We start from the raw sequence: 56,106 nt of genomic DNA on the forward strand, positions 1-56,106 counted from the left end.
TCTTCGCCGATGCGGTCACCCGGACCACGCCGGCGCGAGCCGCCTACCTGGCCGGCGACTGGGGTTCGGTGGCCTCACTGTCACCAGAGTTGTTCGTGCGCAGGGTCGGTGACGAGGTCACGTCCAGTCCGATCAAGGGCACCCTGCCGTTGCAGTGCTCGCCCGCCGAGCTGCTGGCGTCGGCCAAGGACGTGGCCGAGAACATCATGATCGTCGACCTGGTGCGCAACGACCTCGGCCGCGTCGCCGACACCGGTACCGTCACCGTCCCTGAACTACTGACGGTCCAAGCCGCACCGGGTGTGTGGCATCTGGTGTCGACGGTGGCGGCCACGGTTCGCCCGGACATCCCGAACGCGGCACTACTGGACGCGGCGTTCCCACCCGCGTCTGTCACGGGAACACCGAAAGGCCGTGCCCGTCAACTACTTTCACAGTGGGAGCCGCGGCGGCGGGGGGTGTACTGCGGCACCGTCGGGATGGCGTCGCCGATCGCGGGGACCGAACTCAACGTCGCGATCCGCACCGTCGAATTCGACGCGCACGGTACGGCCGTCCTCGGCGTCGGCGGCGGGATCACCGCCGATTCGCACGCGGAAGCCGAATGGCAGGAATGCCTGCACAAGGCCGCCCCGGTGATTCACGATTCGCGCGAGCGCAGCACCGCCTCGTAGAGCTCATTCTTGGACGGTGCGCCCGGATGGGCCTCGACCACCTGCGCGCACGCATCCTTGACCCGCATCCCGTCGGCCACCAGATCCTCGACCTCGGCGACCAACGTCGGCAGGTCGGTGGTGGGCACCGCGCCGGCCAGCACCACGGTGATCTCGCCCAGTACCTTCTCGTCGGCCCACTCCGCCAGCTCGGCCAGCGTGCCCCGCCGGATCTCCTCGTGCACCTTCGTCAGCTCACGGCACACCACCGCGCGGCGCTGCCCGCCGAGTTCGTCGACGGCGTCGTGCAGGCAGTCGGCCAGTCGCCGCGGTGATTCGAAGAACACACAGGTGCGCTGTTCGGTGGCCAACCCGGCCAGCCACGTCCGCCGCGCGGACTGCTTACGCGGCGCGAACCCCTCGAAGCAGAACCGGTCCGACGCCAGCCCGGACACGGCCAGCGCGGTGGTGACGGCCGACGGGCCGGGCAAACACGAAACAGCCACCCCGACGTCAATACAGGCCGTCACCATCCGGTAGCCGGGATCGTTGATCAGCGGCATCCCGGCGTCGCTGACCACCAGCACGGTCGCCCCGGCCTTGATGTCGTCGATGAGTTGCGGTACCCGGGCGGCCTCGTTCTGGTCGAACAGGCTGACCACCCGTCCGCCGATCCGAACACCGAGCGACTGGGCCAGGGTGCGGACCCGCCGGGTGTCCTCGGCGGCCACGATGTCGGCGGTGGACAGCGCATCGACCAGCCGCTTCGAGGCGTCGCCCGGCTGGCCTAACGGCGTGGCACCGAGCAGCAGTCGACCCTCCGTCATGCCCGACAGCCTACGATCGACAGCGATGACCACCACCGCCGATGACCTCGAGGCGCACCCGCGCCACGCACCCGTCATCAGCCCAGGCCCGCTGGTGCCGGTCGCCGACTTCGGCCCGCTGGATCGCATCGAGGGCTGGGTGGCCACCGCCATCATCACCGCGCTGGCCGCGCTGACCCGGCTGATGAACCTCGGTTCGCCCACCGACGCCGGCACACCGATCTTCGACGAGAAGCACTACGCGCCGCAGGCCTGGCAGGTGCTGCACAACTATGGCGTCGAGGACAACCCCGGCTTCGGGCTGGTCGTGCACCCGCCGATGGGCAAGCAGCTGATCGCGTTCGGCGAGGCGATCTTCGGCTACAACGGTGTGGGCTGGCGGTTCACCAGCGCGGTCTTCGGGGTGATTCTGGTCCTGTTGGTGGTGCGCATCGTGCGGCGGATCAGCCGCTCGACGCTGGTCGGTGCGGTGGCCGGGCTGCTGCTGATCGCTGACGGCGTGAGCTTCGTCGCGGCGCGCACCGCGCTGCTGGACAGCTTCCTGACGCTGTTCGTCGTCGCGGCGTTCGGCGCGTTGATCGTCGACCGCGACCAGATGCGCGAACGTATGCACAACGCGCTGCTCGAGGGACGCATCGCCGAAACACCGTGGGGTCCGCGGCTGGGCGTGCGGTGGTGGCGCTTCGGTGCGGGCGTTCTGCTGGGTCTGGCTTTCGCGACGAAGTGGTCGGGGCTGTACTACATCGTGTTCTTCGGTGCGATGTCGCTGGCGTTCGACATCGCCGCGCGCCGGGCGTACCGGGTGCCGCGGCCGTGGTTCGGGGCGATCCGGCGCGATCTGGGCCCGACGGCCTATGTCTTCCTGGCGATCCCGTTCGCGGTGTACCTGGCGTCCTACGGGCCATGGTTCTCCTCGGAGACCGCGGTCAACCGCTACGAGGTCGGACAGTCGATCGGCGAACGGCAGTGGTATCAGCCGCCGGACGCGATCCGCTCCCTGTGGCACTACACGTACAAGGCGTATCACTTCCATTCGACGCTGACGAACTCCGCGGGCAACCACCATCCGTGGGAGTCCAAGCCGTGGACGTGGCCGATGTCGCTGCGGCCGGTGCTGTACGCGATCGACAACCAGAACGTGCCCGGCTGCGGGGCGGCCTCGTGTGTGAAGGCCGTGATGCTGGTCGGCACACCCGCGATGTGGTGGCTGGCGGTGCCGGTCCTCGTCTACGCGCTGTGGCGCGCGTTCGTGCGCCGCGACTGGCGGTATGCGGTCGTGCTGACCGGGTACTGCGCGGGATTCCTGCCCTGGTTCGCCGACATTGACCGGCAGATGTACTTCTTCTACGCGGTACCGATGGCGCCGTTCCTGGTCATGGGGATCGCGCTGATCCTCGGCGACCTGCTGCACGCGCCCAACCAGAATGCCGAACGGCGAACGCTCGGGCTGATCGTCGTGAGTTGCTATGTCGCGCTGGTGATCACGAACTTCGCGTGGCTGTATCCGGTGCTGACCGGCGTGCCGATCTCGCAGTCGACGTGGAACATGGAGATCTGGCTGCCCAGCTGGCGTTGATGTCTTGCGCGAGATCGACACCAGGGTCGTGAATTCGACCGATTGACGACCCTCAGGCAGATCTCGCGAGCGGAAACCGTCGCCGGTTGAAGGCGTCATTCACTCGCTGAAGGATGTAGGCACGGCTGTGCTCCTTCACCACCCGAATGATGAGCCAGCCCAACTCTTCCAACAGATCCTGGCGGCCGATGTCCCACACGAATTGGGCTCGATCCGACTGGTGGTGCCCGCCCTCGTATTCGAGCCCGATTTTCGGTTCGTCCCAACCGAGATCGATGAACGCTCTTCGATAGCTGTCGGATACCGGAATCTGCGTGACGGGTCGGGGAAAGCCGGCATCGATCAGCAAGAGCCGAAGCCACGACTCCCGCGGCGACTGTGCCCCGGCGTCAGTCAGCGGTGCGATGGCGCGGGCTCGTCGCACTCCTCGAGCGCCCCGGTAGCGGTCGGCAAGCCCGAGCGAGGCGTCCGGCTCGATTCCGGTGGCCGCCGCGAGGGCGTCGAGGCGGGCGAGCGCCTCGGAGCGCGGAAGGTGGCGGGCGAGGTCCAGCGCGGTGCGCTCCGGCGTGGTGACGAGGAGGTCGCACATCGAGACGACTTCGTCGGCCGCGATTCGCTCTTCGCGCACGATAACGCCGGGTTGTCGGCGGCGCGCGCATCCGATGAGTTCGACTGGCGTCTCTGCTGCGACCCAGGACGCCCCATGCACGTCGAGGGTGCGTTCGGATCCGTTGGGGACGTACACGTCAGGGTGTATTGCGGTGTAGTTCCAGCGCAGCTGACCCCGCGTCAGCAAGCCCCTGGCGACCGCTTCGCTTCCGATGAACGGCGATGACATGTCCGCATACTGGTCGGTGGGCCCGACAAGATCGGCCTCGCCGCGGCGAAAACGCCGTCAGGGCTGTGGAATTCTCGAAATCACGACCCTGGTGTCGATTTCGGCGAATGTCAGAGCCCGAGTACCGGCTTCAGCAGCTCCGCCACCGCGGTGACGCCACCGGGCTTGTACCCGTTGATCGTTGCCGAGCTGAGGATGACCCCGTCGACGCCGGCGTCGAGCACCTTGGTCTTGATCTGCTCGGCGATCTGCTCCGGGCTGCCGAACACGGCCTGCTGCTTGAAATCGTCCGGGATCATGTCGGCGGTGATGTTCTCGTCGATCAGCGCGATGGCGAGCACACTCGTTTCCAGCGTTGCCGGGTCGCGGCCGATCTTCTCGCACGCCTCGTTGACCACCTGGACCTTGCGGGGCAGCTCGTCGAAACCGGCGATGATGTTGAGGTGGTCGAAGTACTTGGCGGCCAACGGGATTGTCTTCTTCTCACCGCTGCCGCCGATCATCAGCGGAATGTGGTCGCGGAAGCGGGGATTGGCGAACGCCTCCTGCGTGCGGTAGTACTTGCCGTCCACGGTGACGCGCTCGCCCTTGAGCATCGGCAGGATGATCTCGAGCGCCTCGTCAAGCTTCTTGAACCGGTCGGTGAACGTGCCGAACTCGTAGCCCAGCGAGTCGTGCTCCAGCTCGAACCAGCCGGTGCCGATTCCGAGGATGGCCCGGCCCTGACTGATCACGTCCAGCGTGGTGATCGTCTTCGCCAGATGGGTCGGGTTGCGGTAGGTGTTTCCGGTGACCAGCGTGCCCAGCTGGACGCGTTCGGTGGCGGTGGCCAGCGCGCCCAGCGCCGTGTACGCCTCGAGCATCGGCTCCTCGGGAGCACCGAGGCCGGGCAGTTGGTAGAAGTGGTCCATCACGAAGACGGAGTCGAATCCGGCCGCCTCGGCCTCTTGAGCCTGGGCGATCACGGTGGGAAAGAGTTCCTCGACGCCGGTGCCGTAGGAGAAGTTCGGGATCTGAAGTCCAAGTTTGATTGCCACGAGCTCAACGTAAGCCCGGATAAGCGGGGCGCGCGCCCCGTTTCACTCTCCGCGAACTGAGGAATATCTCCGGCCCGTAAGGTCAGGGCCATGAGGAGCCGCGCCGCCATCGTCCGCGAGATGGGCGGCGACTGGTCCGTCGAGGAGTTCGAGCTCGATCCCCCGCGCGCCGGTGAGGTGCTGATCCAGATGGCCGCCGCCGGCCTCTGCCATTCCGACGACCACATCCGCAACGGTTTCATGTCGCCTCCCGGCGCGCCCACCAGCCGACCGCCGACCATCGGCGGCCACGAGGGCTCGGGCGTCGTCGTCGAGGTCGGGCCGGGCGTGACCGGGCTGGCCGCAGGCGATCACGTGGTGACCTCGTTCGTCGCGGTGTGCGGGCACTGCCGCTGGTGCGCTTCGGGCATGGAGTACCTGTGCGACAAGGGCGCCGGAGTGCTGATCCCCGGCATGCCGACCGACGGCACGTTCCGCCATCACACCCTCGACGGGGAGGACGTCGGGCACACATCCAAGATCGGCGCTTTCGCCGAACACACTGTCGTGGCGGCCGATTCGCTGGTGAAGATCGACCCCGACATCCCGCTGGTGCCCGCCGCCCTGCTGGCCTGCGCGATTCCCACCGGCTACGGCTCTTCCGCCCACCGCGGCAATGTCCGCGGCGGCGACACCGTCGTGGTGGTCGGCGCGGGCGGCATCGGGACGGCGGCCATCCAGGGCGCCCGCATCAACGGAGCGACGACGATCGTCGCGGTGGATCCCCGTGATACCAAACGCAAGTCGGCCTGCGACTTCGGCGCGACGCACACGGCCGTCTCGGCAGGCGATGCGAACGATCTGGTTCGCGACCTGACCCGCGGGGTGATGGCCGACTGCGTGGTGGTCGCCCCCTCCGATATCACCGGTGACGATGTCCGCGACGCGCTCGCGCTGACCCGCAAGGGCGGAACGTGCGTCTTGACCGGGATGGCGCCGTCCGGCGCACTGCCGGTGCAGCTGGATATCCAGGACCTGGTGCTGATGAACAAGAACCTGTGTGGGACGGTGTTCGGGTCGTGTAATCCACGCTCCGAAATCCCTTTGCTGGCAGGCATGTACACCGCCGGCCAGCTGCGCCTCGACGAGATGATCACCCGCCGCTACCACCTCGACGACATCAACACCGCGTTCGATGACCTGCTCGGGGGCGAGCTGGTCCGCGGCGTGATCGACTTCGGGATCGCCTGAATCACATGACGTCTCCGCTGTCGGGTATCCGAGTGCTCGAGATCGGCGATCGCATCGCCACCGCATACTGCGGCAAGTTGTTGCGTGACGCCGGTGCCGATGTGGTGATGGTGGAACCCCCCGCCGGACATCGGCTGCGACGGTACCGGCCCGCCGGTGTTCCGCCATCTGCCGGTGACAGCCCGTTCTTCTCGTTCCTGTCCGGCGGAAAGCGCAGCATCAGCAGCCCGACGGTTCCGCCCGAGTTGGTGGACTCCGCCGACATCGTCATCTTGGGGTCGACGCCGGCGGAGGCCGCCGACCTCGGCCTCGACGTCGACGAGATCGCTTGCCGCACATCGGTGATCACCGTCTCGAACTTCGGCTGGAGTGGCCCGTGGATCGACGTGCCCGCCACCGAGTTCACCCTGCAGGCCTGGTGCGGATCGACCGGTTCACGCGGTGAGCCCGAGCGCCCACCCATCGCCGTGGGCGGGGATCTGGGTGAGTTCATCGCCGGCAGCTACGCCGCGTTCTTCGCCCTGGCCGCACACCGCGGCGGCGGACCGTTCGACATGTCGGTCCTGGAGGCCATGACCACCTCGATGCAGGTGTTCTCCTGGCTGCGCAAGGAATTGATGCTGCTGGAGGTACTCGGCCGATCCACCGAGGTGCCGTCGGTCGAGCGCGCCAAGGACGGCTATGTCGGCATCTCGATGGCCACCGGGCAGCAGTGGCAGGACTTCTGCGCGATGGTCGAGTGCCCCGATCTGGCCGACGTCCCCGAGTTGCGCTTCCAGGTGGGACGTTGGGAACAGCGGGATCTCATCCGAGCCCGCACCGCCGACTTCTTCGCCACGCACACGGTGGCGGAGATCGTCGAGCTGGCCGCGCTGTTCCGGATTCCGATGACGGCCATCGGCAACGGCGAAACCCTCTCCAGCATGGACCATTTCATCGAACGGGAATCGTTCCTGAGCCATCCCTCAGGGTTCCGAGCGCCCCGGGCACCGTGGCGGATGAGCGCCACACCCCCACTGCCACCTGCCCTGCCGCCCGCCCTCGGTGACACTGATTCGCCCTGGACGCCCCGCGAATCGCGCGCCGAGCGGACCGGCCTGCCGCTGGACGGTGTCCGGATCGTCGACCTCACGGCGTTCTGGGCCGGCCCGACGGCCACCCATCTGTTGGGTATGCTCGGCGCCGACGTCGTGAAGATCGAATCGGTACAGCGCCCGGACGGAATGCGTTTCGCCGGCGGATTCCGCGAGGACGTCGAACGCTGGTGGGAGTACAGCTGGGTGTTCCACGGCGTGAACTCCGGTAAGCGCTCGATCACCCTGGATCTCGGATCTGAGGAAGGCCGAGCGCTTTTCGGCCGGATGGTCGCCGAGGCCGACGTGGTGGTGGAGAACTTCACTCCGCGGGTGATGGAGAATTTCGGGCTGAGCTACGACGAGTTGCGCGGGTTCAACGAACAGATCATCGAGGTCCGGATGCCGGGCTTCGGGCTCGACGGCCCGTGGCGCGACCGGGTCGGATTCGCGATGACGATGGAACAGCTGGCCGGATTGGCTTGGCTCACCGGCTATCCCGACGGTCTGCCCACCGCGCCGCGCGGTGCCTGCGATCCCCTGGCCGGCGTGCATGCCGCCTTCCTCACGCTGGCCGCCCTGGAGCACCGGCGCCGCACCGGGCAGGGCCAGCTGGTCGAGCTGCCGATGATCGACGTGGTGCTCAACGCCAGCGCCCTGCAGGTGATCGAACGTGACGTCGCCGGGGTTCTGCTGACCCGGCGGGGCAATCGCGGTCACGAGTTCGCCGTGCAGAACGTCTACGCCTGCGCCGGAGACGATCAATGGATTGCCGTGAGCGTCCGCGACAACGATGATTGGCACGCACTGAAAGCTGTTCTCGGACAACCCGTATGGGCACACGACCTTATCTACGCCGAAGACACCGCCGACCTCATCGACGGCCATCTTGCCGACTGGTGCAAGGACCAGCCCCGCGACGAGACCGTATCGGCGTTCCTTGCCGCGGGCATCCCGGCCGCACCAGTCGTCCAGCCGCCCGACGTGATCGACAACGCCGCGCTGCAGGCAAGGGGCTTCTTCCAGACCCTCGATCACCCATTGTGCGGCCCACTGCCCTACCCGCGACCGCCGGTCACCGGCCACTTCGTGAACAGTGCCGCACCGCTACTGGGCCAGGACAATGCCCAAATACTCGGCAGTTCATTGGGATTGACGGCTCAGGACTTGGCTCGGCTGGAAGACGACAAGGTCATCGGGTCCTGGCCGCTGGGCTTGTGACCAGCTCCGCGGTGAATCCAGTCCCGGGGCCGCAGGCGCCAGGTGCGCCGCGCGTATTCGAGCTCGTTATACGGCCACTGCGTGACGATGCGGCCGGCCGGTGACTTGTAGTAGCTGCCACACTGCGTCCACACCGTTTGCTCGAGTTCGGCGGAGATCTCGTCGTTGAACCGCCGCTCGGCGTCGGCCCGCACCTCCAGCGTGCCGCCCGCGCGGGCGAGGCGGTTCACCGCGTCGGCGACCATCCGGGCCCCGGCCTCCAGGATGTATACGATCGAGTTGCCGCCCTGATTGGTGTTGGGGCCGTACAGCATCAGGAAGTTGGGGAACCCGCTGACGGCGACGCCCAGGTAGGCGCTCGGGTCCTCACCCCAGCGCTCGTGCAGCGACTGGCCGTCGGTACCGGTCACGTCGATTCCCGACAGGTAGTGGCTGGTCTGGAATCCGGTGGCCAGCACGATGACGTCGACATCGGTCGTCGATTGTGCTGTGCACACCGATGTCTCGGTGACCTTGTCGATGGGCTCGGTCACCAGTGACACGTTGTCCTGCTGCAGCGCGGCGTAGTAGTCGCCGCCGAGCAGCACCCGCTTGCACCGAAAAGGATAGTCGGGGGTCAGTGCCGCGCGGAGGTCGTCGTCGGCGACGCTGCGCTGCAGGAACCCTTCGGCGATGCCCTGCCGCCCGGCGACCAGCGGGTCGTCGCGGCGCAGCGCGGTGTTGTCGTGCTGTTCCTTCCACAGTCGCCAGCGTTCGCGGCGGGCCGCGAACGGGCTGCGGCGGAACCTGTTCAGCTGGTCGTCGGTGAAGGCCCGATCGTCCTTGGGCACCATCCACGGCGGCGTCCGTTGAAACACCGTCACTTCGGCTGTAACCTTGGCGATCTCGGGAACAGCCTGCACGGCACTGGCTCCCGTGCCGATCACCGCGACCCGACGCCCGGCGAGATCGATACTCGCATCCCACCGGGAGGTGTGCATGATCGAGCCGCCGAAGTCGGTCAAGCCGTCGATATCGGGCAGTTTCGGCTCCCCGAACAGACCCACCGCGCTGACCACCACATCGGCGGTGCAGGCGAAATCGTCTCCCGTGGCCAGTGATTCGAGGTCGAGGTCCCACCGTGAGGTGTCGGAGTTCCATCGGATGCTCCGCACGGCCGTTTCAGTCATCAGGTGCCGCCGCAGGTCGAAGTCGTCGGCCACCGACTCCAGGTATGCGAGGATCTCGGGCTGGCGCGCGTAGGTGCGGCTCCAGTTCCGGTTCGGGGCGAACGAGAACGAATACAGGTGGCTCTGGATATCGCACGCCGCACCGGGATAGGTGTTCAGCCGCCAGGTTCCGCCCACCCCGTCAGCGCGCTCGATGATCACCAGATCGTCGATACCCCTGCGCCGCAACGCCACTGCCGCAGCGAGGCCGCCGAAACCCGCACCGATGATGGCGACCCGCGGCGAGGGCCGCCTACGGAGGGCCGCCCGAAGACGCCCGGCCGCATACTTCACCAGCGATCACCGCGCCCGACATCGAGTCCGTCGAGCGTGCCGTCGGCTCGCCAGGCCGCCAGGATGTCGGCGTATTCGGTCGGTGTGCCGTAGAAGAAGCTGCCCTGCCGGGTGGTGGCGTTGGCCTGCCCTTCCCGGTTGTAGTAGCCGGGGGTGCAGGACCGGGCCCGGTCAGCGGTGCCCGCCGACCGGCCCACCACGGTGTCGACCCAGCCGTCCTCGGCGGCGGTGGTCGGTTCGAGTCGGGCGACGTCACGCGCCAGCGCCTCGGCGATGATCCACGCGACATGGGAGGCCTGGACATCGAGCAGGTAGGGGAAGTTCACCGTAAACCCGGATTGCGCAATGCTTTCCACGAACAGGTTCGGGAATCCCGCGACCATCAGTCCGTGCAGGGTCCGTACCCCGTCGGCCCACTTGCCAGTCAAGGTGAGCCCGTCACAGCCGACGATCTCGAAACCCGTCCGCCGCGCGTATTCCGTGCCGACCTCGAATCCTGTCGCGAAGATCAGGCAGTCGATCTCGTGCTCGACACCGTCGACCACGACGCCCCGTTCGGTGATGCGTTGCACGCCATGGCCACCCGTGTCCACCAGGGTCACGTTGGGCCGGTTGAACGTCGCCAGGTAGTCGTCGTGGAAGCACGGTCGCTTGCAGAAGTAGCCGTACCACGGTTTGAGTGCCTCGGCGGTGTCGCGGTCGGTGACGATCGCATCGACGCGCGCGCGGACCTCCTCCATCTTCGCGAAATCGGCGAGCTCGCCATCCCGCATCACCAGCAGGGTCTTGGTGATCGACGTCCAGGCGTCGGCCACCAGGTCCTCGTCGGCCTCACCGCCGGCCGTGAGCTGCTGGAAGTTCTCGATCCGGCGGCGCTGCCAGCCGGGTGTCAGGGTCGCGGCCCACTGCGGGTCGGTCGGCTGGTTGTTGCGGACGTCCACCGACGACGGCGTGCGCTGGAACACCGAAAGGTGCCCCACCGCGCGCGCCAGGTGCGGGACGCACTGCACGGCGGTCGCACCGGTGCCGATGATGCCGATTCGCTTGTCGGCCAACAGTTCCAGGTCTTTACCGGTGTAGTCGTAGTCCCAGCGGCTGGTGTGGAACGTGTGCCCGGCGAACGTCGCGATACCGGGGATACCAGGGAGCTTCGGCTTCTGCAGGTAGCCGTTGGCCATCGACACGAACCGGGCGCGGATCGCATCGCCGCGGTCGGTCTCCACGATCCAGCGCGAGAGCCCCTCGTCCCACCGGATCTGGCTGACCTCGGTGTGCAGGCAGGCATCCCGGTAGAGGTCGTAGTGCTCGGCGATGCGCTGGCAGTGCGCGAAGATCTCCCGGCCTTTGGCGTACTTCTCGGTCGGCAGGTAGCCGGTCTCTTCGAGCAGCGGCATATAGACGTAGGACTCGACGTCACACGCGATACCGGGGTACCGGTTCCAGTACCAAGTGCCGCCCACGTCGGCGGCCTTGTCGATCAGCCGGATCCGCGGCACACCGAGTTCGCGCAGCCGCGCCCCGGTCAGCAGGCCGCCGAATCCGGCGCCGATGATCGCGACGTCCACCTCGTCGGTCAACGGCTCGCGCTCGGCGGGTTCGCCCGACCACGGGTCATCGGCGAATCCCGCGAAGTCACCCGCCACCTCGACGTACTGCCCGATTCCGTCGGAACGCAGCCGGACCTCACGCTCGCGTGCATATCGGGCGCGCAGCGCGTCGGGGTCGAAGGGCAGGTCGGTCACGTTCCCCGCACTATATTTGTTCTGTCATGCCTTGATCGCATAAGCGATCACCTTGGTCTCGAGGTATTCCTCGAACCCCGCCACGCCCATCTCGCGGCCGTTGCCCGACTGCTTGTAGCCACCGAACGGTGCGTCGGCCGAATACCACACTCCCCCATTGACGCTGACGGTGCCGGTCCGCAGCCGCGCCGCCACGACCGCTGCCCGTTCCGAGGAACCCCACACCGCCGCGGACAAGCCGTACGGCGAATCGTTCGCGATGCGGACCGCGTCGTCGTCGCCGTCGTGGGCGAGCACCACCAGTACCGGCCCGAAGATCTCCTCGCGGGCCACGCGTGCGGAGTTGTCCAGCCCGCGGATCACCGTCGGCGAGATGAAGAACCCGGCGCGCAGCCCCGCAGGCCTGCCGCCACCGCACGCAAACGAACCACCCTCTGCCACAGCCAGATCCAAATAGCTCTGCACCCTCATCCGTTGTCGAGCCGAGATCAGCGGGCCGCACACCGTCGCTGGGTCGGTCGGGTCCCCGACCGGGATGCCGGCCATGGCCGCGGCGGCCGCCTCGACGGCCTCGTCGTAGCGGCCACGGGGCACCAGCAGCCGGGTGGTGAACGCGCAGCCCTGCCCGGCGTGGCGCGAGACCGCCATCGCCGATGCGCCGCAGGCCCGGTCCAGTTCGGCATCGTCGAGGACGACGAATGCCGATTTGCCGCCGAGTTCCAGACAGACCTTGGTGATGGTGCCCGCCGCGGCGGCCATCACCGCCGCACCGGTGGCGCTCGACCCCGTGAACGACACCACGTCCACCCGGGCGTCTTCGCTCAGTCGCGCGCCGACACGAGGGTCACTGGAGGTGACGATGTTGACGACGCCGGGGGGAAAGTCGGTGTGCTCGGCGATGATCCGCCCGATATGGGCGGCACACCACGGGGTTTCGGGGGCCGGCTTGAGCACCACCGTGTTGCCCGCCGCCAACGCGGGCCCGAGCTTGGCGAGGTTGATCTGGTGCGGAAAGTTGAACGGGGTGATGGCGCCGACCACACCGTAGGCTTCGCGCACCAGCGAGCGCCGTGATGCGATCCCCATCGGCGATGCCACCCCGAGATCGGTGGTCCACGAATAGTTTTCCGCGACCCCGGCGGGATATTCCAGGTCGTCGATCGGACCCTGGAGGTGCGAGGAGTAGGTGCCGGTGACCGGCGCGCCCACCTCGGCAACCGTGATCCTGCGCAGCTCTTCGATCTCAGCGTTCAGTGCCGAGCGCAACTGGCGCAGGCAGTGCACCCGCAGCGCCACATCACGCGACCAGTCGCTGTCGTCGAATGCCGAACGGGCCGCCGCGATCGCGCGGTCCATGTCCGCGGCGTCGCCGTCGGCGGCCGGTCCGATCGGTTCCTCGGTGGCCGGGTTGATCGTGTCGAACGTACCGCTCCCGCCGGCGACCAGCCGCCCGCCGATCAGCAGTTCGGTCACAGCGGATCCCGCGCGACCGGGCAGGACATACAGCGCGGACCACCGCGGCCGGTGCCGAGTTCGGAGGCGGCGATGGGCAGCACCTCGATGCCCGAATCCTGCAGTCTGGCATTGGTTTCGGAGTTGCGCTCGTAGGCGACGACGACGCCGGGCGCGAGCGCCAGCGTGTTGTTGCCGTCGTCCCACTGCTCACGTTCGGCGGTCACCGGATCAAGTCCGGTGTCGATGACCCGTAACTGCTCGATTTCCATCGCCTCAGCGGCGGCCTTGACGAACGGGGCCTCGTCGAGAATCGTCACGCCGTCCGGGGTGCGCTTGATGGTGAACGCCGACAGCGAATCGCTGATGGCCGGATACATCACCACGGCGTCGACGTCGACCATCGTGCACACGGTGTCCAGATGCATCTGCGCCCGCTCCTGGGCGATCGGCACGGCCAGCACGGTGTGGGCCAGGCCGTCGTCGAACAGGCTGCGCGCCAACGCTTCCGCGCCGGCCGGGGTGGTGCGCTCGCCCACCCCGACAGCCACCACACCCGGCGAGAGCAACAGCACGTCGCCGCCCTCCACCGGCGCGGTGTGCGATTCGTACGCGCGCCGGACCCCGAGAAACCGCGGGTGGTGGGCGTAAATCAGGTCGGTCAACGAGGTTTCGCGGATCCGGGCCGGCAGGGCCAGCGAGGTGATCGCCACCCGCGGTCCGATCCAGAACGACGAGTCGCGGGTGAACAACAGATTGGGCAGCGGTTCGATGACGAAGTCGCCACCGTGATGCATGCGCCGCACCAGCGAGGTGTCGGTCTTGGCGGACGGCAGCTCGGTGAAGGTCATGCCCGCCGTCAGCACGTGCGCCAGCGCAGCGGGTTCCAGGCTGCGCAGATAGGCCGAAAGTTCCTGCGCCAGAGGCAATCCCAGGCGGCGCGAATCCACGGCGGCGGCAATGCCCTGCATCCGGGCCGCGCCACTGTTCAGCGCCTCGGTGAGCAGCTCGGACATCAACAGTACTTCAACACCGCGGGAGCGCAGCAGATCGGCGAACGCGTCGTGCTCCTCCTGGGCCCGCGACACCCACGGCAGTCCGTCGAAAAGCAGCTTGTCGTTGTTGCGCGGCGTCAGCCGCTGCAGCTCGGCGCCGGGGCGGTGCAATATGACCACGCGCAGCGTCCCCACCTCGGAGTTGGAACCCAGCACGGCAGCAGTCACGAATAGCACCGTAACAACAGGTCAGCCACCCCAACTATCGTTGAGGTGTGACCGAGCACGAACTGACGCCCGGCGAGCTCGCCCAGCGGGCCGGTGTGGCGATCTCGGCACTGCACTTCTACGAACGCGAGGGGCTGATCATCAGCCGCCGAACGTCGGGCAACCAGCGCCGCTATCCGCGCGACACGCTGCGGCGGGTGGCGTTCATCCGGATGTCCCAGCGTCTCGGCATCCCCTTGGCGCGGGTCCGGGAGGCGCTGTCGACGCTGCCAACCGACCGGGTGCCGACCAGCAGGGATTGGGCGAAGCTGTCCGCGGGCTGGCGGGAGGATCTCGACGAGCGGATCGTGCACCTGCAGCGGTTGCGCGACAACCTCGCCGACTGCATCGGGTGCGGGTGCCTCAGCCTGCGCAGCTGCGCGCTCTCCAACCCCGAGGATGTGCTGGCCGGCCAAGGACCCGGGGCGGCAAAGCTTTAAATCGAACAGATGTGCGATACCCTTGATCGCGTGTCTGTGGCGAGTCAGGGCGCGCTGTTCGAGCACAGTGAGCGCCGCGACCTCGGCGCCGGAGCGTGGATCGACCTGCGTTCGGCGTGGGTTGACGATGCCGACGCGCTCTTCGACGGCCTGCTGGACGAAACCCCCTGGCGCGCCGAGCGACGGCAGATGTACGACCGGGTCCTCGACGTCCCGCGACTGGTCAGCTTCCACGACCTGACCACCGAGGAGCCGCCGCACCCCGACATCACCAAGCTGCGCCGCCGCCTCAACGACATCTACGGCGGCGAACTTGGCGAGACGTTCACCACCGCCGGCCTGTGCCTGTACCGCGACGGCACCGACAGCGTGGCGTGGCACGGCGACACCATCGGCCGGAGCAGCACCGAGGACACCATGGTCGCCATCGTCAGCCTCGGCGCGAGCCGGGTGTTCGCGCTGCGGCCCCGCGGCGGTGGGCCGTCGCTGCGGCTGCCCCAACACCACGGCGACCTTCTGGTGATGGGTGGTTCGTGCCAACGCACCTGGGAGCACGCGGTTCCCAAGACCGCACGCCCGAGAGGGCCTCGGATCAGCATTCAGTTCCGCCCGCGCGACGTGCGCTGAGCTCAGCTGCGGATGGCGTTGACGCCGGCGATCAGGAGGTCGCGGGCCCGCTGGGTGTTCACCGGCACGACCGGCTTGTCCGGCAGCACCAGAGGATTGGCGCTGACGATCACTTGATAGACGCCGAAGTGGGCGGAGTAGTTGTAGCTCTCGCCGGTGCGCGTCTGGTTGTTGATCACCGTCTGCAGGATTCGGTGCACACCGAGGGTCTGAGTGCCGTCGATCGTCGGCGTCTCGACGGCCTCGACCATCCCGCGTAGCCCGGGGCCGGTGAACGTGACCTTCTGGCAGTCCGCTCCGGGCTCGGTCACCGGGACCGCGGAATTGGTCTCGACGGCGATGACGATGAAGCGGTTGCCGGCTCCCTCGGCGGACAGGGCCGCCATGTTGCCCTCGGTGCCCGTCGGCACCAGTTGCCCGGTGGCGAATTTCGCACAGGCGGGTGGGTCGAAGGTCACGCCGTCAGGCAGCTTCTGCCCGGCCAGGAGTTTGGGATCGATGCCGGTCTTGGCGGTCTCGGATACCTGGAAGTCCGGGCCGAAGCTGGACTTCAGCGTCGTCACCTTGCCGATGTCGGCCTTCGGCTCGCCCGATCCGCCCGAGCTACACGCGACAAGGAATCCGGCACACAGCACCGCTATGACCGCGCCGGGTTTCAGCATCGTGGGCCAATCTACCCAATAGCGAGTGCTCAGCCGCGCAGGGCGGACACGGTTGCACCCAAGAGATCGGCGACGACGTGCGAATCCAGTGGCGGGTGCGGGGATCCGGGCTCGGTGACCAGGGTGACGAAGACGACGTGGCCGTCCAGATAGGCCTGCGCGGTGACCGCCTGGCCGTCGGTCTCGGTGCCGGATTCGACGACGGTGCGGGTGGCGACGGTCATCGCGACGGTGTCCGCACCATCGATGTGGGGTGCGTCGAACAGAGTGACATCACCCGTCGTGTGCGCGAACGCCATCGTCCAGTGCGCGCAGTCGCCGAGCAGCCCGCCGTCGGGGGCACCCTGGCCGGGCACCGCGACGACGACGTAGACGATCCCGCCCGGCCCCGACGCCGAATATCCGCGCGCACCCGGGTCGGCCGGGGCCGGGTCGGCAAGCGATGCGCACTGCGGGGGCGCCGCCGTCCATCCGGATCCGAAGCCCCATAACCCCGCCGCGCTCAGCGGCCCGGACACGTCGGCGATCTCGTAGCCGGCGGGCAGCGCCGGCCGGATCCGCTTGATATTGGCCATGTTGATCGGCCCCACGCTGGGCGGGGTGCTGGGCGACGACGACGTTGACGGTGCCGTATCGGGCTGCGCCGCACACGCGGCCAGCCAGAGCGCCATCAGGCAGACGATGAGCTGCCGCACGGAATTTTGATACCACTGAATGTTTGCTTGATGCGCGCGCCTCGCGGGCTAGCCTGTCAGCCATGTGTACTCGAGTGCTGTGGAACACCAACGACCTCGCCGTTCTGACCGGGCGCTCGATGGACTGGCCGGAGTCGACTCAGCCGCTGATCGTCGGGTTTCCCCGCGGCCGTGAGCGCGACGGAAGCCATCCGGCCGGGCTCGTCTCCGATCCGAATCCGCTGCGGTGGACCGGCACGCACGCCAGCCTGGTCACCACGGTCTACGGGCTGGGCACCGTGGATGGCATCAACGAGGTGGGTCTGGCCGGGCATGCGCTGTACCTGAACGAAACCGACTTCGGCCCACGCGATCCGGCGAAGCCCGGGGTGCACGCCGGACTGTGGTTGCAGTACCTGCTCGACCAGGCCGGCACGGTGGCCGAGGCGCTGGCGCTGATGGACACGATTCAGGTGTTCAGCGTCTCAGCGCACGGACGCGACGCCAACCTGCACCTCGCACTCGAAGACGTCGGCGGCGACTCGGCGATCATCGAATTCGCGAACGGCAAACCGGTTGTCCACCACGGCCGCCAGTTCACATTGATGACCAACGATCCGACATACGACGAGCAGCTGAAACTGCTTTCCCTGCAGGACTTCTCACACCCCAGCCGGGATATGCCGCTGCCCGGCAACGTCAATCCGGTCGATCGCTTCCAGCGGGCCGCCTACTACTCGGCGCTGCTGCCCAAGCCCGGGTCGCAACGTGAGGCCATCGCGTCGGTGATGGCGATCATGCGCAACGTGTCGGTTCCGTTCGGCGCACCCTACGGCGACTTCGGCGTCTACAACACCGAATACCGAACGGTCACCGACCTGACCAATCGGATGTATTTCTTCGAGCTGACCACCAGCCCCAATGTCATCTGGGTCGACATGGACCGGCTCAAGCTCGATGGCGAACCCGTCGCGGTGAACCCGTATGACGAGTCACTGGTCGGCGATGTCACCGACCGCTTCGCGCCGCACGCATTGCTGTTCTAGCGGTTGAGGCGCCAGATGTCGGTGGACATCAGCGTCGCGAACGAGCACCACAGTGGGTACGGCGCCAGCGCGGCACCGAGCTTCGGGTCCACGGCGGCGCTGCGCCGTGCCAGATCGGCGCTGCTGACGGCCAGCGCACCCGCCACCACCGCCGACGCTCCGAGCTTGTGCTGCTTGAAGAACAGCCAGCTCCATCCGGCGTTGAGAACCAGATTGGCGCCCAGCGCACCCGCATATGCGCGGGCCTTGCCGCCGTCGCCTGCGGCGCGCAACTTCTCGATCGTCGCCGACGACGTCACCGCGATATCGGCGTACAGCGATGTCCACGCCACCGGAAACACCGCGTTCGGCGGAACATAACGGGGCTTGCGCAGCGTCGGGTACCAGGTCTCGACACCCTGACGGCTCGCGATGCTACCGATGACGGCCGCTGCGGCCGTGCCCAACGACGTTGCGATGATCGATTTGCCCATGGGCGCCAACGTACCCTCGCGCCGGGCGGGCTAACCCTGGCCCTGTGCGGGGCTTCAGTCCGGCCGCACCGCGCGGCGTGACAGACGGTTGCCGGACGGCGGGCGCCCTCGGGGATGTCGATGAGGGCGTGGGTACGCCGACGCCGAACGTTCCCGCCGGTCGGGTTCCGAGCGAACGTCCGAACCCCGCGTCCTGCAGTCCGTTGTCCAGCCCGACGGGGATGGCGGCCAGCAGGTTACGGATCTTGGTCACCGGGTCTCCCCTCACCGCCAGCGTTGCCGGGCTCGGATCACCCGGGTTGATCGCGCGGTCATAGCCCCATTCGACGATCACCCGCAACGGCGCGTCGAGCACATCGAGAATCGGCGCGGGAACCCCGAGTTGGGCGAGGGGCATCAACAACGGCAGCCGCGCCGACGGCAGGAGGTAGTAGTCGGTGTCCCCGGTGCGGCCCTGATATATCGCGGCGTCCACCGATTCGGTGTAGTTCTGGTGCAGGTAGGCGATCCCGGCCAGCGCGTTGAGATCGGCAAGCAGGTTCAGCGGCCGGCGCGGGAAGTCGGCGTACCCGTCGTACTGCCAGGTGATGTCGGCGGTCGGGAACCGGCAATTCGTACCGTCCGCGTCACAACTGTTCGTCGGCGTCGCGCCGTTGAACGTCACTCCCAAAACCGGAATGTGCAGTCCGGCGAAGCGCTCCAGAATGCCTCCGTTGGGACGGTTCGGATTGCTGACCAGAACGAAGGAGGCATGCAGCTCCGCGCCATTGGAATCGACTGTGGGAAGCCATGTTCCGTCCGGATTGCGGTACCGGTCGAGCAGGTTTCGTTTCTCGATGGTCGCGATCACGGCGCTCTGCGAGTACCCGAAGATCACATAGTCGGCACTCAGTGCGACGTCACCGAAATAATGTGCCGTGCATGATGTCCGCCCCTGCACGCAGTTGTCCAGATTCGCGGCACCGGTTGCGACCGACGTATCGAACCGGTCCGGACCGATTACCGGCCAGAACTGCTCGGGTGTGCGCACGGCAACCGGATCGTAGGCAGCGGGATCAGTCGAGCCGGCCCGAACCGATCCGGTGGGTGCGATGAACCGGGCGACGGCGTCGTCGACGTACTGGTCGACGAATCCCGCGGACTCGCCGTACGGGTACGACACCAACGAACCACCCGGGCCGGCAAAGCCTGCGGACGGTTGCGAGCTCACCAGTGGGTGCCCGGTACCGCCCATGATCAACGCGGTGGTGGCCGTTAGCTGAACGCCGATCGCGAGTGGTCCGACGGACCCGGCGGCGGCCGTCGCCACAACGCCCAGTACCGCCGCGCACAGCGAGCGGACAATGTTGGCCATGGCGCCCCCGTACGCCACGCGCAACGCTCATGGTGGCTTCGCCCGATCCACCGCCGCGACCACGCTGCGCCTTTGCAATTACGCGGCCTAAGAGCATGGTGCACCTATACCGGGGTGGGTTGCCAAACATTCACGCGAATTCCGCTGTGAATCCCATTAAGCTGCTCAATCGAATTTGGTTGGTCGCTGACAGCAGCGCGCCACAACATAAGGAGAACGCGTTCGATGAACAAGATGACGGCGGTAGCTACGGCGGGCTTGGCCGCTGTTTCGTTGAGTTTCGCGCTCGTCGGCTGTGGCTCGGACAGCAAGACCGAGAACAAGACGTCCACGTCGACCGCCACGTCCACGTCGACGACCACGTCGAAGGCGACGGAGACCTCGGCGAGCCCGACGGCAACCGCCGGCAAGAACAAGACGATTCAGGATTACCTGAAGGAGAACCAGATCCAGGAAGCCCCGGTCCACCGCGGCGATCCGGGTTCGCCGAACATCGACCTGGCAATGCCGCCGGGCTGGTCGGATGCCGGCGCACAGACGCCGGAATGGGCCTACGGAGCCATCGTCTTCGACAGCCCGCAGGACAAGGCTGACCCGCCGAGCATCATCGCGATCGTCTCCAAGCTCACCGGCAACGTCGACCCGAAGAAGGTCCTCGAGTACGCGCCCGGCGAGCTGGCGAATCTGCCCAGCTGGGAGCCGCTCGGTGATCCCAACAAGAGCACCCTGAGTGGGTTCGACGCCGTTCAGCTCGGTGGCAACTACACCAAGGACGGCAAGAAGCGGATCATCGCGCAGAAGACCGTCGTGATCCCGGGCCAGGATGGCCTGTACGTCCTGCAGATGAACGCCGATGCATTGGATGGCCAGGAAGGCCCGCTGATGGATGCCACCGGCGTCATCGACGAGAAGACGACGATCACTCCCTGATCTTCGTGACAGAACAAGAGCAGCAGCCGGTGGAGGCACCTGAAGCCTCCACCGGCGCTCGCATGCTGAGCGCTCTGAGCCCGCGCGCCGTCATGGCGATGGCCGAGGGTCAGCCGGTGGTGCTCAAGCAGTTTGTGCAGTTCTGCTTGATCATCGTCTACCCGGCGTGGGTGGTCGGAATGTTGGTGGCGCTCGCCTTCTACTACGCCGGATACGGCGTGCTGTGGGTGCTGTTCGCCCCGATACGGTTGTGGATGAAGAAGAATCGGCCCGACGAGTACGCGGCGAGCCAGCTGAAGAACTAGGCGCGGGAGAACTCTGACGCCTCGGCGACCTGCTGCGGGCTCGGCCGGACACCGGTGTAGCGCTCGAATTGTTCGGCTGCCTGCAGAGCGATCACCTCGGCGCCGGTGATGACACGCTTGCCTGCCGAGCGGGCCGCGACGATCAACGGCGTCTCTGATGGCAGCGCGACGACGTCGAAAACCGTTTGTGCGGATGCGATTACATCGTCGTCGTAGGCCGGTTCGTGTTCCTCGGGCCCGTCCGCCATCCCGATCGGCGTCACGTTGACGATCACCGGCGCACGCAGGTCACCCACCTCGCCGCGCCACTCATAGCCCAAGCGCTCCGCCAGTTCGAGTCCACTGTCGGCATTCCTGGCGACGATCGTGCCTTCGACAAAACCGCTGTCGCGGAACGCTGTTGCCACCGCGCTGGCCATTCCGCCACTGCCCCGGATCAGCACTGCCGTATGCGGATCCAACCCGTGCTCGGCGATCAGTCGTTGCACGGCGGTGTAATCGGTGTTGGCCGCGGTCAGCACGCCGTCGTCGTTGACGATCGTGTTGACGGCGTTGATCGCGCGCGCGGACTTCTCCACATGGTCCACCAGCGCCAGCACGTCCTGTTTGAACGGCATCGACACCGAACATCCGCGAATGCCCAACGCCCGCACGCCACCGATGGCGGCAGCGATATCCGTTGTGGTGAAAGCCTTGTAGATGAAATCCAGCCCGAGTTGCTCGTAGAGATAATTGTGGAAGCGCGTGCCGATATTGCTCGGTCTGGCCGCCAGCGAGATGCACAGCCGGGTGTCCTTGTTCAGCGCGGGCCTGGGCATACGTCAGCCGATCGCCCGCAGCACCTGGCGTGCGGTGGCCTGGATCTCCGCTGCCAGCGCCGGATCGATAAGCAGCACATCGGTTTTCGGTACATCGAACTCAGTGATCACCACACCGGGCTCCTCGCGTTCCCATCGGGCGCCGAAGCGGTCGAGGATCGTCCGCATGGGCACATTGTCGGATAACACTCGCCCGGAGAACCGTTTCACTCCCCCGACCCGCGCGGCGATGACCAAGGCGTCCATCAGAAAATTACCGATACCGCGGCCCTGGTAGGCGTCCCCGACGATGAACGCGATCTCCGCGAGAGCGGGATCCGACTCGTCGCGAACGAACCGGGCGTCCGCGACCACCGGACCCTCGGCCCCGTCGACGAGCACCCAGACGAAGTGATGGATGTAGTCGACCTGGAACAGATAGTTCATCAGCGCCATGCTGGGTGCGCGCATCGACATGAACCGCCGATAGAGCGTCTCGGTGGAGAACTCGATGGGCCCGTTCGAGGTGCGCTCGCTGTCGCCGGGCAGGGCCGGGCGCAGCATGAGCTGGGTGCCGTCCTTGAGCACCACCGGGATCGGGGTGACGAAGGCCGCCAGCCGCTGCCGGGACGTGCGCACCAGCCGTTCGGCCATGCCGGGCAGATTGGCCAAGATCTCGAACGCCACGCTGTCGCCGATATACCCGGTGAGCGGTTCGGTGATGGTCACCGTCGCCGTTCGCGGCTTGTTCCGCAACAGCGCGATCTCGCCGACGATCATGCCGTCGGAGACCTCGTCGAGAATGACCTCGCCGTCCTCGCTGACGTGGCGCACTTCGGCCCGGCCCGAACAGATCAGCATGAACGAGACCGCGGGCTCGCCCTGGCGCGTCAGAACCTCTCCGACTGCGCCATTCAGCGGTTGCAGCCGTGCGGCCAGTCGAAGCAGCAGTTCAGGCGGGCAGCCGTCGAACACCTCCATACGTGCCAAGCCCTCGGCGCGCACGGTGACCAACTCTGGTGTGGCACCCAGTGCCGACGCCAGGCCGCGTTCGCCGCCGTCTGTGGTCATCGACTCCGAGGTTACCTAGAGGTGCTTCGAGCGGTTGACGAAACGGCCCGCGCGCGGTGAAAACAGCCAGCCACCACCCGCTTTCGTCCCGCCGTCGACCGGGATGTTGTGTCCGGTGACGAATCCTGACACCTCCGATGCCAGGAACAGTGCCACCCGCGCTTGCTCTTCAGGCCAGCCGACGCGGCCCACCGGCGCCCAGGATTCCCACAGGTGCTCGACGTCCTCGTAGCCGGTGAGATAGTCCACTTGCGGGGTCTGGGTGAGATCTGTCCCGATGCCGTTGACGCGGATACCGTGCCTACCCAGATCGACCGCCAAGCACGTCGTGAAATGTGCGACAGCCGCTTTCATCGCGCCATACACCGGATCGCGAGGGAACCCGCGCATCCCCTCGACCGAGTGGACATTGACGATGCTGCCACTGCCCGCCGCCATCATGGCCGGGACGAATGCCCGAGTGACGGCAAAGACATGCCGCAAGTTGATGTCGTACATCCGCTGCCAGCTCTGCGGCGTCGACTCCTCGAACGCCACCATCGGCCGATAATCCCCAACGTTATTGACCAACACGTCGACCCGCCCGTGCTCGGCCAGTACCGCATCGGCCAGGCGCGCGACATCGTCGTCGACGGTGACGTCGACCACGTGGCTGCGGATCGCACCGCCGGCCGCGGACACATCGCGGCTGATCCGCTCGGCTCGGTCGGGATCGATCTCGGCGACCTCGACGGCGGCACCATGCGCGGCGAACAGCGTCGCGATCGCCCCGCCGATACCGTCGCCGCCCCCGGTGACCACCGCAACACGACCGTCCAGCAGGCGATTCCAGTTCGCGATGTCCGCGACGCCACGGGGGCCGTTGCTCATAGCGGCGCAGCCTACGCCGGTCAGTACGCCAGCAGGTTCACAATCCTGGTGAACCCGCTGGGCACCGCGGCGGCGGCGGGCATGATCGTCGACCGCGTCGGGGCGAACTCGACGGCCTGCAACAGACCCGCCGTCAGCAGCCGATAGCGCCGCGACATCTTGCGCCACTGCCGGTCGTAGTCCCCCGGCCGGTCGGCCAGAACACAATTCACCAACAGCTCGGCGCCGCCGAAGGCGATACCCAGGCCCTCCCCGGTCAGCGCGTCGACGTAGCCGGCCGCATCGCCCACCAGCAGCACGCGCCCCGCTCGCCGGCTCGCGACCCGTTGGCGCAGCGGCCCCGCGGCCCGCTCGGGCCCGTGCTGGTGACCATCGACACGTTCACTGAGCGCACCGAACTCGGCCAGGCGGCTCTCGAACGAGCCCTGCCGCGCGGTCAGGATCGCGATGCCCACGCAATCGTCGGCAACCGGGGTGACGTAGGCCTCGGCACCGTCGCCCCAGTACACCTCGACGCGCTCACTCCACGGTGCGATGTGGACATGCCGTCGCAGACCCCACCGGCGTGACCCACGGCTGGGCCGGGCCAGGCCCAGTGACCGCCGGATCGGCGAGTGCAGCCCGTCCGCGGCAGCCAGATAGCGGGCTCGAAACCCCGCGCACTGAACCGAATCCGTGTCCTGGGTGATCGATCCGACATGGGCGGTGACCACGTCGACGCCCGCCGCGCTGACCGCATCCATCAGTGCGCTGTGCAAGGCGGTACGTCGCACCCCGAGCCCCGGTCCTGCGCGAAACGGAGCGTCGACGCGTCGGGTGGAGTCCAGATAGGTGATACCCCGAAAAGGCTTGCCGGGCGGCGTGATTCCGAGTTTTCCCAACTGCTCGACCGTGTAGGGCATCATGCCCTCACCACAGGCCTTGTCAATCGGCGCACGGCGCCGCTCGACAACGGTGACGCTCAGCCCGGCGCGCGCGGCGTGCAGCGCGGTGACCAGCCCGGCCGGCCCGCCGCCCGCGACCAGGAGATCGATCACGACAGGCTTGCCAGAGCGGCGTTTTCGGTGCGAATGCGGGTTCGCAGCAATGCGGCGTTGAGCACGGTGAAGACCAGTGCGGTGATCCATCCGGTGTGTACGAGTGGCAGGGCGATGCCCTCGGCGATCACCGCAACGTAGTTGGGGTGGCTGAAGAATCGGTAAGGACCGCCGACAACTCGCTGCGCACCGGGGATCACCACGACCCTTGTGTTCCACTGCTGCCCGAGAGTGGTGATGCACCACCACCGCAAGCCTTGGGCCGCAACGACTATCGCCAGCATCGGCCAGCCGAGCGCAGGCAGGAACGGTCGGTGCAGTCCGATGACCTCCACCACGGCTCCGATCAGCAGCCCCGTGTGCAGGACCACCATCACCGGATAGTGGCTGGCTCCGAATTCGACACCGCCCTGCGTCCGGCTCCAGGCCAGATTGCGCCGCGCGACAACCAGTTCAGCGACCCGCTCCACCGCGACCGCGGCGACCAGCAGTACATACCAAATCATCAGTGCCAGCGCAGAAGCACCAGTTCCGAGCAGAACCCGGGACCCATGGCCATCATCACGCTCGGGCCTGCTGACGGACGCTTCGCGATGGTGTCGCGCAACACGTGCAGCACCGACGACGAGGAGATGTTGCCGATATCAGCCAGCGACCGCCAGGTCAGTTCGAGAGCCTCATCGGGCAGGTGCAGGCTGTTCACGATCGCCTCGATGATCTTGGGGCCACCGGGGTGGCAGACCCACGTGCCGATGTCATCGAGCGTAAGGCTATGTGCGCCAAGGAATTCGTCGACGTCATCGGGCAAGTAGCGTTCGATCACCTCGGGCAGGTCCGCGGACAGCACGAGCTCAAGACCGTCTGCGCCGACATCCCAGCCCATGGTGCGCAACGAGTCCGGATACAGATGACTGCGCGAGTCGATCACGTCGGGGCCGCTGGCGTTGATCTTCGCGGCCCGCCGCTCGCCGACCGCCACCACGGCCGCGGCACCGTCGGCGAACAGCGCGCTGCCGACCAGCCCGGGCAGCGTGGGCTTGTTCGCGGTGTAAGTCATCGAGCAGAGTTCGACCGACACCAGCACCGCCACACCGTCGGGGTCCCCGCGCAGGTAGTCGTGCAGCCGGGCCACACCCGCCGCACCGGCCACACAGCCCAGCCCGAACATCGGTACCCGGCGGACATCGGGCCGCATCCCCAGCCGGCCGGCGATCCGGGCCTCGATGGACGGGGCCGCGACACCGGTCACGGTGGTCGACACGATCAGGTCGACGTCCGCAGGTGTCAGGCCCGCCTCCTCGAGCGCACCCGCGACGGCGGCCGAGCCGAGCTCCACAGCGTTCTCGATGAACAGGTCGTTGGCTTCGCCGAAATCCTTCAGCGCCGGGTATTGATCCAGCGGTAGGACGAAATGGCGGTTGTCGACCTTGGCACTGCGATGCAGTTTGCGCAGGATTTCTTCGTATTCGCCGTATCCGCCGATCGTCAGGAAGGCCTCGGTGACTTCGGCCTGACTGAAGCGGTGCGCTGGCAATTCACCACGCACACCGGCGATAACACTGATCGGACGCATGTCTTCAACACGAGAACCGGCACTCACTGGTTCACCAACCTTCACTGCGACCCCCTCTACTTGCTACGTCAACCAGTATGCCGCGCCGGGCCGCTTTCGCGGATGCCTACCCTTTGATGCATCCACGCCAGTGGCTTGGGCGCCCACCAGTTCCACCGGCCCATGACGTGCATGAATGCCGGCACCAGAATCAGCCGCACCAACGTTGCGTCGGCAAGCACCGCCAGTGCCAGCCCCAGCCCGAACATCCGCATGAACGACACATGCGCGGCGATCAGGGCCGCGAACGAGATCGCCATGATCAGTGCCGCTGCGGTGATGACCCGACCGGTGTGGGCCACGCCCAGTGCGACGCTCTCGTCGTTGTCAGCCACCCCGCCTTGCGGTGACGCGAGCCAGAACTCCCGGATCCGCGATACCAGGAACACCTCGTAGTCCATCGAGAGCCCAAAAGCTATGCAGAACAACAAGACTGGCATGTTGGCAACAAGGGTGCCCGTCGAGGTCGTGCCGAAGGCTCCGAGGTGTCCGTCCTGGAATATCCACACCATGGCGCCGAACGCGGCGGTCAACGACAGCACGTTGAGCACCAGGGCTTTCAGCGGTAGCACCACGCTTCCGGTCAGCAGGAACAACAGCACCAACATGATCGCCGCGATCAGCCCCAATACCGCGGGAAGGCGTGAGGTGATGGCATCGACACTGTCCCGATTGGTCTGTGCCGTACCGGCGAACTCGACCGTCCGGTTGCCCGGCGTGGAGACCTCGTGCAGCCGGTCGAGCTGACCGGCTGAACGGTCCGAGAACAGCGGAGCGCTGCTTTCCACCGTGAGCAGCGCACTGCCCGACGCCAGAGCGGTCGCTGCCGACGGCGGGCCCACGAGGTTTCCGCCGACATAGGCCCCCATCGGCGCCGATACCGCCGAGACGTCGGCGACCCGGGACAGGTCGGCTGCATAGCGGGCGATCTGCGCGTCGGAGAGGCCGCCGGCATCGGGGATGAGGACCGGGATCGCCGTTTCGGAGTTGTTGGTGAAGTCACCGCGGAGCTGATCCCCCACCTGATGGGCGGAGGCCGACGACGGCAACACCCGGTCGTCGGGGAAGCCCGGGCGGACACCGAGGAAGGGCGCACCCAGGATCACCAACACCACCACGCCGGCCAGCCCGATCGGGATCGCGCGCCTCATCACGAATTTCGTTGAGCGGTACCAGAATTGCTGTTCGATGGGCCGTGGCACCGGTTCGGTGCGACCGAACACGCGCCGGAATAGCCGCCGCACGTCGAGCGAGTCGAGCCGATCGCCGAGCAGGCTGATCGCGGCTGGGGTGATCACGATCGCGGCCAGCGCGGCGAACGCGACGGTGGCCACACCGGCGTAGGCGAACGATTTCAGGAAGTGCATCGGGAACAGCACCATGGCGCCCATCGACAACGCGACGGTGGTGGCCGAGAACAGCACCGTGCGCCCGGCCGTCATCATGGTCCGCGTCAGTGCCTCGTCACGATCGGCGCCCTCGGCCAGTTCGTCGCGATAGCGACTGATCATCAGCAGGGTGTAGTCGATCGCGAGCGCGAGGCCCATCGCGGTCGTGAGGTTCAGCGCGAAGATCGACACGTCGGTGAAGAACGTCGTCACCCGCAGGACGGCCAGTGCACCGAGGATCGCGACCAACCCGACGGCCACGGGCAGCGCGGCGGCGAACACCCCGCCGAACACCCACACCAGCACCAGGAAGCTGAGCGGAATCGCGATCGACTCCATCAGCAACAGGTCATGCTGCGATTGTTCGGTGACCTGCAGGTTCACCATCGCCGTCCCGCCGGTTCGAACGACAATGCCGTCGCTGTCGCGGGTGATGTCGTCGGAAAGTTCTTTGGCGTAGGTCTGCTGGTCGCTCTCGTCGCCGGTGATCCCGGCGGTGATCAGGCCCGACTTCTGGTCACGGCTGACCAGCGCGGCCGCGGCCTGCGGCGGGGACGTCCATGGTGACACGATCCCGATGACGTGACCGGACCTCTTCAATTGGTCGATGACATCGAGAGCGGCGGTGCGCACCGCGGGGCTGTCGAACCGATCAGTCGCGGTGACCACCACGAGCAGCTGGACGTCGCCCTGCCCGAATTTGTCGGTGAGCAGTTGGGTGGCTCGCGACGATTGGGAGTTCGGATCCGCGAACCCGCTCGGGGACAGATGCTTGGCGACCGGTACGCCGAAAATGCCGATCGCCACCATCAGCAGGATCGCGATGGCGACCACCCGTCGTGGCGCGGCAATGGCTAGCCGGGCAGTCGCTCGCAGCAATGATCTGTCCTTCGGTTTCAGCCCTGCCTTCTGCTGATACGTGCTCGACCAGCAGCAGGTTCACAATGCCTCCCCGAAGGACTTCGTGGCCTACCCGGCCACGGTAACCAATAAGGCACCCTGCTCGCATAGTTGTCGAACGCAGAACCATGAATCCGGCGGTACCGGGCCTCCTTGAAAAGGGGCGCTACCAGGCAATACGCGGTGAAAGTGGCGGCCACTGCCAGTTGGTCGGGAGTCCATGTCGGCACGGTCCACACAGTCAGGGTGAAGGCGACGTAGATGGGCTGCCGAATGAATCTAAAAAGGCCGGTCGTCGGCATCTTCGGGTACACGAGGCGCCGCCCGCGCAACAATGTGAGCCAGCCGAGGGTGCCGATCTGGACCGAGAGGCCGGCGTCGAACATGGCTTTGCCGAGCAGGATCCAGGCGCACGCGTACAGCACGTCCAAAACGACCAGCGCCGGCCCGTGCGCCTGCCACCAGATCGTTCCCGAGGGGGACCACAGCGCAAACAGCGCCAGCACCTGAAGTGAGGCGATGGCGACGAAGGTGGTGGGCGCCAGCGTCGCGCCCGAACTACCGGGCCCGAGCCGGTTGACCACGGCCCGGCCCCACCCGGTGAGCAGCAGCGAATGGACGACCGGGAACTGAACCAGCAGCGCGGCATTGGCGATCCAGCTCCACGGGGCCGACAGCGTGCCCAGGGAGCGGCTCATCCCGAAGTACATCGCGGCCATCATCGCGCCGACACCCAGAGCGAACGCGACGTGGCAGAAGAGGCCGTAGCTCACCGCTACGAGAACCCGGCCGACGCGTCCCGGTGCGGCCGGTGGTGACGAATCTGCCCGCACAGAACCCTCCAGTGGCATCCCCGAGCACAACGTAGCGTGGGGATATGACGCTTCGCCAGCATTTTCCGCTGCTGCGATGGTCGGTGATCCGCACCGGCATCGGTATCCGTAATTTCAACAGAACCGGTCAGATCGGTGACGGCCGGGAGGCCGCAGCGGCCGATTATGTCGAAGCCAATGCCCGCCGCGGCGACATCGATCACGTGCTGGCCACCATCGACGAGTACGCGTACGCGAAGTCGTTTCTGGTGAATATCGGCGACAAGAAGGGCGCGCTGCTCGACGCCGCGGTGCGTCGCGCCGATCCGCGACTGGCGCTGGAACTGGGCACCTACTGCGGCTACGGCGCGCTGCGGATCGCCCGTGCCGCGCCGTCGGCGCGAATATTCTCCGTCGAGCTGGCGGCGGCAAATGCGGCGGTGGCCCGCCGGATTTGGGCGCATGCGGGCGTGGACGATCGCATCACGTGCGTGGTGGGAACGATCGGCGACGGTGGGACGACCCTGGATGTCCTGCGCGACCAATTCGGATTCGGTTCGGGCACAATCGATTTCTTGTTCATCGACCACAACAAGAATCTGTACCTCGCCGACCTGCTCAGTATCGCCGAGCGTGGTTGGCTGCGGCGGGGCACCGTCGTCGTCGCCGACAACGTCGGATTCCCCGGCTCGCCGAAGTACCGGGGCTACATGCGTGAGCATCAGGGCAAGGACTGGGAGACGGTGGAACACCGCAGTCACATGGAATACCAGAATCTGGTGCCCGACCTCGTGCTCGAGTCACGGTACCTGGGCTGACGATTTCGGCCCCCTCCGCCAAGCAGAGGGGGCCGAAATTCGTTGTCAGGCAGCCGCTTTATGCGCGCTTGCCCGCCGGCTCGAGCCGGTGCCCTTCTTGGCTCCCCCGTCTGCCTTGCCGGTCGTCGCGCCCTGGCCGTCGTCGTCCGACGCCGCCTGAGACGCACCCGCACGCCGGCTCGCCGCAGCACTGGTCTTGGCGGGTTCGGCCTTGTTGCCGTCGGTCAGATCGGTCGCGCCGTTCGAGGTCTCCGACACGGTGGCCGCGGCCGAGGTGACCTTGGTCGCGGCGGGCTTGGCCGCAGCGGCACCCGGGAGTGCACCACGGATCGCCTGCGCGATATCGGTGACCGAGGCCCGGACGAACTCCACGCCGGCCTTGGCGACGTTGACGACGCCGTCGCGGACGGCAGCCACGATCTGGTTCAGGTCGCGGGACTTGACGGCCTGCACGACGTTGTAGACGGCGGTCTGCGGCGCCACCACCAGGTTGCGGATGTTGACGAACATCTTGCCGCCGAGGCCCGGATTCTGGCTCACCGCAACACCATCCCAGCTCTGCAACATCCAGCCGTCCTCAGGATTGCCGGTCACCACGACCACGGCGGTGTTACCGAGCGGGTGCGTGAGCAGAAGCATGATGTCCGGATTGTCGACGTTCATCATCGTCCAGATCATGATGGTCGCGCCGTGCGAGAAGAGCACGGGCTTGGTGTCACCGTTGGCGATCACGTCGTCGATGACGCTGTTGACCCGCGCCTCGAAACCGTTGCCGTTCTCACCGCCCGGAATGGGCAGGCTGCGCAGCCCGAGCGTCCAGGCCACCGGGATCAAGAAGTAGCCGATACGGCCGAGCCCGCTGTCAATGGGCGAACCCTCGAAGATGCCCGCGCCGATCTCGCGGATACCGGCGTTGTTGTTGGACACCGGGAGCAATGGCTTGAGCGCTTCGAACGGCGCGGCGGTCTGCTGCGTACGGATCATGTTGGAGGTGTAGATGCTGTCGTAGTTGCCGGCCGCGAGCACCGCCGCGATGGCGGCGGCCTGCTGCTCGCCGAGCGGAGTGAGACTGGGCCCTGGCACCTTGGTGTCGATCCCGGCGCCGGCGACGTTTCCGTAGGACTCGCCGTGACGGACCCAGGTGAGGGTGATCGAATCGGCAGCCCACGCGGGCAGCGCTGATACCAGGAACAGCGCGACGGCCGAGACAACCGTCACTAGTGCTTTCAAGGCACGATTTTTCATTCGCAACTCCATCTGATCCCCCAACGGCGGTACAACGCTGTCGACAATAACGACTGTGCGCTCGGTCACAGTACACAATCGTAAATCTGTCTACAAACACCCTGGCCGCGGTCTCAGAAAACTAACGATCGCGTGGATTCTCGGTATCGGCGGTCCCGCACCCGCACACCCCGTGGTGTCGTGGAAGCAATGTCTTCTCTCCCGATCCGGGCCGCCGGTGTTGCGGCGGCCGCGGCATGCTCCGCTTTGCTCGTGATCGCGCTGCCCCACGCCTGGGCCGCCCCCGCCTTCGACTCACAGGGCTACGTCGACTCGACGGCGCGGTGCTCTGACGCTGCTGTCCTGTTCGGCAGTACCGACACCTCCCGGGTGGCGATCTGCAAGACGTCCAGCGGATACGAGTACCGCGGCGTGCGGGTGCGCGATGGCGCCAAGCTGATCCTGTCCGCGTCCAGCGCCGGTGGCGGCTCGTACACCGCGGTGAACGACGGCATCACCTACACGGTCAGCTCCAGTTCGCTGGCCGTCAGTTCGGGCGGCAGCGTGGTCCGCAAAGAATCGTGGGTCGACTTCCACGGGCCGACCTCATCACAGTCCTCGACGACCTCGTCATCGGTGCCGACCACCTCGGTAGCACCGACCAGCACCACCCCGACCTCCACGACGCCACTCGGGCCGCCGCTGCCCGCCGAGGTCGGCGGGGGCGGGCGTTAGACCTTGAGGGCAGCGGCCAGCGTCCGTACACCCCGGTGAGTGCTCCGCAGGACGTCCTCGCTCACCGCGTGGAGAAGCCGGCGGTTCTCGACCGCGGCGAGCTTGCCGATCCGGGTCAGCACGCCGCGACCGTGGTCAGTGAGGCTCAATAGCGACGACGTCTGGTGATCGGGATTGTCGCGGAGATCAACCAGACCCTCGCTGACGAGTTCGTTGGCGACGCGTTGCACGGCCTGCCTCGTCACGCCGAGCCGACGAGCCGCCTGCGGCACCGTCAGCGCTTCATCGGAGATCACACTGAGCAACTGCCAGCGTGCCTGTGTCTGGCCCTCGCGTGCCGCCAGCGCCTCGCCCGAACGCCGAAGCAGGCCGGCAAGTTCGTAGATGTCGGCGACCAGCAACGCCATCTCGTCAGCCATCGATCCTCCACTTTTGACAACACGTTGTCATTACGGTTTGATGTTGTCATGATAGCGACGAGCCCCGCGATACGGAATCTGGACGCCGCGCTGCGCGACGCGATGGCCAACCGGCCTGCCACACAAGGTTTTCCCCACCTCGCCGAAACCCTGCGGCGAGCGGGCGTCCGAACCAATACGTGGTGGCTGCCCGCAATGCAGAGCTGCTACGAGACCGACTCCGGACCGGTCGTCATCCAGCAGGCCCCACTGCTTGACGGCATGGCCGACGTGCCGCCGTTCGACCGCGCCGCCCTTGTCGCGGCGTTACGCGCCGATCAATCCGGGCAGAGCACGTTCGAAGAGTTCGCAGCGGCGGCGTGGCGAGCGGGTGTGGTCCGCTGGGTGGTGGCACTTGACGACCGCACGTGCACCTACTTCGGACTTGGCGGTCAAACGTACGTCGAAGAGTACGCGGCAGTGGATGTTCCGTCAGGAGAAGCTGAGTTGTAGACGTTCGAGACGCCGGACCAGCAGACTCGGTAGCCACCGGCCGACGTCGGCGGCCTCGATCGCCGAGGTGCGCTCGAGCAGGTGTCCGATGACGATCCTGGCCTCCAGGCGGGCGAGCGCCGCTCCGATACAGAAGTGCGCACCCTTGCCGAAACTGATGTGGCCCTTGCCCTCTGCCCGGTCGATCCGGAACTCGGCCGGGTGGCCGAAATGGGCGGGATCCCGGTTTGCCGCGCCCCACAGCAGAAGCAGGCGTGATCCGGCTTCGAGTTCGGTACCGAAGAGTTCGGTGTCGTTGACGACATGGCGATAGTGCCCGCGAAACGGCGGCTCGTAGCGGAGCACCTCTTCCAGGAACGGGCCGAGTAGGTCCGGCCGGTCCCGGAGCTCCCGCTGAATGTCGGGGTGCGTCGCGAGAAGGTAAGCGGCCGAACCGATCAGCGATGCCGTCGACTCTCCCCCGGCGCTGAACAGCGTGATCATCATCGCCTGCGCCACCAGGGTGCTGAGCTCATCGGTCGCGCATGCGGTGGCCAGATCCCCCAGCAGGTTGTCCCCGGGACGCATCGCCGCGAGACCGAATTGTTCGGTGATGTAGGCGCTGAGTTCCATCACAGCGATGCCCGCGGATTCCACTTGGGCTTGGGTCAGCAGGCCTTCGACCACCTGGGTCGCCGCGTACCCCCACTCGATGAGCTTGCCGACGTCCGTGTCGGGCACCCCGATGATCCGGCCGACGATCATCATCGGCAAGCGGTTGGCCATCGCGCTCATCCATTCGATACCACCGTCTTTGGCGTTCGTCTCCCAAAGGTGCGCGGCGGTATCGGCCATGTACGGTTCGGCCGCGCGGATCCGCTTGGCGGCCAGTTGTGGAAGCAGGAGCTTGCGGTGCACCGAGTGCGCGGGCTCGTCGGCGGTCGCCAGAGCCTGCATCTCCCCGCCGAGTTCGCCGATCTCGAAGGGTGTCACCTCACCGCCGGGTTGATACATCATCGTGGCGGTCAGGTTCGAGGAGAAGTCGCCGCTCCGGGCGACGGCCTCGTTGACGGCCGCCCAACTGCTCACGGCGTAGAAGCCCGACTCACCGATGCGATGGACATGGCCGACGTGATGCATATGCGCATAGAGCTCGTGCGGATCCTGGAGATACCGATCCTCGAAGAGCGCCAGCCCGAGACCGGTATCCGCCACTGTCATGCCTCCACGCTGAGGGGCGATCACCCGCCGCGTCAATCCTGGCCGGAGAAGTCGCGACCCCGGCACTGCTGGGGACGCTGCCGTTGTCTCAATCGAGTGCGTTCACCTGGCCAAAGTGTGAGATTGATAGCAATGTCTGTCTCATATTTGAGAAGATAGTGATCATGGTTCGCGACGATTGGATCCTCGGCGGCGACCGTTCCGCGGCGGCGGCGGATCGCATCTACGCGGCGGCCACCGAGCTCGTGATCCGGGACGGGCTGGACGCTCTCGACATCGACGCCCTGGCGGCGAGGGTGCACTGCTCACGGGCGACGGTCTACCGCCATGCCGGGGGCAAGGCAGCGATCCGCGATGCCGTACTGACGCGTCTGGCGGCGGCCATCATCGACAAAGTGCGGAGGGCTGTCGACGGGCTCACCGGCTCGGAACGCGTGATCGTCGCAATCACGGTGGCGCTGAGAGAGATCCGATCCGATCCATTACGCCGCCTGATGTTCACTGCAGGCAACCTGCCGGAGGTCAAGGAGCTGCATTCCTCGCCGGTGCTCGCTCACCTGGCCGCCGAACTCACCGGCATCACCGACGACGATCCCCAAGCGGCACAGTGGATCGTGCGCGTCGTCGTCTCGCTGGCCTACTCGCCCATCGCGAATGTTCGCGACGAACGAGAAGTGCTGGCGCGCTTCGTCGCACCCGCGTTCGACAGGACCGCCAGCACCGAGACGACGAAGCAAGCCACCGTGTAGAGCAGGCTGCCTGTCGGAGTTCCATCGGCCGTGACGCCGTTCGTCGCCGCGAAATAGTCGGCGAGGGCGCTGATCCACAGTGCGCCCAGGACAACCAGATAGATCGGCCCGAAGATGCGGACGAACTCGCTGGGTTCTCGATCGTCGCGGGAACCCAGCCATTGCCGGGCCAGAACCGGGACGGCGATCACGGCGACGACCACCAACTCGACCGCGAACACTATCGCCTGCGCCGTCGTGTTGGGTTTGTCGCCGCCGAACAGCGACGTGGGAATGCTCAGGATCGCCAACCCCAGTGGCACAAGGAAACCCGCGAGCAGGGTCCGCCAGGTCAGCGACCATCCGGTCGAACGCTTCCGGCCCACCAGCAGCATCACCAGCAAGGTCACCACGATCGGGCCGAGCGTGGCGAAGATGAACACGCTGGTCATCGGCACCGAGGTGAACAGCGGATGGTTGATCGGATTGTCGGTATTCCACGCCCACCAGCGCAGCTGCGGCCCCAGTTGATCGAATACCTCGTAGAGGCAGTGGTGCACGAAGCCGACGCAGATGGCGCCGACGACCACCCCGCGGTCCCTGAAGATCCCGAGGCTGCGCACGATTTCGTAGGCGAGTGTCACAACGGCCGGATACAGCGCGACGATGTAGAGCGGCAACCGGTCGAACAGAAACCCCACCGTGAAGACGTTGTGCGCGAACACAACTCCGAGTTGGTCCTGGATGCCGAAGATGTTGGGAAAGTACAGTGGGATCTCGATCACGAACAGATAGACCACCGTCGCGCACCACAGCGCCAGGTTGATCGGGTCACCGTGTCGTCTCAGGCGACGGATCGAGTAGATCAGTGCGAGAACCGCACCCGTCACCATCATCAGTTCCAGAACCGGCAGCGTCCAGTTGCTCAGCGCCAACGGGTTGCGCAGGTGGATGAAGGCCGGCGCATTCTGGCAGGTGAAATCACCGAGAGGTCGGGCGATTGCGTCGAATGCGGCGGTGCACTGTTCGGCCATCATGCTCCTGGTGCGACGGGTTGGCTTGTGTACCAGCGGGTTATGTCATCGCCGGCTTTCCAGCGAGCAAACCACCGGTCGGCGAATTCGGGCAGCCTGTCATTGGCCGGATCGTGAAAAGGTGTCTGGCTCATCAATACCCGGCCGGCCGACACGAGACGTTCACGGCGCGGGACAGTCGCGAACGCGTTCGGTGTCGACGCCTGGCGCCGGGCCAGCCGTTGCTTCACTGCTTGGCGCATACTGAACGCCGGCAGGAAGGTGCGGGCATCGACCTTCCGATCCTCCTCGGGCACATGCTCGTTCACGCCCTCGGCGATGATCCGCGCCACGCTCAAGAGATGACGGACCACGGCAGGGAGCGCCCTGATCCGGTACCAGCTGTCGCCGATGGCGGCGTTGTACACCACCAGCGCCGAACTGCGATGCTCGACTTCTTCGACGAAGTGCCACAGCAGCAGCGACGCCACCCGGTCGTCGCCGGGACGGAACAGCGTCTCCTCGTTGTCGAGCATCATCTTGAAACTCGGCGTGAAGGTGGCTTCGAGATCGGCGATGTAGGCCAGCCGGAACTTCAACGGCGTGGTCTTGGTGACGTGGTCGAAGCTGGCGCATGCGGCGTCCAGGGTCTGCGCCAAACCCGGGTAGCGACGAATCAGGGCGCTGACATGCTTGCGGTGGGTGCTGGAATGCTGGGCCTCCTGACGCAGGAACGCCGTTGCCTCGGCGGCGGCCTCCGGATCGGTGATCAGCGGCGCGGCCTCCTGGACGGCAGCCACGATCATCTGCTCGAAGCAGATCGCGATGATCGACGTCGCATTCATGAAGAACGAGAACTGCGGGTTGTCCGGATTCCACTCCCACGGCACGTCGTCGGTGAAATCGAACTTGGGCCGCCGGACCTCCAGGGCCGTCATCGCGCCTCCGTCATCTAATCATTACACACAATACTCACTTGTGTGTCATGTGTGTATTCTTGGATCAATCGGAGGGAAGAGTCAAGGCTGATGGCACGAAAGGGTTGGGGCGGTTCACCGCCCGCCGACGACGCGGAGGCGCGCAAGCGGATCATCGACGCCGCCCTGCGCCTGGTCGACCGCCGCGGAGCCGCGCAGACCACCGTGCTCGACATCGCCGACGAGCTGGGCATCACCCGGCGCACCGTGTACCGCTACTTCGCCGGAACCGACGAGCTGTTCGCCGCCGCCGCCGAGGCGGCGCTCGGAAGCTTCGTCACCCAGATCGACCGGGTCGTCGCGGACTTGGACGTCGCCAGCCAGCTCATCGAGGTCGTCGCCTACATCATCGAGCGGCTCCCGCAGGAGCCGCAGCTCGCGCTGCTGCTGGCCAACGACCGCTCCAACATGTTCAGCCGGGCGATGCTCACCGCCGACGTGATCGCGCGCTGCCGGACCGTGCTCCACCACGCGCAGATCGACTGGGATCAACTCGGCTTCGACGATCAGATGATCGACGAACTGATCGAGCTCCTCCTGCGGACGATCCAGTCGATGGTCATCGCGCCGCTCGACCCGCCACGGACCGGCACGGAATTGCGTGCATACCTGCACCGCTGGCTCGGCCCGGCGCTTGCGCCGCGAGCCGCTACCGAGTCGGCTGGCTGAGAAACGACACCACCTCGTAGAGGGGATCGGGCGTCACAGAGACTCCGCCGATGAACGGATGGGACAGCTCGAGGATGAGGAACAGATTGGTCGCGACGATCAACCCCACGATGGCCACCATCGGGTAGTGCATCCCGGGCTTCTCGACTCCGTAGACGACGACTGTCCCCAGCACCATGGCACTGGTGAGGAAGATGACCGCCCACAACGGCCACGGCGGCCCGGTGTCTTCGCGCGCGGTCAACAGCCGCACCGAGCGTGCCTGACTTATCTTGTCCAGGTTGGCATATGACGTTGCCAAGATGCTCTTCTGACCATCGGCCGTCGCATTCGCCTGACGGTAGGCCGCTGACAGCTGAGCCAGCGCGGCGTCAGCCTCTGGCGAACGGATGCCGCCACTGTCCCACTCGGTGATGGCGGCCTTCTCGTAGGCAACCAGACTCTGTCTGATGCGATCCGCATCCGCTTGCGCGAAAATATCTAGATCCCTTGCCATTTCGATCGCTGCCGCACCCTCGGCCCGAGCGTTCGCGTCGGCTGTGTTGATCTCCCCCCACATCGACGAGACGACGAAGCCGATGAAGAAGGCGTAGATGAAGCCGATGAAACTGTAGGTGAATTTGGTGACGTCGTTGTGTTCGTCCCGGGTCAGGGCGGGGAACCGGCGCCGAACCCATGCCACCAGAAGCATCGCGCCGCCGGCGATGACCACGATCAGAGCGACCAGCAACAGCCCGGGCGGGATCGTGCTCACCAGCCATCCGCTCATGCCTCGACTCTATGGGGCCACGCGCGGACCTTCAGCCGATTGGGGCACCGAGGGTTGCTTGTCGACGGTCAGTGCCCGCCCTGCTGTGCTTGACGCGCGATGCGTTCGTCGTGGATGCGGACCAGTTCACGGAAACCGATGCGGTGGTATTTCGGAACCGGCTGAATGCCCCACTGGTCCTGCGCGGTGTCCTTACCCGCGGCTCCCTCGGGTGGGCCCAGCGGCGGGTACGGGTACTTGCACTCCATCGTGTCGTCGGAGTAGCGCACCTTCAGCAGCTCACTGCAGATCTCGGTGAGGCTGAGTGTCGGATACCCGTAGTACACCGCCATGAACGGCAGCGTGAAGGCGCCCTCGACGACCAGCGCGACCAGGCAGACCAAGACCGCGCGTTTGATCCACTTGTGCATCCGTGCGTAATACGGGGTGGTGCCCGGCGGCAGGTCCTCGATCTTCTCTTCGGTGGTTGTCACGGGAATCCCTTCAGTCGGAGAAGATTTCACGGTTGACCGTGTGCAGATACGGGATGGCCAGGAACGGGGTGATGTAGAAGATGTCGTAGAGCCACCAGCCGATCACCGGCAGGACGACCCCCGCGTAGCGGACATCGGCGTACATCGTCATGTTGAACACGTAGCCGCACCAGATGACCAGACCCATCCAGCAGGTCACGATCATCCACTGATGCCCCCACCGCTTCATCTGCAAGAACCCGATCGCGGCGGCGCAGCGCATCGCGAAGACGGTGAGAATCAGCCCCGCGACCCAAGCCTTTTCGCCAGGGCCGGCCGCGCCGCCGATCCACAGTTCGTTGTAGTGCCAGAAGTAGCCGGCGTCGAACATCGCACCCCAGCCCACCATCAGCACCCGGTTGATCAGGGTGTGATTGGCCACCAGATCCAGCGCCCAGCCCAGGCTGTTGAGCGCACCGTCGATCAGCACGAGATAGCCGATCAGCGTGACGATCATCGGCCGGACCGACAATCCGGCCCGTAATGCCTGGCGCTGCAGCCAGACTCCGCGCATGAAGATCGGAAACCCGATGAGGCCGGGTGCCCACATCCCCATCAGGGCGGCACCGACGATCATCCACTTGTCGGCGCGACGCTGCGCAAGCCGCGACTGCTCGTGGTGAACCTCGAGTCCGACCGGACCGTCGGTGCGGCTGATCGGGGTCGCGGTCACAAATCCCACCAGCCCCGCGCGAAGGACATGTAGAGCTGGATTCCGAACATCGTCAGCAGGTAGCCGTAGATGACGATCTGCAAGATGATGAGTGCCCGCTTGCGCTTTCGTTCCTTTTGATCGACCACGTGTCCACCCTTCCTAGAGATCCGCGGCAGCCAAACAGGCCGCCGCCACTTCACGTAACCCGTCGCTTATCGCGCCGTCGGTGCTCAGCGGCGCCAGAATGCACGCGTCGGCGGCCTCCAATTCCGTTGCCCCCGCTGCGATCAATTGCGCCGCGGTGACCAGCACCCGGGTCGACGGCGGTTCGAAGTGGAACGCCTCGTCGGCCGTGCGGATCGCGACCGCGCACCCGACCAGCCGCCGCGCGGTCGGCAGATCGACCCCTGTTTCCGCGACCACCACCTCCGCTTCGCGGTCCGGCGGCAGATAGCCCATCGACAGCGTCGCAAAACGTTGCCGGAACGAGGGTTTGAGCTCCTTGAGTGAACTGCGGTAGGCAGGGTTGTAGGAGCACACCAGCATGAACTCGTCCGGTGCGCGCACGACCTCGCCGGCCCGGTCGAGATAGAGGGTGCGGCGATGGTCGGTCAGCGAGTGCAGCACCGCCAGCGAATCGTGGCGGGCTTCGACGACTTCGTCCAGATAGCAGATCGCGCCGTCCTTCACCGCCCGGGTGAGCGGGCCGTCCGTCCACACGACGTCCCCGCCGGTCACCATGAACCGGCCGACGAGGTCCGAACTGGTCAGGTCGTCGTGGCAACTGATGGTGACGACCGGCCGGCCCAGCAGCAGCCCCATGTGCTCGACCAATCTGGTCTTGCCGCAGCCGGTCGGTCCGGTCAGCATGACCGGGATGCGCTGGCCGAACGCCTGCTCGAACAATTTGACTTCGTTGCCGAAGGCGAAATAGGTCTCTGTCATGTCGACACCAGCTCTCGATGGACGTGCGCCAGCACACGCGGGAGTTCATCCACTCGCCGGATACGTTGCGAGCGGCGGGATCCGAAGACCTCGGGCAATGGATCCACGCGGGCCGGACCGACGCCGACGTAGTAGACGGAAACCCCGGCGTCGTTGGCCTCCTCCACGGCATGCGCCGTGTCGGCCCATGCGTAACGGCCCTCGTATCCCTCGTCGGAGATCAGCCCGTCGCCCACGACGATGAGCAGCCGCCGCTCGGAGGGCTGGGCCAGCAGCCGACTCGTCAGATGCCGCAGCGGCGCCCCCAGCCGGGTGTAGCCGCCGGTTTCCAGGCCGAGCTTGCTGGGCGGAATGAACCGCGGGTCGTCGAAGTCCTTGAGGCAGCGCACTTCTACTCGGTGGCGGGTGTTGCCGGTGAAGACGAACACCCCGTGGCGCTCCTTGGCGAGGTTCATCGCCCGCGACAGCGCATCGGCGCAGGCCAGCTCCAAGCGGAAGATCCGGCCGCCGTGGGTGCCCAGCGACGAGCTGCCGTCCAGTAATAGCGCAGTGGTGACGTCCCGGCTGACCGGCAACAGCCCGCGGAAGATCCGCGGTTCGGTCGCCTCGCCGGTGGCCATGTCGATGTAGTGCCCGACGTACCGTTCGACGTCGATGTCCGAGCCGTCTTCGAGGCGGCTCTTCATGGCCCGGTGGGTGTGTTCTTCGAACCACGCCCGCAGGTCGACCTGGCTCGATCCGCTCTGGCCTCGACGGTCGTAAGAACGTTCCAGCACCGCAACGTGATTGGGTATGAACTTCTTGGTCCACGCGTTCCATTCCGGGTACGGGATACCGGGACGGTGATCGGGCGTGATGTCCAGGTCGTTGTCCTGCGGCCGGCTGGGTGGCGGGAGATTGGAATTGCGGACGCCACCGTCGCCGCCGACCGGCACCGAGTAGGGCCGCGGCATGCGCTTCTGTGTCGTCGTCCACGGCATCCGCCCGAACGTGCGGCGCAATCGCTCGTTCAGCCCCGTTGGCGCAGTGTGGGCCACCGGGAGCACACCCAACAACGGATCGATACCCAGCTGTTTTTCGTTGCGCGCCAAGCTGATTGCCCTGCCGAGCATCTCTTCGGCGCTAGTCTCCGCAGGCACTACCGCCAGATCGGGCAGGGCTCGTCGCAGCTCGGCGACCAGACCCGGCCAGCGTGTCGCGATCCAGGCCATGGCCGCGCCCGCCTCGACGAGGGTCAGCGCACGCAGCTCGCGGCTCGACAGCTCGTTGAGCCGATAGGTGGTAACCCGCTCCTTGGACGGCGAACACTGCAGTGCGACACCGCATGTGATGCTCCGGCGGGTCCAGCCCCCGACGATCGCCGGGTACGGGACGTGGACGTGGCTCAGCGTCGCGTTCAGCCCGAAGGAGCGATGTTGGCCGGTGACCAGCCGAACGCCTTCTCGGCGCCCTTCACTCAGCGCGACGGCAGTGATCGCGCAGCTGCGCTCCAGTGCCAGCGCACCCGCGTCGGACAAGTCAGCCACGGCGAATCAGAACGTACCGATGTTGGAGAACAACCAGTACCAGAACGCGATGATCAGAATCGTGCCGCCCCATGCGGCGACGTATCGAAGGATCTCCCAGAGATATCCCATCAACTGCCCCTTTAGTCGGAGAAGATTTCGCGGTTGACCGTGTGCAGATACGGGATCGCGAGGAACGGCGTGATGTAGAAGATGTCGTAGAGCCACCAGCCGACGACCGGCAACACCACACCGGCAAAACGGACGTCGGCGTACATCGTCATGTTGAACACGTAGCCGCACCAGATGACCACACCCATCCAGCAGGTCACGATCATCCACTGATGCCCCCACCGCTTCATCTGCAGAAAGCCGATCGCAGCCGCGATGCGCATGGTGAAGACGGTGAAGATCAGGCCGATTTCCCAGCCCTTCTCGCCGGGCCCGGCCGCACCACCGATCCACAATTCGTTGAAGTGCCAGAAGTAACCGGCGTCGAACATGTTGCCCCAGCCGGTCAGCAGTACCCGGGCCAGCAGAGTGTGGTTACCGACCATGTCCAGCGCCCACCCGACCGCATTGATGGCGGCGTCGATGATCACCAGATATCCGAGCAGCGTGACCAGCATCGGCCGCACTGTCAGGCCGTTGCGCTGCGCGCGGCGCAGCAGCCACACGCCGCGCAGAAACAGCGGCAGGCCGAAGATCCCGAGGGCGGCCGACCCGATGAGAATGCTGCCGGCGATCAGCCAGCGGTCGGCTTGGCGCTGCGCCAGCCGCGACTCCTCCAGGTGCTCATCAAGTCCGCTGCCAGTAGGTATGGACGAAGCCAAGCTCACGAAACTGACTATAGTCAGTAAAACTAGTGAGACTCAATACTGCGCAACGACCTCGTCACGTAGTCATCGATCATCTCGCCCTGCGCCGGCCAGGCGTGGGTTGTCGTCAGCAGGGCATAGAGGCCCAGCAGGAAGAAGACCGCGCTGTTGATCGGAATCACCGTGGGATCAACCTGACCGCGCTGCTGAAGTCGCTCGATCTCGCCGGCAACCGCGACCACCACCGGATGTTCCTTACTCTCATCGGTCGGCCGGGTCTGCGAGAAGTGCAGTGCGAGAAAGTCTTTGAACAAGACGGCGCCGAGCCGGCGCTCCAGGCCCATCACCAGACGCACCGCCTCGTGCAGCGTCGATTCGAGGTCATGCTCCGAACCGGCTTGGTAGCGGGCGAATTGCTTGGCGATCCGCTCTTCTTCGCGACGTTCGAGCTCCAGGAGCACGTGTTCCTTTGTCGGGAAATGAAAGAAGAACGTGCCGTGTGCGACGCCTGCGGCGGCGACGATGGCGCCGACGTCAGCCGCGGCGATGCCCGACCGCTTGAACTCGGCGATCGCCGCGCCCATGAGTCGCTCTCGGGTCTGAAGCCGCTTGGCCTCACGTGTGGACGTCTTATCTACCACCGACATGTGACAAGAATATCCGTTGACTTGAGTCAGTTCTCTGATACAGCGGCGATCACCGTCGGTAACGCGACGAAGGCCTGGGTCGATAGACAAGGTGGGTACGGGAAAGGCGCTTGACGAGCTGGCGCATACGTTGCCCGTTCTCAGTCCCCGATGTCTGCGAGAACGTATCGCTTGCCGATCGGCATTCGGTGCAGACCCAATGACGAAGGAGTATCGAAGATGAAGCTGATGAAAATCGCCGCGAAGAGTGCTGTTGCGGCCGCAATAGGGGCCGGTGTTCTCGGCGCCGGTGCAGGTGTTGCTCAGGCCGACCCGCACTGGCCGTGGCCGCAGCCGCCGGGACCCGGCGTCAATGTCGGTGGGCCCGGCAATCCGTTGCCTCCGGGACAGGACGGGTTACCGCCGCCCGGGCACCGGTGGACGCCGGTGAGCATCGGCGTACCGCCGATCTGGGCGCCGCCGGCCCCGCCGCCCCCGCCGTGGGCACCGTTCGCGCCGGTGGTCTGGAACGCTGACGCCCAGATCTGGGGCATCCAGGTCGGCACGTCGTTCGTGGCCCTCTAGTCCGACCAGCACCTATCTCCCCGTGTAAGCGTCGTGCGCGCGGGGAGATAGGTGTATCGGTCTACAGACTGACATAGACCGCCTTGGTGTTGAAGTAGGCCTCGATTCCCTTCTTGCCGCGTTCGCCGCCCCAGCCCGATTGCTTGTGGCCGCAGATCGGCATCGACGGGTCGGCCCCAAGGGCGCAGTTCACCCAGACCTGGCCCGCCCGAAGCTCATTGGCCATGCGATGGGCACGGCCCAGGTTTTCGGTCCAGATGGCGCCCGCCAGACCGTATTCCGTGTCATTCGCGGCAGCGAGCACCTCGTCCTCGTCGTCGAACGGAATGATGCAGCCGACCGGTCCGAAGATCTCCTCTTTGATGAGACGCATATCCGGCGTGGTGTTGGTGATGATCGTCGCCTCGTAGAAGAAGCCCTTGCGATCCAGCCGCTTACCACCGGTGATGATCTCAGCTCCGCGGGAAACCCCCTCCGCCACAATGCCTTCTACGCGTTGGCGTTGCTTTTCACTGATCAGCGGCCCGAGCACCGATTCGGGATCTTCACTGCCACCCATCGGGAGCATCTTGGCGAATCCCGCGATACCGTCCACCACCTGGTCGTAGATGCCGCGCTGGACGTAGATACGCGATGTGCAGGAACAGTTTTGGCCGGAGCCCGCGAGCAGGCCCAGGCTCGCGTTCATGATCGCCTTGTCGAGATTGGCGTCATCGAACATGATCAGCGGGGACTTGCCGCCGAGTTCGAGAGTGAGCCGCTTGAGGTTTCCCGCGGCGGCCTGCACGATCAGCCGGCCGACCTCCGTCGACCCGGTGAAGGCGATCTTGTCCACATCGGGATGTGCGGCCAGCGCCGCCCCGGCGGTCTCCCCGTACCCGGTGATGACGTTGAAGACACCGTCGGGCAGCCCCGCCTCGCGGAAGATTTCCTCCAATTTCAGTGCGGTGAGCGGAGTCTCCTCGGCAGGCTTGAGGACACAGCTACAACCCGCGGCGAGAGCGGGCGCTGCTTTGAGCATCGCGACGAAGAACGGGCCGTTCCACGGGATGATGAGCCCGGCGACGCCGACCGGCTCGAGCTGAGTGAAGTTGTGGAAGCTCTCGTAGTTACCGAGGAGGCCGTCGGACACGACATTGCTCGATTCACCGTGGATCTTGCCGACCCAGCCCGCGTAGTACAGCAGCATCTCGTTGGCGACCTTGATGATCTGCTGGGCGGCCACCGCGTTCATACCGTTGTCTTGGGACTCCAGCGCCGCCAGCTCGTCGGTGCGCTGCTTGACGATCTCGGCGGCCTTGAACAGCACCTCGGCACGTCGCGCGGCAGGCAGCTTGCGCCACACGCCCGACTCGAACGTCTCGCGGGCTCGGGCCACCGCGGCGTCGACGGCCGCCTTGTCGGCGTCGGCGACCTCGGCGATCAATTCCTCTGTGCTGGGATTGAAAACCTCAATGGTGTCAGTCATCGTCCACGTTCCTTTCGATTACAGCTGGGCCCAAACCGATTTGGTCTTTAGGTAGCCCTCGAGGCCCTCCTTGCCGAACTCGTGGCCCCAACCGGACTGCTTGTAGCCGCCGAACGGCACATCGTGATCGAAGATCAGCTGGCAGTTGATCTGCACGCTGCCAGCATGCAGACGCTTCACCAGCCGATGACCGCGGCTGATATTGGTGGTCCAAACCGTGCCCGCGAGCCCGTAGGTGGTGTCGTTGGCCATCGCGATGGCTTCGTCTTCGTCGTCGAACGGGATGATCGACACCACCGGCCCGAAGATCTCCTGCTGATACAGCCGCATGTCGGGGTTGACGTTGGTCAGCACCGTCGGGTGTACGAAGTAGCCCTTGCGGTCCAGGCGATGCCCGCCGGTGACCACCTCGGCACCGTCACGCTTGCCCTCCTCGATGAATCCCAGCACGCGGTCGAGTTGTTTGGCGCTGATCAGCGGACCGCTCATCACCCCCTCTTCGTCCGGGCCGCCGTACTTCATGAAGTTGGCCACCCCGGCAATGCCCTCGACAACCTGGTCGTAGACACCCCGCTGCACGAAAATCCTTGAACCGCAGACACATCCCTGGCCGGAGTGCACGAAGATGCCCATCGCCGCGCCGAAGATGGCCTTGTCCAGATCCGCGTCGTCGAAGATCAGCACCGGCGACTTGCCGCCGAGCTCGAGCATGACCTTCTTGAGGTTGCCCGCCGAGGCCTGCACGATCATCTTGCCGACCTCGGTGGAGCCGGTGAACGCAACCTTCTCGACGTCGTCGTGTGCGGTGATCGCCGCGCCTGCGGTGTGTCCGTAGCCGGTGATGAGATTGACCACCCCGTCGGGCACCCCGGCCTCGTGGATCAACCGGTCCAGCAAGACCGCCGAAAGTGGTGTCTCTTCAGCGGGTTTCACCAGGCTGCTGCAGCCCGCGGCCAGCGCGGGGGCGATCTTGGCGCAGGCGTTGAAGATCGGGCCGTTCCACGGAAAGATCAGGCCGACAACGCCATAGGGCTCCTTGAGCGTGTAGGCGTGAAGGTCGACGTAGCTGTCGGCGGCAATCCCGGTGGTCTTCACGTCGTACGAGGTGCCGTTGATCTTGGAACACCAGCCCGCGTAGTAGCGGAAGAACTCCGCACAGGTGGGCACCACCATCTCCGACTGCAGCTTCATCATCCCGGTGTTGGCAGAGTCGATCGCCGCGAACTCGGCCGCATGCTCGTCGATCAGGTCGGCGATGCGCCACATGACCTTGGCCCGCTCACGCCCTGGCAGTTCGGACCACACGCCGGACTCGAACGACGCCTTGGCCCGGGCGACGGCACCGTCGACGGCTTGCTGCCCACAGTCGGTGAACTCGCCGATCTGCTCCTCGCTCACCGGATCGATGATCGGGATGACGTCCCCGTCGCCCGGCCGGCTTCGGATGTCGTCCAGTACGGCCTGCAGCGTCATCGTTGACCTCATCCTGTTCTGTTCCGAATGCTGTGCAACTGCTTAGCATCGCGCCCGGCGAGAGGTCAAGATCCGTACACGCGGCATGAAGTAACTGATAGATCCGCAAGTGCGGCTATATCTCTTGTGTCGCCGCTTCCAGCAGTCGGTGGGCGAAGCCGGACGGGTCGACGAACGGCGACATGTGCGCCCACTCGTCGACGATGTCCAACCGGGCGTTGGGCAGGTCGGTCGCCAGGGTCGACATGACCTGCGGCGTGCAGCCCCGATCGAGACGCCCGCACAGAAGAGCGGCCGGCGTGGCGACGAGCGCGGCTTGGGCCCGGCGATCGTAGGTTGCCAACGCCTCCAACGTGATCGCGTACGCCGACGGCAGCACCGCATCGAGGCGGTCGCGCACGCCCCGGATCACCGGGCCGTTGTCGGCGATCTCGGAATCCGTGAACCAGCGTCGGACGGTGGCTTCGACATCGATCGGGGCGCCGTCGCGCAATGCCCGTGCGGCATCACGAAATTCCGGCACCGGAACGTCGCGGGTGCAGACGAGGATCAACCGCTCGAGGCGGTGGGGCGCAAGCAAGGCCATCTCGATGGCGACCTGACCGCCCAGGGAATGGCCGACGACCACCAACGGACCGTCCGGCTCCTCAGCGAGGACGGCGCGGGCGAGCTCGTGTTGCAGAACGCCACCGGTCCCGATCTGCCGGTTGAGATCTGGGGCGATCGACGGGATGGGCAAGTGCTCACGCACCGCATCCCAGACGGCGGGACCAAGCGGTGTGCCGTGCAGAAGCACCCAGCGCGCCGGCGGTGTGCGCATCGATCCTCGTGGCTCATCGTTCATCGTCGCAGCCCAAGGTAGCCGCTGTACGCTCCGCTCATGAGTCAGTCGACGCGGCCGTTACCTCCCGGTCCGCGCCTCAATTCCTGGGTTCAGACGGCGATCATGCTGCCGTTCTCGCCGCGGCTGCTGGCGGCCTGCCGGCGCCGCTACGGCAGCACGTTTACCCTGCGCGCCAATGGCGTCGACACACTCGTCTATGTCACCGATCAGGCCGATATCAAGGCCATGTTCGCCGGCGATCCCGCCGTGTTCCACGCCGGCGAAGCGAACTCGCTCTTGGCCGGCCTGCTCGGGGACAGTTCGGTGCTGCTCGTCGACGAGGACACCCACCGCGACCGGCGCCGCCTGATGATGGCCCCCTTCCGCCGGGAGGCCATCAAGAGGCAAGTCGGGACGATGACCGAGATCGCCGCGGCCGAGATCGCCGGCTGGCCGGTGGGAACCGAATTCGCGGTGGGCCCCAGGATGGCCGCTCTGACGCTCGACGTCATTCTCCGGACGGTTGTGGGTACCACCGACCCTCAGCGCCTTGCCTCGCTGCGGGCGGTGATGCCGCGGCTGCTCAGCTTCGGCTATCTCGGCATGTTGGCGATCGCCACGCCGACGCTGCTGGAGTACCGCCCGTGGCGCGGGTTACGCAGGCGGATCGAGGAGGCGAACCGGCTGTTGTATGCCGAGATCGCAGATCGGCGCAGTGACCCCGCGCTCGCCGAACGTGCGGACGCGCTGTCCATGCTGGTGCGGGCCGCCGACGAGGACGGCCGGACGATGACCGATGCCGAACTACGGGACCAGCTCTTCACCCTGCTGTTCGCCGGGCACGACACGACAGCGATCTCACTGACCTGGGCGCTGGAGCGGCTGGTCCGGCACCCCGCCGTTCTGCAGCGCGCGGTTGCCGCGGCCGACGCGAGCGCAGCCGGTGATCCGGCGGGCGACGAGTATCTCGATGCGGTCTTGCGCGAGACCATGCGCGTGCGGCCCGTCATCACCCGTGTCGGGCGGGTTCTCACCGCACCCGTCACGCTCGGCGGCTACGAGCTGCCTGCCGGAACGATCGTCGTCGCGGCCATCGGGCTGGTCCACTCCGATCCGCAAATCTGGTCGCAGCCACAACAATTCGACCCCGGCCGCATCTCTGACGGCACCGCAACTCCCACCACCTGGCTGCCGTTCGGCGGTGGGAACCGGCGCTGTCTCGGTGCCGCGTTCGCAAGCGAGGAGATGCTTGTGGTGCTGCGCGAAGTGCTGCGCCGCGTGGACCTCGAGACGACGATCGCGCCGGCCGAGCGGCAGAAAGTCCGCCACGTGATCCTCGAGCCACATCGCGGCGCACGCATCCGGGTGCGCGCTCGCCGGAACGCGGACGAGCTGGCGCAAGCGTGACCTCTCGACGCCAGGTCACCCTGCTGCTGATCGCGACGCTGACGGCTGCCGCGGGCAATGGCATCACCATGGTGGCGTTCCCGTGGCTGGTGTTGCAGCGCAACGGAAGTGCGATCGAAGCCGCGATCGTCGCCGGTGCCGCATCATTGCCACTGCTGGTGTCATCCCTGTTGGCGGGCACAGCGGTCGACTTTCTGGGCAGGCGGCGCATCTCGATCATCTCCGACGTGCTCTCCGGCGTAACGGCCGCCGCCGTGCCCATTCTGGTGTTGGCATTCGGGCAGGGCGGTCTCACGGTAGGCACCCTGGCCTTGCTGGCGGCGCTGGGAGCAGTATTCGATCCGGCGGGTATGACCGCGCGTCAGTCGATGCTGCCCGAAGCCGCAACCAGTGCGGGCTGGACGCTCGACCGCATCAACGGCATATATCAGGCCGTCTTCCAGGTCGCCTACATCGCGGGCCCAGGCCTGGCCGGCGTACTGATCGCGATCTTCGGCGGAGTCAACGCCATGTGGGTGACCGCAGCGTTCTTCCTGGTGTCGATCCTCGCCGTCGCGGTGATGCGCCTGGAAGGTGCCGGTCCGCCGACCGAAGAGGAACGCCCCGAAGGGGTTTGGGCCGGAACGGTTCAGGGCTTCCGGTTCATCTGGAACACCAAGGTGCTGTTGACGCTGGCCATCATCGACCTCACGCTCACCGGGTTGTACGTGCCGATGGAGAGCGTGCTGTTCCCCAAGTACTTCACCGACCGCCAGGAACCCACGCACCTGGGCTGGGTGCTGATGGCGTTGTCGATCGGGGCGTTCGTGGGCGCGCTGGCGTATCCGGTTCTGGTGCGCCACTTGTCGCGGCGGCTGATCCTGCTCACGTCGTCTCTGGTGCTCGGGGTGTCCATGGCGATCATCTCGGTGCTGCCGCCGCTCGGGGTGATCCTGGTGCTGTGCGCGCTGGTGGGTCTGGTATTCGGCCCCATTCCCCCGATCTACAACTACGTGGTGCAGACGAAGTCGCCGCCAGAGATGCGTGGCCGACTCGTCGGCGCCATGACCACGTTCTCGTTTGCCGCTGGGCCACTGGGACTTACGTTCGCAGGCCCGCTCGCCGATGCCTTCGGATTGCGAGTCACCTTTCTGGTGCTGGCGATCCCCATGATCGTGCTCGGTGTGGTGTCACTGTGGTTGCCGGCACTGCACGAACTCGATCGTGAAACCGACCCCGCCGCTGATGCCCAAGCCGATCCGAGAGGAACACCATGATCGAGGTTCGCGCGATAACGTCTACGAGCCCAGAGGATCTGGACCTTCTGCACCGATTCGTCGAAGACGCGTTCAAGGTGTCGTTTCCCGGTGACGACGAGCGCGACGTCGAGGCGTACTTTCATCGCGACCAGCGAGGCGAGCTCGGGCCCAACAAGACCCACGTCGTGGTCGCCACCGACGACGGCGAGGTGGTCGGCGGCTGCGTGTCGGTCTACCTGGGCACACCCAACGTCGGGGTGCTCGAGTATCAGGTTGTGAACCCGTCGCATCGCAGTACCGGTGTGGCCACCGACATCTATCTGCTCAGCGAGCGCCTCATCGAAGAAAGCGCGCAACGCGCGGGACGCTCCCTCGACATGTTCATCGCGGAGATCGAAGACCCGTTCCGTACCCCGATGTCCAGCAGTATGAATCGCTTCCGCCGTGCCGGAATCCTGCACTACAGCGGGTACAGCATCGCGGACTACCCGCATGTGCAGCGGATGCTGACAGTGCCGGGCCAGGAGGGGATGCACACGCTTCTTATGCTGGTGAAGCCGATCCCGTGGGGATCCGAAACCTCAATTCCGGCAAGCACTCTCAGGCTCATTGTGGACGAGTACTACAAATTCTTCGGCATCGACGAACCCGCGTCCGTCAAGGTGCTGGACTACCTCGAAGCCGCAGGCAATAGACACATCGAGCTCCGTTCCCTCGGCGACTACGTCTGCAACGACGAGGACACGGCACCCGTCGTCGTCGAGGAGATCGAAACCGGCGCCAGCGGCCATCGGTGGTCGATTCGGTCGCGCGATGCCGCGAGCGCCGAGGGTGGTGTCTCGTTCGTGGCCACGCCGGCGTCCGGATTCGCTTCCGCTCTCGAGCTCGCGCCCGCGCTCACCGAGCGTGCGGTGTTGTTGCACATCTGTTCTCGGATCGAGAAGCAGATGATCGAAGATTCCCGCGAAACGCACGAGTGGTATCTCCAGTGCGGCGACGACTTACGCGATGCGCTGGTCGGGGCCGATGTCGGCTTCCATGAGCTGGCCGTGCCGTGGGATGACAGCGCACATCTGCTGTACAAGGGACACGGACGCATGCACGAGGCCCCGTCTATCCCCGTCGCGAACTTCCTTGCGGCGATGCGGGAGATCCCGGGCGCCGACTACGCGAGGCTCGAACAACACCTGGCCGGTCAGGAGACGGTTCCGTTGGCGTGATGGGCGGGCTCAGAAGAACGGATTGCTGTTCTTCTGGTGGTCGGCTTCTTGCGGCCGCGGTCCGAACCGAGCGATGTAGTCCTCGTCGACCCGCTTGTTCTTCTCGCGTTTGAGGACGTCCACGAGATTGGGGTCCAGACCGTGCACGCCGAGGCGGTGCCGTCGCCACACCTTGTTGAGCGCCAAGGAGAGGGCCAACGCCCAGAGGTAGAGGGGCACCGTCATGGTCGAGTGCACATAGAGGGCATCCTGCTCGACGGGGAAGAACCAGAACGGCGCCAGCACGAAGATCGGCGGTATCGCCATCCTGATCATGTAGCGGCGGACGCTGCCCGGCCCCGCGAGATCGTTGGCGACCCAGTCGCGCATGGACGCCGGCAAGCGCCGAAAGCCGTACGCGTAGCCGATGAGTTGAAGAAGGTCAGGCCTGGTATCGGACGTAGCTTCCTCCTTGGTCGGGCACCCCTACAGGCACCCTACTCGCCCCGCGACGACCCATTTCGCGCCGTTGACGCGGGCGTCGAAGTCTAGCCTCGATGACATGGACGAACTCACCCAAGATGTGATCGATTTCCTATCCGCCGGCACCCGGACGGCCAAGCTCGGCTACGTCGCCGCGGACGGCAGACCGCTCGTCGCTCCCGTGTGGTTCATCGTGGAGGGCAACCGGCTGGTCTTCAACACCGGCAAGGAGGCTGCCAAGGGCCGCGCGATCAGCCGCGATCCGCGAGTCGTGATCTGCGTTGACGATCAGGATCCCCCGTTCTCGTTCGTGCAGGTTCAGGGGATCGCCGCCACGTCAGAAGATCCTGCGGATCTGCTCGACACCGCCACCCGGATCGGTGGCCGCTACATGGGCGCGGACCGAGCCGACGAATTCGGCCGACGCAACGGCGTGCCCGGCGAGCTGGTCGTGCGGGTGACTCCGACGAAGGTCATCGCAGGATTCAACGTCGCCCATTAATGTCCCCCAGGTGACGGATGTGCAGGCATTTTCCGATCTCGATGCCAAGATCGACGCCGCGATGAAGTCCCATGCGATACCGGGTGTGGCGGTAGGCATCTGGGCCGACGGCGAGGAGTGCGTCAAGGGCTACGGTGTCACCAATGTCGACCATCCGACGCCTGTGGACGGCGACACCGTATTCCGAATTGGTTCCACCACAAAGACATTCACCGGCACAGCGATGATGCGGTTGATGGATCAAGGCATGGTGGATCTCGATGCGCCGGTACGCCGCTACCTGCCCGACTTCGCGGTCGCCGACGCCGACGCCAGCGCCGCAGTCACAGTTCGCCAGCTGCTCAATCACACCCCGGGCTGGTTGGGCGATGACGTCCAGGACTTCGGGCGCGGCGACGATGCGCTGGAGCGCTATGTCGCTTCGATGACACAACTGCCGCAGCTGACCCCGCCGGGAGCCGTGTTCGCCTACAACAATGCGGGTTTGGTGGTGGCCGGCCGGATCATCGAGGTCGTCACCGGAAGGACATACGAGGCCGCGATCCAGCATCTGCTCCTCGACCCCCTGCAGCTGCGCCACACTCGCTTTTTCTCCGACGATATCGTCGGCCTGAATCTGGCGGCCTCGCACAACGTGGTGGACGGCAACGCGGTCGTCGACACCGGTTTCTGGGCGTTCCCACGAAGCTGTAACCCCACCGGTGGCCTGATCTCCACTGCCCGAGATCAGTTGCGCTACGCCCGGTTTCATCTCGGCGACGGCGCCGGCCTACTCCCCCGGCAGGCGCTCGTCGACATGCGTTCCAACCCGGGGGCCGGCGGCACGTTGCTGGTGGAGGTCATCGGCATGGGCGTGACCTGGATGCTGCGGCCGTCGGCGGAGGGCGCGACGATCGTCCAGCACGGTGGCACCTGGAGCGGGCAGCACTCGGGGTTCTTCATGGTGCCCGAGCGAAACTTCGCGATGACGGTGCTGACCAACTCCCAGGGCGGAGCCGAACTGACCAACGAGCTGTTCGCTGACGACTGGGCTCTGCGCTTGTTCGCCGGGATCAGCAATCTACCCGCCACACCCGAGCACCTCGGCGCCGCCGACCTGAAGCCCTACGAGGGCCGGTACATCGCCGAGCAGATCGGCGTCTCCGGCAGCCACGAGAAGGTCATCCTCGATTTCCGGGCGGGTGACGGCCAACTCGACGGCACCATGAGTTCCGAGGATTCCACGCAGGAGACCGAACGAGTGGGCCTAGCGTTCTACCGACCCGACTACGGCCTCAACCTCGGAGCCGACAGCAAACCCATTGGGAGCCGAGCGAATTTCGTACGCGGATCCGACGGCGCCATCATGTGGTTTCGCAGTCACGGGCGCCTGTACCGACGTCAATAGCGCGGGGCCTGCCCGTTGCCGTGCACTCATGGATCTCTGCGCAACAAGCGATTCGGTGAGCTGTGGAGTCGACGAACGGCAGGACGAGGGGCTCGGGCAGCGACACCATCGCAGGCCCTTCCCCGATTCAGCTGTGCCGCAGGGCAATCAACGAGTCGTGACGGTGAGGCATTTTCGGTCGCTGTCGTCGCACCAACTCGTCATCGAAAAGTTACCGAAATACATTGCAGTTCTTAAACATCTGTTGCACTGCGATGACACCGACCGCTACATTTAGTGATGCCTGGCCTATTCCCCCAAGGTGGCCGGGAGCGAAGGGCTCGGACCCTATCCCCTAGCGTTGTCCGAGCCCTTCCGCCTTGGTGATCTCGGTTCGCATTTGATGGCCAACAACTTTCGGATCGTTCGTGAAGTGTCGAGATGGCGGTGCAGCTCGGGCGCGATCACGCAGATGCCCGGTATCATCGAACGCAGAACACGACCCGGCGACCGCGATGGTGCCCGCCGAGCGTTCGACTCCACCTTTCCCTGTTATGCGTGAGGGTCACCGATGCGCGATGAATTGTTTTCCGGCTTCAGTGAGGCCGGGTGGGATGAGGCCCCGTGGGACGCGGAGCCGGTCTTCAGTGCGTCCGAGTTGCAGATCCTGCTCAACCCGGCGCTGACGGCTGCGGAGGCGGCCGATCAGGTGGGCTGCGTTGTCCATGACGTCGAACGGTTACGTCGTACGTCCTGAAATCTGCAGTCTCTCCATGTTGCCTACCGGCAATGGCGGTGGCTATTCGTTGACACAGACTCAGCGGCGGTGCATATTTTATTCGAAATACCGACCGATGCGTTCCATTATTGAACCAATGGAGAGAGTCGTATGGCGTATGCACAGGAATTCGTGGACAGCATCGCGGTGGCGGAGCGACTGGTTCGCGAGGCTCCGCACGTGGCGAACGAAGTCGATCTGCTCGAAGGCTTGCAGTACCTGGCGGGCTGTATCGCGGCATGCACCCGCCTGGTCTTCGACTACGAGCGCGACCATCCGTTCCTGCACACGGGCACCGGACCGTTCACGAAGATGGCCCTGGACAATCCCGACACCCTGTACCTCGGAACGTCGCTACACGCGGGGCATGAGTATGTGTTGACCGGGATCCGGGGCACCACAACCGATCTGAGCTTTCAGTTGCTCGGCGGCGAGTACACCGACGACGTGGTTCCCGACAGCCAGATCGCCTTCGACGACCGCGAACTCGACATCGCCGCCGACGGCAGCTTCGAATGGCGCGTCGTCCCCCGCAGCGACGCCCAGCTCGTCATCCGCGAGGTCTACAACGACTGGTCGGCCCAGCGCGGCACCTTGGCCATCGCACGCACCGACACCACCGGTACGGCGCCGAGCCCGCTGACGCCCGAACTGATGGCAGCGCGCTACGCGGCAGCAGGTAAACAACTCGTCAGGCGCATCAAGACGTGGCTCGCGTTCCCTCAGTGGTTCTACCTCAATATCGAGGTCAACACGCTAGCCGCGCCACGGCTCACCCCCGGAGGACTTGCCACCCAGTACTCCTCGGTTGGCCATTTCGACCTCGGCCCCGAGCGGGCCATGGTGATCACGCTGCCGGCCTCCGACGCGCCTTACCTGGGCTTCCAATTGGGCAGCCCGTGGTACATCTCGATGGACTACATCAATCACCAGACGTCACTGAACGGAACTCAGGCACAGGTCGATCCTGACGGAATGATGCGTATCGTCGTCGCGCACCACAACCCGGGCATTCACAACTGGGTGGAGACGCTCGACCACCGACGCGGTTACGTGCAGTTTCGCTGGCAACGGACCACGCGCGCGCTCACCGAAGCAGACGGCCCCACCGCCGAAGTCGTCGACATCGACGCGGTGCCGTCCACCCTGCCCTATTTCAGCCACAACGCGATCAGTAGCGACGATTGGCGAACGCGGATTGCCCTGCGCCAGCGACAGATCGCTTATCGAATGGTCGCGTAGCCACATAGAAGGGAACTCGATACGAG

Annotated in this window: 57 protein-coding genes and 1 pseudogene (1 of these 58 only partly in view); 22 read left to right on the forward strand and 36 right to left on the reverse strand. The window is 65.9% G+C overall.

The window, feature by feature from the left end:
* A protein-coding gene (locus EV580_RS09905; protein ID WP_133690832.1) for an aminodeoxychorismate synthase component I crosses the window boundary here: on the forward strand, window positions 1-674 show its 3' portion. The gene continues 562 nt to the left of window position 1, outside the view; 674 of the gene's 1,236 nt are visible here — the last part of the coding sequence; its start codon lies beyond the left edge, outside the window; its stop codon occupies window positions 672-674.
* Here the strand turns inward: EV580_RS09905 and rsmI are convergent.
* Window positions 641-1,480 carry a 16S rRNA (cytidine(1402)-2'-O)-methyltransferase gene (rsmI, locus tag EV580_RS09910; protein ID WP_133690833.1) on the reverse strand — a complete coding sequence of 280 codons (840 nt, stop codon included), beginning with the start codon at window positions 1,478-1,480 and terminating at the stop codon, window positions 641-643. The genes EV580_RS09905 and rsmI overlap by 34 nt on opposite strands.
* A 25-nt stretch (window positions 1,481-1,505) precedes the next feature.
* Between rsmI and EV580_RS09915 the strand changes: the two genes are divergently transcribed.
* Window positions 1,506-3,056, forward strand: coding sequence for a dolichyl-phosphate-mannose--protein mannosyltransferase (locus EV580_RS09915; RefSeq protein ID WP_133690834.1), 1,551 nt, complete (start codon window positions 1,506-1,508; stop codon window positions 3,054-3,056).
* A gap of 52 nt (window positions 3,057-3,108) precedes the next feature.
* Here EV580_RS09915 and EV580_RS09920 read toward each other — a convergent pair whose 3' ends face one another.
* A complete protein-coding gene (locus EV580_RS09920; RefSeq protein WP_133690835.1) occupies window positions 3,109-3,894 on the reverse strand; it encodes a type IV toxin-antitoxin system AbiEi family antitoxin in 786 nt (261 codons plus the stop codon).
* A 110-nt stretch (window positions 3,895-4,004) separates the two neighbouring features.
* Complete coding sequence (locus EV580_RS09925; RefSeq protein WP_133690836.1) at window positions 4,005-4,931, reverse strand: LLM class F420-dependent oxidoreductase; 927 nt, start codon at window positions 4,929-4,931, stop codon at window positions 4,005-4,007.
* A 90-nt stretch (window positions 4,932-5,021) separates the two neighbouring features.
* Here EV580_RS09925 and EV580_RS09930 point away from each other — a divergent pair, with 90 nt between their 5' ends.
* Together EV580_RS09930 and EV580_RS09935 are read left to right on the forward strand one after the other, a co-directional pair.
* Entirely contained in the window at window positions 5,022-6,161 is a 1,140-nt protein-coding gene (locus EV580_RS09930; RefSeq protein ID WP_133690837.1) for an NDMA-dependent alcohol dehydrogenase, read from the forward strand.
* 5 nt (window positions 6,162-6,166) lie between these two features.
* Window positions 6,167-8,455 (forward strand): CaiB/BaiF CoA-transferase family protein, encoded by a 2,289-nt coding sequence (locus tag EV580_RS09935; protein ID WP_133690838.1) that lies wholly within the window; start codon window positions 6,167-6,169, stop codon window positions 8,453-8,455.
* Here EV580_RS09935 and EV580_RS09940 read toward each other — a convergent pair.
* From EV580_RS09940 to arcA, 4 genes are read right to left on the reverse strand one after another with little or no spacing between them, the layout of a single operon-like run.
* The gene (locus EV580_RS09940; protein ID WP_183517706.1) at window positions 8,395-9,957 is read right to left on the reverse strand and encodes a flavin-containing monooxygenase; all 1,563 of its coding nucleotides are present in this window, start codon (window positions 9,955-9,957) and stop codon (window positions 8,395-8,397) included. The two genes, EV580_RS09935 and EV580_RS09940, sit on opposite strands and share 61 nt — an antisense overlap.
* Entirely contained in the window at window positions 9,954-11,699 is a 1,746-nt protein-coding gene (locus EV580_RS09945; RefSeq protein WP_133690840.1) for a flavin-containing monooxygenase, read from the reverse strand. The genes EV580_RS09940 and EV580_RS09945 overlap by 4 nt, the downstream gene beginning before the upstream one ends.
* Before the next feature lie 24 nt (window positions 11,700-11,723).
* Window positions 11,724-13,172 carry an aldehyde dehydrogenase gene (locus EV580_RS09950; protein WP_133690841.1) on the reverse strand — a complete coding sequence of 483 codons (1,449 nt, stop codon included), beginning with the start codon at window positions 13,170-13,172 and terminating at the stop codon, window positions 11,724-11,726.
* Entirely contained in the window at window positions 13,169-14,374 is a 1,206-nt protein-coding gene (gene arcA / locus EV580_RS09955) for an arginine deiminase (RefSeq protein WP_133690842.1), read from the reverse strand. Before arcA ends, EV580_RS09950 begins: the two co-directional genes overlap by 4 nt.
* A gap of 47 nt (window positions 14,375-14,421) precedes the next feature.
* Here arcA and soxR point away from each other — a divergent pair, with 47 nt between their 5' ends.
* Together soxR and EV580_RS09965 are read left to right on the forward strand one after the other, a co-directional pair.
* Window positions 14,422-14,853, forward strand: a complete 432-nt coding sequence (gene soxR / locus EV580_RS09960) for a redox-sensitive transcriptional activator SoxR (protein WP_133690843.1) — start codon at window positions 14,422-14,424, stop codon at window positions 14,851-14,853.
* Window positions 14,854-14,883: 30 nt separating this feature from the next.
* Window positions 14,884-15,480, forward strand: a complete 597-nt coding sequence (locus EV580_RS09965) for an alpha-ketoglutarate-dependent dioxygenase AlkB (protein WP_183503088.1) — start codon at window positions 14,884-14,886, stop codon at window positions 15,478-15,480.
* Between the two features lie 2 nt (window positions 15,481-15,482).
* Here the strand turns inward: EV580_RS09965 and EV580_RS09970 are convergent, their stop codons facing one another.
* A complete protein-coding gene (locus EV580_RS09970; RefSeq protein ID WP_133690845.1) occupies window positions 15,483-16,142 on the reverse strand; it encodes a DUF5642 family protein in 660 nt (219 codons plus the stop codon).
* A gap of 29 nt (window positions 16,143-16,171) precedes the next feature.
* Window positions 16,172-16,837 carry a DUF5642 family protein gene (locus EV580_RS09975; protein ID WP_286171512.1) on the reverse strand — a complete coding sequence of 222 codons (666 nt, stop codon included), beginning with the start codon at window positions 16,835-16,837 and terminating at the stop codon, window positions 16,172-16,174.
* Between the two features lie 62 nt (window positions 16,838-16,899).
* On the opposite strand from EV580_RS09975, the gene EV580_RS09980 reads away from it, so the two are divergent.
* Window positions 16,900-17,862, forward strand: coding sequence for a linear amide C-N hydrolase (locus EV580_RS09980; RefSeq protein WP_133690846.1), 963 nt, complete (start codon window positions 16,900-16,902; stop codon window positions 17,860-17,862).
* On the opposite strand, the gene EV580_RS09985 is transcribed toward EV580_RS09980, so the two are convergent.
* Window positions 17,859-18,335, reverse strand: coding sequence for a TspO/MBR family protein (locus tag EV580_RS09985; RefSeq protein WP_133690847.1), 477 nt, complete (start codon window positions 18,333-18,335; stop codon window positions 17,859-17,861). The two genes, EV580_RS09980 and EV580_RS09985, sit on opposite strands and share 4 nt — an antisense overlap.
* Window positions 18,277-19,689 carry a PE-PPE domain-containing protein gene (locus EV580_RS09990; protein ID WP_133690848.1) on the reverse strand — a complete coding sequence of 471 codons (1,413 nt, stop codon included), beginning with the start codon at window positions 19,687-19,689 and terminating at the stop codon, window positions 18,277-18,279. Before EV580_RS09990 ends, EV580_RS09985 begins: the two co-directional genes overlap by 59 nt.
* A gap of 225 nt (window positions 19,690-19,914) precedes the next feature.
* Between EV580_RS09990 and lpqN the strand changes: the two genes are divergently transcribed.
* Both lpqN and EV580_RS10000 read left to right on the forward strand, forming a co-directional pair.
* Window positions 19,915-20,619 carry an envelope biogenesis lipoprotein LpqN gene (gene lpqN / locus EV580_RS09995; protein WP_133690849.1) on the forward strand — a complete coding sequence of 235 codons (705 nt, stop codon included), beginning with the start codon at window positions 19,915-19,917 and terminating at the stop codon, window positions 20,617-20,619.
* Window positions 20,620-20,624: 5 nt separating this feature from the next.
* On the forward strand, window positions 20,625-20,924 hold the full coding sequence (locus tag EV580_RS10000) for a hypothetical protein (RefSeq protein WP_286171513.1): 300 nt from the start codon (window positions 20,625-20,627) through the stop codon (window positions 20,922-20,924).
* Here EV580_RS10000 and EV580_RS10005 read toward each other — a convergent pair.
* The 8 genes from EV580_RS10005 to EV580_RS10040 all read right to left on the reverse strand — a co-directional run bounded on the left by EV580_RS10005 (window position 20,921) and on the right by EV580_RS10040 (window position 29,432).
* Window positions 20,921-21,742, reverse strand: a complete 822-nt coding sequence (locus EV580_RS10005) for a shikimate 5-dehydrogenase (RefSeq protein WP_133690851.1) — start codon at window positions 21,740-21,742, stop codon at window positions 20,921-20,923. The genes EV580_RS10000 and EV580_RS10005 overlap by 4 nt on opposite strands.
* A 3-nt stretch (window positions 21,743-21,745) precedes the next feature.
* Window positions 21,746-22,753 carry an acetyltransferase Pat gene (gene pat, locus EV580_RS10010; protein WP_370581578.1) on the reverse strand — a complete coding sequence of 336 codons (1,008 nt, stop codon included), beginning with the start codon at window positions 22,751-22,753 and terminating at the stop codon, window positions 21,746-21,748.
* 54 nt (window positions 22,754-22,807) lie between these two features.
* The gene (locus EV580_RS10015) at window positions 22,808-23,662 is read right to left on the reverse strand and encodes an SDR family NAD(P)-dependent oxidoreductase (RefSeq protein WP_133690853.1); all 855 of its coding nucleotides are present in this window, start codon (window positions 23,660-23,662) and stop codon (window positions 22,808-22,810) included.
* A gap of 20 nt (window positions 23,663-23,682) precedes the next feature.
* Window positions 23,683-24,699 (reverse strand): NAD(P)/FAD-dependent oxidoreductase, encoded by a 1,017-nt coding sequence (locus tag EV580_RS10020; RefSeq protein WP_133690854.1) that lies wholly within the window; start codon window positions 24,697-24,699, stop codon window positions 23,683-23,685.
* Entirely contained in the window at window positions 24,696-25,205 is a 510-nt protein-coding gene (locus tag EV580_RS10025) for an isoprenylcysteine carboxyl methyltransferase family protein (protein ID WP_133690855.1), read from the reverse strand. Before EV580_RS10025 ends, EV580_RS10020 begins: the two co-directional genes overlap by 4 nt.
* A complete protein-coding gene (locus tag EV580_RS10030; RefSeq protein WP_133691132.1) occupies window positions 25,205-26,263 on the reverse strand; it encodes a type III polyketide synthase in 1,059 nt (352 codons plus the stop codon). Before EV580_RS10030 ends, EV580_RS10025 begins: the two co-directional genes overlap by 1 nt.
* Window positions 26,264-26,340: 77 nt before the next feature.
* Window positions 26,341-28,578, reverse strand: a complete 2,238-nt coding sequence (locus EV580_RS10035) for an MMPL family transporter (protein ID WP_133690856.1) — start codon at window positions 28,576-28,578, stop codon at window positions 26,341-26,343.
* Window positions 28,579-28,595: 17 nt separating this feature from the next.
* A complete protein-coding gene (locus EV580_RS10040; protein WP_133690857.1) occupies window positions 28,596-29,432 on the reverse strand; it encodes a methyltransferase family protein in 837 nt (278 codons plus the stop codon).
* Window positions 29,433-29,476: 44 nt separating this feature from the next.
* Here EV580_RS10040 and EV580_RS10045 point away from each other — a divergent pair, with 44 nt between their 5' ends.
* Window positions 29,477-30,229 carry an O-methyltransferase gene (locus EV580_RS10045; protein ID WP_133690858.1) on the forward strand — a complete coding sequence of 251 codons (753 nt, stop codon included), beginning with the start codon at window positions 29,477-29,479 and terminating at the stop codon, window positions 30,227-30,229.
* Between the two features lie 45 nt (window positions 30,230-30,274).
* Here EV580_RS10045 and EV580_RS10050 read toward each other — a convergent pair whose 3' ends face one another.
* Window positions 30,275-31,459: a histidine phosphatase family protein gene (locus EV580_RS10050; protein ID WP_166654623.1), complete on the reverse strand. Its 1,185-nt coding sequence runs from the start codon at window positions 31,457-31,459 to the stop codon at window positions 30,275-30,277.
* 204 nt (window positions 31,460-31,663) lie between these two features.
* On the opposite strand from EV580_RS10050, the gene EV580_RS10055 reads away from it, so the two are divergent.
* Window positions 31,664-32,188, forward strand: a complete 525-nt coding sequence (locus EV580_RS10055) for a hypothetical protein (RefSeq protein WP_133690860.1) — start codon at window positions 31,664-31,666, stop codon at window positions 32,186-32,188.
* On the opposite strand, the gene EV580_RS10060 is transcribed toward EV580_RS10055, so the two are convergent.
* Window positions 32,185-32,607: a MarR family winged helix-turn-helix transcriptional regulator gene (locus EV580_RS10060; RefSeq protein ID WP_133690861.1), complete on the reverse strand. Its 423-nt coding sequence runs from the start codon at window positions 32,605-32,607 to the stop codon at window positions 32,185-32,187. The genes EV580_RS10055 and EV580_RS10060 overlap by 4 nt on opposite strands.
* A gap of 48 nt (window positions 32,608-32,655) precedes the next feature.
* Here EV580_RS10060 and EV580_RS10065 point away from each other — a divergent pair, with 48 nt between their 5' ends.
* A complete protein-coding gene (locus EV580_RS10065) occupies window positions 32,656-33,099 on the forward strand; it encodes a DUF1398 family protein (RefSeq protein WP_133690862.1) in 444 nt (147 codons plus the stop codon).
* Here the strand turns inward: EV580_RS10065 and EV580_RS10070 are convergent.
* Window positions 33,079-34,299 (reverse strand): cytochrome P450, encoded by a 1,221-nt coding sequence (locus tag EV580_RS10070; protein ID WP_133690863.1) that lies wholly within the window; start codon window positions 34,297-34,299, stop codon window positions 33,079-33,081. The two genes, EV580_RS10065 and EV580_RS10070, sit on opposite strands and share 21 nt — an antisense overlap.
* 164 nt (window positions 34,300-34,463) lie before the next feature.
* Here EV580_RS10070 and EV580_RS10075 point away from each other — a divergent pair, with 164 nt between their 5' ends.
* A complete protein-coding gene (locus EV580_RS10075) occupies window positions 34,464-35,048 on the forward strand; it encodes a TetR/AcrR family transcriptional regulator (RefSeq protein WP_133690864.1) in 585 nt (194 codons plus the stop codon).
* On the opposite strand, the gene EV580_RS10080 is transcribed toward EV580_RS10075, so the two are convergent.
* Entirely contained in the window at window positions 34,937-36,061 is a 1,125-nt protein-coding gene (locus EV580_RS10080; RefSeq protein WP_133690865.1) for a DUF7802 domain-containing protein, read from the reverse strand. The genes EV580_RS10075 and EV580_RS10080 overlap by 112 nt on opposite strands.
* Entirely contained in the window at window positions 36,061-36,978 is a 918-nt protein-coding gene (locus EV580_RS10085; protein ID WP_133690866.1) for a metal-dependent hydrolase, read from the reverse strand. Before EV580_RS10085 ends, EV580_RS10080 begins: the two co-directional genes overlap by 1 nt.
* 90 nt (window positions 36,979-37,068) lie before the next feature.
* Between EV580_RS10085 and EV580_RS10090 the strand changes: the two genes are divergently transcribed.
* Complete coding sequence (locus EV580_RS10090) at window positions 37,069-37,686, forward strand: TetR/AcrR family transcriptional regulator (RefSeq protein ID WP_133690867.1); 618 nt, start codon at window positions 37,069-37,071, stop codon at window positions 37,684-37,686.
* Here EV580_RS10090 and EV580_RS10095 read toward each other — a convergent pair.
* The 8 genes from EV580_RS10095 to EV580_RS10125 all read right to left on the reverse strand — a co-directional run bounded on the left by EV580_RS10095 (window position 37,667) and on the right by EV580_RS10125 (window position 43,537).
* Window positions 37,667-38,455: a bestrophin-like domain gene (locus tag EV580_RS10095; RefSeq protein ID WP_133690868.1), complete on the reverse strand. Its 789-nt coding sequence runs from the start codon at window positions 38,453-38,455 to the stop codon at window positions 37,667-37,669. The two genes, EV580_RS10090 and EV580_RS10095, sit on opposite strands and share 20 nt — an antisense overlap.
* A 68-nt stretch (window positions 38,456-38,523) precedes the next feature.
* On the reverse strand, window positions 38,524-38,928 hold the full coding sequence (locus tag EV580_RS10100) for a hypothetical protein (protein WP_133690869.1): 405 nt from the start codon (window positions 38,926-38,928) through the stop codon (window positions 38,524-38,526).
* Between the two features lie 10 nt (window positions 38,929-38,938).
* Window positions 38,939-39,652: a hypothetical protein gene (locus EV580_RS10105; protein WP_502703923.1), complete on the reverse strand. Its 714-nt coding sequence runs from the start codon at window positions 39,650-39,652 to the stop codon at window positions 38,939-38,941.
* Complete coding sequence (locus EV580_RS34205; protein WP_255496940.1) at window positions 39,637-39,768, reverse strand: hypothetical protein; 132 nt, start codon at window positions 39,766-39,768, stop codon at window positions 39,637-39,639. Before EV580_RS34205 ends, EV580_RS10105 begins: the two co-directional genes overlap by 16 nt.
* Window positions 39,769-39,781: 13 nt before the next feature.
* Entirely contained in the window at window positions 39,782-40,567 is a 786-nt protein-coding gene (locus tag EV580_RS10110; protein ID WP_133690871.1) for a CbbQ/NirQ/NorQ/GpvN family protein, read from the reverse strand.
* Complete coding sequence (locus EV580_RS10115; protein ID WP_133690872.1) at window positions 40,564-42,093, reverse strand: nitric oxide reductase activation protein NorD; 1,530 nt, start codon at window positions 42,091-42,093, stop codon at window positions 40,564-40,566. Before EV580_RS10115 ends, EV580_RS10110 begins: the two co-directional genes overlap by 4 nt.
* Before the next feature lie 122 nt (window positions 42,094-42,215).
* Window positions 42,216-42,911, reverse strand: a complete 696-nt coding sequence (locus EV580_RS10120; RefSeq protein ID WP_286171514.1) for a hypothetical protein — start codon at window positions 42,909-42,911, stop codon at window positions 42,216-42,218.
* A gap of 23 nt (window positions 42,912-42,934) precedes the next feature.
* A complete protein-coding gene (locus EV580_RS10125) occupies window positions 42,935-43,537 on the reverse strand; it encodes a TetR family transcriptional regulator (protein WP_133690873.1) in 603 nt (200 codons plus the stop codon).
* A gap of 219 nt (window positions 43,538-43,756) precedes the next feature.
* On the opposite strand from EV580_RS10125, the gene EV580_RS10130 reads away from it, so the two are divergent.
* A complete protein-coding gene (locus EV580_RS10130) occupies window positions 43,757-44,101 on the forward strand; it encodes a hypothetical protein (protein ID WP_133690874.1) in 345 nt (114 codons plus the stop codon).
* Window positions 44,102-44,162: 61 nt separating this feature from the next.
* Here EV580_RS10130 and EV580_RS10135 read toward each other — a convergent pair whose 3' ends face one another.
* The 3 genes from EV580_RS10135 to EV580_RS10145 all read right to left on the reverse strand — a co-directional run bounded on the left by EV580_RS10135 (window position 44,163) and on the right by EV580_RS10145 (window position 47,862).
* Window positions 44,163-45,569, reverse strand: a complete 1,407-nt coding sequence (locus EV580_RS10135) for an aldehyde dehydrogenase family protein (protein WP_133690875.1) — start codon at window positions 45,567-45,569, stop codon at window positions 44,163-44,165.
* Window positions 45,570-45,587: 18 nt separating this feature from the next.
* The gene (locus EV580_RS10140; protein WP_133690876.1) at window positions 45,588-47,042 is read right to left on the reverse strand and encodes an aldehyde dehydrogenase family protein; all 1,455 of its coding nucleotides are present in this window, start codon (window positions 47,040-47,042) and stop codon (window positions 45,588-45,590) included.
* 115 nt (window positions 47,043-47,157) lie between these two features.
* Complete coding sequence (locus tag EV580_RS10145) at window positions 47,158-47,862, reverse strand: alpha/beta fold hydrolase (RefSeq protein ID WP_166654624.1); 705 nt, start codon at window positions 47,860-47,862, stop codon at window positions 47,158-47,160.
* Between the two features lie 60 nt (window positions 47,863-47,922).
* Between EV580_RS10145 and EV580_RS10150 the strand changes: the two genes are divergently transcribed.
* The 3 genes from EV580_RS10150 to EV580_RS10160 are packed head-to-tail and all read left to right on the forward strand — an operon-like array spanning window position 47,923 to window position 51,730.
* Window positions 47,923-49,272, forward strand: coding sequence for a cytochrome P450 (locus EV580_RS10150; RefSeq protein WP_133690878.1), 1,350 nt, complete (start codon window positions 47,923-47,925; stop codon window positions 49,270-49,272).
* A complete protein-coding gene (locus EV580_RS10155) occupies window positions 49,269-50,528 on the forward strand; it encodes an MFS transporter (RefSeq protein ID WP_133690879.1) in 1,260 nt (419 codons plus the stop codon). The genes EV580_RS10150 and EV580_RS10155 overlap by 4 nt, the downstream gene beginning before the upstream one ends.
* Complete coding sequence (locus tag EV580_RS10160) at window positions 50,525-51,730, forward strand: GNAT family N-acetyltransferase (protein ID WP_133690880.1); 1,206 nt, start codon at window positions 50,525-50,527, stop codon at window positions 51,728-51,730. The genes EV580_RS10155 and EV580_RS10160 overlap by 4 nt, the downstream gene beginning before the upstream one ends.
* Before the next feature lie 9 nt (window positions 51,731-51,739).
* On the opposite strand, the pseudogene EV580_RS10165 reads toward EV580_RS10160, so the two are convergent.
* Window positions 51,740-52,159, reverse strand: a pseudogene (locus EV580_RS10165) (DUF5313 domain-containing protein); the annotation flags it as partial.
* Window positions 52,160-52,271: 112 nt separating this feature from the next.
* Between EV580_RS10165 and EV580_RS10170 the strand changes: the two are divergent.
* The 4 genes from EV580_RS10170 (at window position 52,272) to EV580_RS10185 (ending at window position 56,080) form a co-directional block, all read left to right on the forward strand.
* Window positions 52,272-52,694, forward strand: a complete 423-nt coding sequence (locus EV580_RS10170) for a PPOX class F420-dependent oxidoreductase (protein WP_133690882.1) — start codon at window positions 52,272-52,274, stop codon at window positions 52,692-52,694.
* A complete protein-coding gene (locus tag EV580_RS10175; RefSeq protein WP_286171537.1) occupies window positions 52,690-54,081 on the forward strand; it encodes a serine hydrolase domain-containing protein in 1,392 nt (463 codons plus the stop codon). Before EV580_RS10170 ends, EV580_RS10175 begins: the two co-directional genes overlap by 5 nt.
* Before the next feature lie 550 nt (window positions 54,082-54,631).
* Window positions 54,632-54,817 (forward strand): dimerization domain-containing protein, encoded by a 186-nt coding sequence (locus EV580_RS10180; protein WP_133690883.1) that lies wholly within the window; start codon window positions 54,632-54,634, stop codon window positions 54,815-54,817.
* A 132-nt stretch (window positions 54,818-54,949) separates the two neighbouring features.
* Window positions 54,950-56,080: a hypothetical protein gene (locus EV580_RS10185; RefSeq protein ID WP_133690884.1), complete on the forward strand. Its 1,131-nt coding sequence runs from the start codon at window positions 54,950-54,952 to the stop codon at window positions 56,078-56,080.
* The last annotated feature ends 26 nt before the right edge of the window (window positions 56,081-56,106 follow it).

Source organism: Mycobacterium sp. BK086 (genome assembly GCA_004362315.1).
Taxonomy (GTDB): Bacteria; Actinomycetota; Actinomycetes; order Mycobacteriales; family Mycobacteriaceae; genus Mycobacterium.

What these genes read in the sequence shown, in the direction of transcription:
- rsmI (WP_133690833.1), bottom strand. Translation starts at nt 1,480, where the DNA reads ATGACGGAGGGTCGACTGCTGCTCGGTGCCACGCCGTTAGGCCAGCCG.
- EV580_RS09915 (WP_133690834.1), top strand. Translation starts at nt 1,506, where the DNA reads ATGACCACCACCGCCGATGACCTCGAGGCGCACCCGCGCCACGCACCC.
- EV580_RS09920 (WP_133690835.1), bottom strand. Translation starts at nt 3,894, where the DNA reads ATGTCATCGCCGTTCATCGGAAGCGAAGCGGTCGCCAGGGGCTTGCTG.
- EV580_RS09930 (WP_133690837.1), top strand. Translation starts at nt 5,022, where the DNA reads ATGAGGAGCCGCGCCGCCATCGTCCGCGAGATGGGCGGCGACTGGTCC.
- EV580_RS09935 (WP_133690838.1), top strand. Translation starts at nt 6,167, where the DNA reads ATGACGTCTCCGCTGTCGGGTATCCGAGTGCTCGAGATCGGCGATCGC.
- EV580_RS09970 (WP_133690845.1), bottom strand. Translation starts at nt 16,142, where the DNA reads ATGCTGAAACCCGGCGCGGTCATAGCGGTGCTGTGTGCCGGATTCCTT.
- EV580_RS09980 (WP_133690846.1), top strand. Translation starts at nt 16,900, where the DNA reads ATGTGTACTCGAGTGCTGTGGAACACCAACGACCTCGCCGTTCTGACC.
- EV580_RS09985 (WP_133690847.1), bottom strand. Translation starts at nt 18,335, where the DNA reads ATGGGCAAATCGATCATCGCAACGTCGTTGGGCACGGCCGCAGCGGCC.
- EV580_RS09990 (WP_133690848.1), bottom strand. Translation starts at nt 19,689, where the DNA reads ATGGCCAACATTGTCCGCTCGCTGTGCGCGGCGGTACTGGGCGTTGTG.
- lpqN (WP_133690849.1), top strand. Translation starts at nt 19,915, where the DNA reads ATGAACAAGATGACGGCGGTAGCTACGGCGGGCTTGGCCGCTGTTTCG.
- EV580_RS10005 (WP_133690851.1), bottom strand. Translation starts at nt 21,742, where the DNA reads ATGCCCAGGCCCGCGCTGAACAAGGACACCCGGCTGTGCATCTCGCTG.
- EV580_RS10015 (WP_133690853.1), bottom strand. Translation starts at nt 23,662, where the DNA reads ATGAGCAACGGCCCCCGTGGCGTCGCGGACATCGCGAACTGGAATCGC.
- EV580_RS10025 (WP_133690855.1), bottom strand. Translation starts at nt 25,205, where the DNA reads ATGATTTGGTATGTACTGCTGGTCGCCGCGGTCGCGGTGGAGCGGGTC.
- EV580_RS10045 (WP_133690858.1), top strand. Translation starts at nt 29,477, where the DNA reads ATGACGCTTCGCCAGCATTTTCCGCTGCTGCGATGGTCGGTGATCCGC.
- EV580_RS10055 (WP_133690860.1), top strand. Translation starts at nt 31,664, where the DNA reads ATGTCTTCTCTCCCGATCCGGGCCGCCGGTGTTGCGGCGGCCGCGGCA.
- EV580_RS10060 (WP_133690861.1), bottom strand. Translation starts at nt 32,607, where the DNA reads ATGGCTGACGAGATGGCGTTGCTGGTCGCCGACATCTACGAACTTGCC.
- EV580_RS10065 (WP_133690862.1), top strand. Translation starts at nt 32,656, where the DNA reads ATGATAGCGACGAGCCCCGCGATACGGAATCTGGACGCCGCGCTGCGC.
- EV580_RS10070 (WP_133690863.1), bottom strand. Translation starts at nt 34,299, where the DNA reads ATGACAGTGGCGGATACCGGTCTCGGGCTGGCGCTCTTCGAGGATCGG.
- EV580_RS10075 (WP_133690864.1), top strand. Translation starts at nt 34,464, where the DNA reads ATGGTTCGCGACGATTGGATCCTCGGCGGCGACCGTTCCGCGGCGGCG.
- EV580_RS10080 (WP_133690865.1), bottom strand. Translation starts at nt 36,061, where the DNA reads ATGGCCGAACAGTGCACCGCCGCATTCGACGCAATCGCCCGACCTCTC.
- EV580_RS10085 (WP_133690866.1), bottom strand. Translation starts at nt 36,978, where the DNA reads ATGACGGCCCTGGAGGTCCGGCGGCCCAAGTTCGATTTCACCGACGAC.
- EV580_RS10090 (WP_133690867.1), top strand. Translation starts at nt 37,069, where the DNA reads ATGGCACGAAAGGGTTGGGGCGGTTCACCGCCCGCCGACGACGCGGAG.
- EV580_RS10095 (WP_133690868.1), bottom strand. Translation starts at nt 38,455, where the DNA reads ATGAGCGGATGGCTGGTGAGCACGATCCCGCCCGGGCTGTTGCTGGTC.
- EV580_RS10110 (WP_133690871.1), bottom strand. Translation starts at nt 40,567, where the DNA reads ATGACAGAGACCTATTTCGCCTTCGGCAACGAAGTCAAATTGTTCGAG.
- EV580_RS10125 (WP_133690873.1), bottom strand. Translation starts at nt 43,537, where the DNA reads ATGTCGGTGGTAGATAAGACGTCCACACGTGAGGCCAAGCGGCTTCAG.
- EV580_RS10130 (WP_133690874.1), top strand. Translation starts at nt 43,757, where the DNA reads ATGAAGCTGATGAAAATCGCCGCGAAGAGTGCTGTTGCGGCCGCAATA.
- EV580_RS10135 (WP_133690875.1), bottom strand. Translation starts at nt 45,569, where the DNA reads ATGACTGACACCATTGAGGTTTTCAATCCCAGCACAGAGGAATTGATC.
- EV580_RS10140 (WP_133690876.1), bottom strand. Translation starts at nt 47,042, where the DNA reads ATGACGCTGCAGGCCGTACTGGACGACATCCGAAGCCGGCCGGGCGAC.
- EV580_RS10145 (WP_166654624.1), bottom strand. Translation starts at nt 47,862, where the DNA reads ATGCGCACACCGCCGGCGCGCTGGGTGCTTCTGCACGGCACACCGCTT.
- EV580_RS10150 (WP_133690878.1), top strand. Translation starts at nt 47,923, where the DNA reads ATGAGTCAGTCGACGCGGCCGTTACCTCCCGGTCCGCGCCTCAATTCC.
- EV580_RS10160 (WP_133690880.1), top strand. Translation starts at nt 50,525, where the DNA reads ATGATCGAGGTTCGCGCGATAACGTCTACGAGCCCAGAGGATCTGGAC.
- EV580_RS10170 (WP_133690882.1), top strand. Translation starts at nt 52,272, where the DNA reads ATGGACGAACTCACCCAAGATGTGATCGATTTCCTATCCGCCGGCACC.
- EV580_RS10180 (WP_133690883.1), top strand. Translation starts at nt 54,632, where the DNA reads ATGCGCGATGAATTGTTTTCCGGCTTCAGTGAGGCCGGGTGGGATGAG.
- EV580_RS10185 (WP_133690884.1), top strand. Translation starts at nt 54,950, where the DNA reads ATGGCGTATGCACAGGAATTCGTGGACAGCATCGCGGTGGCGGAGCGA.